Annotated in this window: 52 protein-coding genes, 4 tRNA genes and 1 riboswitch (1 of these 57 only partly in view); of the genes, 20 read left to right on the top strand and 36 right to left on the bottom strand. The window is 70.0% G+C overall.

The genetic code is table 11. The features are described from left to right. Window positions 1–1,100 carry the 5' portion of a sugar ABC transporter substrate-binding protein gene (locus WFI52_RS10245; RefSeq protein WP_336626408.1) on the bottom strand. It extends 196 nt beyond the left edge of the window, so the window shows 1,100 of its 1,296 coding nt (coding positions 1–1,100); its start codon is at window positions 1,098–1,100; its stop codon lies beyond the left edge, outside the window. 33 nt (window positions 1,101–1,133) lie between these two features. Continuing rightward, window positions 1,134–2,237, bottom strand: coding sequence for a LacI family DNA-binding transcriptional regulator (locus WFI52_RS10240; RefSeq protein ID WP_336626409.1), 1,104 nt, complete (start codon window positions 2,235–2,237; stop codon window positions 1,134–1,136). Between the two features lie 91 nt (window positions 2,238–2,328). Between WFI52_RS10240 and WFI52_RS10235 the strand changes: the two genes are divergently transcribed. The 5 genes from WFI52_RS10235 (at window position 2,329) to WFI52_RS10215 (ending at window position 8,507) form a co-directional block, all read left to right on the top strand. Beyond that, complete coding sequence (locus WFI52_RS10235) at window positions 2,329–3,219, top strand: PRD domain-containing protein (RefSeq protein ID WP_336626410.1); 891 nt, start codon at window positions 2,329–2,331, stop codon at window positions 3,217–3,219. 139 nt (window positions 3,220–3,358) lie between these two features. Next, entirely contained in the window at window positions 3,359–5,233 is a 1,875-nt protein-coding gene (locus WFI52_RS10230) for a beta-glucoside-specific PTS transporter subunit IIABC (RefSeq protein ID WP_336626411.1), read from the top strand. Window positions 5,234–5,332: 99 nt separating this feature from the next. Further along, a complete protein-coding gene (locus WFI52_RS10225; protein WP_336626412.1) occupies window positions 5,333–6,754 on the top strand; it encodes a glycoside hydrolase family 1 protein in 1,422 nt (473 codons plus the stop codon). Then, complete coding sequence (locus WFI52_RS10220; protein ID WP_336626413.1) at window positions 6,751–7,632, top strand: Cof-type HAD-IIB family hydrolase; 882 nt, start codon at window positions 6,751–6,753, stop codon at window positions 7,630–7,632. Before WFI52_RS10225 ends, WFI52_RS10220 begins: the two co-directional genes overlap by 4 nt. Next, a complete protein-coding gene (locus WFI52_RS10215; RefSeq protein WP_336626414.1) occupies window positions 7,629–8,507 on the top strand; it encodes a Cof-type HAD-IIB family hydrolase in 879 nt (292 codons plus the stop codon). The genes WFI52_RS10220 and WFI52_RS10215 overlap by 4 nt, the downstream gene beginning before the upstream one ends. A 33-nt stretch (window positions 8,508–8,540) precedes the next feature. Here WFI52_RS10215 and WFI52_RS10210 read toward each other — a convergent pair whose 3' ends face one another. From WFI52_RS10210 to WFI52_RS10200, 3 genes are read right to left on the bottom strand one after another with little or no spacing between them, the layout of a single operon-like run. Further along, on the bottom strand, window positions 8,541–9,371 hold the full coding sequence (locus WFI52_RS10210) for an SDR family oxidoreductase (RefSeq protein WP_336626415.1): 831 nt from the start codon (window positions 9,369–9,371) through the stop codon (window positions 8,541–8,543). Beyond that, complete coding sequence (locus WFI52_RS10205; protein ID WP_336626416.1) at window positions 9,368–10,162, bottom strand: enoyl-CoA hydratase/isomerase family protein; 795 nt, start codon at window positions 10,160–10,162, stop codon at window positions 9,368–9,370. The genes WFI52_RS10210 and WFI52_RS10205 overlap by 4 nt, the downstream gene beginning before the upstream one ends. 46 nt (window positions 10,163–10,208) lie before the next feature. Next, window positions 10,209–10,970: an SDR family NAD(P)-dependent oxidoreductase gene (locus WFI52_RS10200; RefSeq protein WP_336626417.1), complete on the bottom strand. Its 762-nt coding sequence runs from the start codon at window positions 10,968–10,970 to the stop codon at window positions 10,209–10,211. 111 nt (window positions 10,971–11,081) lie between these two features. Here WFI52_RS10200 and WFI52_RS10195 point away from each other — a divergent pair, with 111 nt between their 5' ends. Beyond that, window positions 11,082–11,627, top strand: coding sequence for a hypothetical protein (locus tag WFI52_RS10195; RefSeq protein ID WP_336637408.1), 546 nt, complete (start codon window positions 11,082–11,084; stop codon window positions 11,625–11,627). 20 nt (window positions 11,628–11,647) lie between these two features. Then, entirely contained in the window at window positions 11,648–12,040 is a 393-nt protein-coding gene (locus WFI52_RS10190; RefSeq protein WP_336626419.1) for an MmcQ/YjbR family DNA-binding protein, read from the top strand. A gap of 116 nt (window positions 12,041–12,156) precedes the next feature. Here WFI52_RS10190 and glpK read toward each other — a convergent pair whose 3' ends face one another. From glpK to WFI52_RS10175, 3 genes are all read right to left on the bottom strand, one after another. Then, window positions 12,157–13,671, bottom strand: coding sequence for a glycerol kinase GlpK (glpK, locus tag WFI52_RS10185; RefSeq protein ID WP_336626420.1), 1,515 nt, complete (start codon window positions 13,669–13,671; stop codon window positions 12,157–12,159). Between the two features lie 50 nt (window positions 13,672–13,721). Continuing rightward, entirely contained in the window at window positions 13,722–14,480 is a 759-nt protein-coding gene (locus WFI52_RS10180; protein WP_336626421.1) for an MIP/aquaporin family protein, read from the bottom strand. Window positions 14,481–14,570: 90 nt separating this feature from the next. Continuing rightward, window positions 14,571–16,286 carry a glycerol-3-phosphate dehydrogenase/oxidase gene (locus tag WFI52_RS10175; protein ID WP_336626422.1) on the bottom strand — a complete coding sequence of 572 codons (1,716 nt, stop codon included), beginning with the start codon at window positions 16,284–16,286 and terminating at the stop codon, window positions 14,571–14,573. A gap of 124 nt (window positions 16,287–16,410) precedes the next feature. On the opposite strand from WFI52_RS10175, the gene WFI52_RS10170 reads away from it, so the two are divergent. Next, a complete protein-coding gene (locus WFI52_RS10170) occupies window positions 16,411–17,400 on the top strand; it encodes a sugar-binding transcriptional regulator (protein ID WP_336626423.1) in 990 nt (329 codons plus the stop codon). A 3-nt stretch (window positions 17,401–17,403) separates the two neighbouring features. Here WFI52_RS10170 and WFI52_RS10165 read toward each other — a convergent pair whose 3' ends face one another. The 3 genes from WFI52_RS10165 to WFI52_RS10155 form a co-directional block, all read right to left on the bottom strand. Next, window positions 17,404–18,192, bottom strand: coding sequence for an energy-coupling factor transporter transmembrane component T family protein (locus WFI52_RS10165; protein WP_336626424.1), 789 nt, complete (start codon window positions 18,190–18,192; stop codon window positions 17,404–17,406). Next, window positions 18,189–19,700: an ABC transporter ATP-binding protein gene (locus WFI52_RS10160; RefSeq protein WP_336626425.1), complete on the bottom strand. Its 1,512-nt coding sequence runs from the start codon at window positions 19,698–19,700 to the stop codon at window positions 18,189–18,191. Before WFI52_RS10160 ends, WFI52_RS10165 begins: the two co-directional genes overlap by 4 nt. A 4-nt stretch (window positions 19,701–19,704) precedes the next feature. Next, window positions 19,705–20,364 (bottom strand): ECF transporter S component, encoded by a 660-nt coding sequence (locus WFI52_RS10155; RefSeq protein WP_336626426.1) that lies wholly within the window; start codon window positions 20,362–20,364, stop codon window positions 19,705–19,707. Continuing rightward, a riboswitch (TPP riboswitch) is annotated at window positions 20,357–20,466 on the bottom strand. (Overlaps the previous gene by 8 nt.) A gap of 35 nt (window positions 20,467–20,501) precedes the next feature. Here WFI52_RS10155 and WFI52_RS10150 point away from each other — a divergent pair. Beyond that, window positions 20,502–21,935 (top strand): D-alanyl-D-alanine carboxypeptidase, encoded by a 1,434-nt coding sequence (locus WFI52_RS10150; RefSeq protein ID WP_336626427.1) that lies wholly within the window; start codon window positions 20,502–20,504, stop codon window positions 21,933–21,935. Between the two features lie 4 nt (window positions 21,936–21,939). On the opposite strand, the gene WFI52_RS10145 is transcribed toward WFI52_RS10150, so the two are convergent. The 3 genes from WFI52_RS10145 to WFI52_RS10135 all read right to left on the bottom strand — a co-directional run bounded on the left by WFI52_RS10145 (window position 21,940) and on the right by WFI52_RS10135 (window position 24,169). Continuing rightward, complete coding sequence (locus tag WFI52_RS10145; protein ID WP_336626428.1) at window positions 21,940–23,538, bottom strand: SLC13 family permease; 1,599 nt, start codon at window positions 23,536–23,538, stop codon at window positions 21,940–21,942. Between the two features lie 25 nt (window positions 23,539–23,563). Beyond that, window positions 23,564–24,001 carry a MarR family winged helix-turn-helix transcriptional regulator gene (locus WFI52_RS10140; protein WP_336626429.1) on the bottom strand — a complete coding sequence of 146 codons (438 nt, stop codon included), beginning with the start codon at window positions 23,999–24,001 and terminating at the stop codon, window positions 23,564–23,566. A 77-nt stretch (window positions 24,002–24,078) separates the two neighbouring features. Continuing rightward, a tRNA-Ser gene (locus WFI52_RS10135) sits at window positions 24,079–24,169 on the bottom strand. 102 nt (window positions 24,170–24,271) lie between these two features. On the opposite strand from WFI52_RS10135, the gene WFI52_RS10130 reads away from it, so the two are divergent. The 3 genes from WFI52_RS10130 (at window position 24,272) to radA (ending at window position 28,055) form a co-directional block, all read left to right on the top strand. Then, on the top strand, window positions 24,272–25,672 hold the full coding sequence (locus tag WFI52_RS10130) for an MFS transporter (protein ID WP_336626481.1): 1,401 nt from the start codon (window positions 24,272–24,274) through the stop codon (window positions 25,670–25,672). Window positions 25,673–25,676: 4 nt separating this feature from the next. Next, entirely contained in the window at window positions 25,677–26,630 is a 954-nt protein-coding gene (locus WFI52_RS10125) for an L-lactate dehydrogenase (protein WP_336626482.1), read from the top strand. Between the two features lie 63 nt (window positions 26,631–26,693). Next, on the top strand, window positions 26,694–28,055 hold the full coding sequence (gene radA, locus WFI52_RS10120; protein ID WP_336626483.1) for a DNA repair protein RadA: 1,362 nt from the start codon (window positions 26,694–26,696) through the stop codon (window positions 28,053–28,055). Window positions 28,056–28,073: 18 nt separating this feature from the next. On the opposite strand, the gene WFI52_RS10115 is transcribed toward radA, so the two are convergent. The 3 genes from WFI52_RS10115 to WFI52_RS10105 form a co-directional block, all read right to left on the bottom strand. After that, window positions 28,074–28,475 (bottom strand): dehydrogenase, encoded by a 402-nt coding sequence (locus tag WFI52_RS10115; protein ID WP_336626484.1) that lies wholly within the window; start codon window positions 28,473–28,475, stop codon window positions 28,074–28,076. Between the two features lie 279 nt (window positions 28,476–28,754). Further along, window positions 28,755–29,441, bottom strand: a complete 687-nt coding sequence (locus WFI52_RS10110; protein WP_336626485.1) for a hypothetical protein — start codon at window positions 29,439–29,441, stop codon at window positions 28,755–28,757. Between the two features lie 26 nt (window positions 29,442–29,467). Further along, window positions 29,468–29,968, bottom strand: coding sequence for an amino-acid N-acetyltransferase (locus WFI52_RS10105; RefSeq protein WP_336626486.1), 501 nt, complete (start codon window positions 29,966–29,968; stop codon window positions 29,468–29,470). A 132-nt stretch (window positions 29,969–30,100) separates the two neighbouring features. On the opposite strand from WFI52_RS10105, the gene WFI52_RS10100 reads away from it, so the two are divergent. Further along, a complete protein-coding gene (locus tag WFI52_RS10100) occupies window positions 30,101–32,635 on the top strand; it encodes a circularly permuted type 2 ATP-grasp protein (RefSeq protein WP_336626487.1) in 2,535 nt (844 codons plus the stop codon). Window positions 32,636–32,646: 11 nt separating this feature from the next. After that, window positions 32,647–33,555 carry a transglutaminase family protein gene (locus tag WFI52_RS10095; protein ID WP_336626488.1) on the top strand — a complete coding sequence of 303 codons (909 nt, stop codon included), beginning with the start codon at window positions 32,647–32,649 and terminating at the stop codon, window positions 33,553–33,555. 96 nt (window positions 33,556–33,651) lie between these two features. Here the strand turns inward: WFI52_RS10095 and WFI52_RS10090 are convergent, their stop codons facing one another. The 5 genes from WFI52_RS10090 to WFI52_RS10070 all read right to left on the bottom strand — a co-directional run bounded on the left by WFI52_RS10090 (window position 33,652) and on the right by WFI52_RS10070 (window position 39,889). Next, a complete protein-coding gene (locus WFI52_RS10090) occupies window positions 33,652–36,177 on the bottom strand; it encodes an ATP-dependent Clp protease ATP-binding subunit (RefSeq protein WP_336626489.1) in 2,526 nt (841 codons plus the stop codon). Between the two features lie 34 nt (window positions 36,178–36,211). Further along, window positions 36,212–37,123: a hypothetical protein gene (locus tag WFI52_RS10085; protein ID WP_336626490.1), complete on the bottom strand. Its 912-nt coding sequence runs from the start codon at window positions 37,121–37,123 to the stop codon at window positions 36,212–36,214. 212 nt (window positions 37,124–37,335) lie between these two features. After that, a complete protein-coding gene (locus tag WFI52_RS10080) occupies window positions 37,336–38,070 on the bottom strand; it encodes a hypothetical protein (RefSeq protein WP_336626491.1) in 735 nt (244 codons plus the stop codon). 83 nt (window positions 38,071–38,153) lie between these two features. Next, complete coding sequence (cls, locus tag WFI52_RS10075) at window positions 38,154–39,614, bottom strand: cardiolipin synthase (RefSeq protein ID WP_336626492.1); 1,461 nt, start codon at window positions 39,612–39,614, stop codon at window positions 38,154–38,156. Window positions 39,615–39,697: 83 nt separating this feature from the next. Then, the gene (locus WFI52_RS10070; RefSeq protein ID WP_336626493.1) at window positions 39,698–39,889 is read right to left on the bottom strand and encodes a hypothetical protein; all 192 of its coding nucleotides are present in this window, start codon (window positions 39,887–39,889) and stop codon (window positions 39,698–39,700) included. Window positions 39,890–39,995: 106 nt separating this feature from the next. On the opposite strand from WFI52_RS10070, the gene WFI52_RS10065 reads away from it, so the two are divergent. Continuing rightward, window positions 39,996–41,144, top strand: coding sequence for a DUF4192 family protein (locus WFI52_RS10065; RefSeq protein ID WP_336626494.1), 1,149 nt, complete (start codon window positions 39,996–39,998; stop codon window positions 41,142–41,144). A gap of 21 nt (window positions 41,145–41,165) precedes the next feature. On the opposite strand, the gene WFI52_RS10060 is transcribed toward WFI52_RS10065, so the two are convergent. The 13 genes from WFI52_RS10060 to tilS form a co-directional block, all read right to left on the bottom strand. After that, complete coding sequence (locus tag WFI52_RS10060; protein ID WP_336626495.1) at window positions 41,166–41,861, bottom strand: LysE family translocator; 696 nt, start codon at window positions 41,859–41,861, stop codon at window positions 41,166–41,168. A gap of 7 nt (window positions 41,862–41,868) precedes the next feature. Next, window positions 41,869–43,398, bottom strand: a complete 1,530-nt coding sequence (gene lysS / locus WFI52_RS10055; protein WP_336626496.1) for a lysine--tRNA ligase — start codon at window positions 43,396–43,398, stop codon at window positions 41,869–41,871. Window positions 43,399–43,523: 125 nt separating this feature from the next. After that, window positions 43,524–44,225, bottom strand: coding sequence for a Rossmann-like and DUF2520 domain-containing protein (locus WFI52_RS10050; RefSeq protein ID WP_336626497.1), 702 nt, complete (start codon window positions 44,223–44,225; stop codon window positions 43,524–43,526). Continuing rightward, entirely contained in the window at window positions 44,222–45,850 is a 1,629-nt protein-coding gene (locus WFI52_RS10045) for a PH domain-containing protein (protein WP_336626498.1), read from the bottom strand. Before WFI52_RS10045 ends, WFI52_RS10050 begins: the two co-directional genes overlap by 4 nt. After that, window positions 45,847–46,470, bottom strand: coding sequence for a PH domain-containing protein (locus tag WFI52_RS10040; RefSeq protein WP_336626499.1), 624 nt, complete (start codon window positions 46,468–46,470; stop codon window positions 45,847–45,849). The genes WFI52_RS10045 and WFI52_RS10040 overlap by 4 nt, the downstream gene beginning before the upstream one ends. Next, window positions 46,415–46,906, bottom strand: coding sequence for a DUF3180 domain-containing protein (locus tag WFI52_RS10035; RefSeq protein WP_336626500.1), 492 nt, complete (start codon window positions 46,904–46,906; stop codon window positions 46,415–46,417). Before WFI52_RS10035 ends, WFI52_RS10040 begins: the two co-directional genes overlap by 56 nt. After that, the gene (gene folK, locus WFI52_RS10030) at window positions 46,903–47,472 is read right to left on the bottom strand and encodes a 2-amino-4-hydroxy-6-hydroxymethyldihydropteridine diphosphokinase (RefSeq protein WP_336626501.1); all 570 of its coding nucleotides are present in this window, start codon (window positions 47,470–47,472) and stop codon (window positions 46,903–46,905) included. Before folK ends, WFI52_RS10035 begins: the two co-directional genes overlap by 4 nt. After that, window positions 47,469–47,873, bottom strand: coding sequence for a dihydroneopterin aldolase (gene folB / locus WFI52_RS10025; RefSeq protein WP_336626502.1), 405 nt, complete (start codon window positions 47,871–47,873; stop codon window positions 47,469–47,471). The genes folK and folB overlap by 4 nt, the downstream gene beginning before the upstream one ends. 1 nt (window position 47,874) lies before the next feature. Next, window positions 47,875–48,681 (bottom strand): dihydropteroate synthase, encoded by an 807-nt coding sequence (folP, locus tag WFI52_RS10020; protein ID WP_336626503.1) that lies wholly within the window; start codon window positions 48,679–48,681, stop codon window positions 47,875–47,877. A 1-nt stretch (window position 48,682) separates the two neighbouring features. After that, window positions 48,683–49,273, bottom strand: coding sequence for a GTP cyclohydrolase I (gene folE, locus WFI52_RS10015; RefSeq protein WP_336626504.1), 591 nt, complete (start codon window positions 49,271–49,273; stop codon window positions 48,683–48,685). A 26-nt stretch (window positions 49,274–49,299) separates the two neighbouring features. Next, window positions 49,300–51,315 carry an ATP-dependent zinc metalloprotease FtsH gene (gene ftsH, locus WFI52_RS10010; protein ID WP_336626505.1) on the bottom strand — a complete coding sequence of 672 codons (2,016 nt, stop codon included), beginning with the start codon at window positions 51,313–51,315 and terminating at the stop codon, window positions 49,300–49,302. A 60-nt stretch (window positions 51,316–51,375) separates the two neighbouring features. Then, window positions 51,376–51,927, bottom strand: coding sequence for a hypoxanthine phosphoribosyltransferase (gene hpt / locus WFI52_RS10005; protein WP_336626506.1), 552 nt, complete (start codon window positions 51,925–51,927; stop codon window positions 51,376–51,378). 37 nt (window positions 51,928–51,964) lie between these two features. Continuing rightward, on the bottom strand, window positions 51,965–52,978 hold the full coding sequence (tilS, locus tag WFI52_RS10000; protein ID WP_336626507.1) for a tRNA lysidine(34) synthetase TilS: 1,014 nt from the start codon (window positions 52,976–52,978) through the stop codon (window positions 51,965–51,967). 73 nt (window positions 52,979–53,051) lie between these two features. Here tilS and WFI52_RS09995 point away from each other — a divergent pair, with 73 nt between their 5' ends. Further along, window positions 53,052–53,585 (top strand): inorganic diphosphatase, encoded by a 534-nt coding sequence (locus tag WFI52_RS09995; RefSeq protein ID WP_336626508.1) that lies wholly within the window; start codon window positions 53,052–53,054, stop codon window positions 53,583–53,585. Between the two features lie 78 nt (window positions 53,586–53,663). Here the strand turns inward: WFI52_RS09995 and WFI52_RS09990 are convergent, their stop codons facing one another. Next, the gene (locus tag WFI52_RS09990) at window positions 53,664–55,049 is read right to left on the bottom strand and encodes a peptidoglycan DD-metalloendopeptidase family protein (protein WP_336626509.1); all 1,386 of its coding nucleotides are present in this window, start codon (window positions 55,047–55,049) and stop codon (window positions 53,664–53,666) included. Window positions 55,050–55,331: 282 nt separating this feature from the next. Here WFI52_RS09990 and WFI52_RS09985 point away from each other — a divergent pair. The 4 genes from WFI52_RS09985 to WFI52_RS09970 all read left to right on the top strand — a co-directional run bounded on the left by WFI52_RS09985 (window position 55,332) and on the right by WFI52_RS09970 (window position 56,181). Then, a tRNA-Glu gene (locus WFI52_RS09985) sits at window positions 55,332–55,404 on the top strand. Between the two features lie 27 nt (window positions 55,405–55,431). Next, window positions 55,432–55,505 (top strand) — tRNA-Asp (locus WFI52_RS09980). A gap of 68 nt (window positions 55,506–55,573) precedes the next feature. Then, window positions 55,574–55,646 (top strand) — tRNA-Phe (locus WFI52_RS09975). Between the two features lie 256 nt (window positions 55,647–55,902). Then, window positions 55,903–56,181, top strand: coding sequence for a putative immunity protein (locus WFI52_RS09970; protein ID WP_336626510.1), 279 nt, complete (start codon window positions 55,903–55,905; stop codon window positions 56,179–56,181). Window positions 56,182–56,232 lie beyond the last annotated feature (51 nt).

Here is a 56,232-nt window from a genome sequence, read left to right as displayed (position 1 = left end):
CGAAGGACGCCTTCATCGCCGAAGTACTTCGACGCCTGGGCCGCCGACTCCGTCGCCGGGATGACGATCTGCTCGTCGGCGAACTGAGTGATGTACTTGTCTTGGAAGCTGAACTCCATGTACTGGCGCGCGCCCTCGGCATCGTTGCACGACTTCGAGATGGCCCACTGCCACGAGCCGCCGCCGATCTTGGGCCCGTTGCCGAGGTCCGGCGGAGGCAGGATGACGAGGTCGTCGCCGACCGCGTCGACGGAGGCCAGCGCGTTCCACACACCCGTGTAGCTCAGCGCCACCTTGTCGTCGACGAACTCCTGGTTGCCGACCGTGCCGTTGGCGTTCGCGTAGCCGTCCTTGAAGAGGTTTTGGAACCACGTGCCCCACGCGACCGCGTCGGCTCCGTTCAGGGCGCCGTCGGCCGTCAGCATCGTGTCGCGGTCGATGAGGTCGCCGCCGAAGCTCTGCAGGAAGGGGGAGTACGCGTACGGCCACCACTCACCCTTGTCCTCGGCACCGATGTCGATCGGCGTGTCGTACCCGGCGGCTTTGAGCGTCGCGAGGGCCGCGGCGAACTCCTGCTCGGTCCACGGCTGGTCGACCGTGGCGATGCGGATGCCGTTCTTCTCGAGCACCGACTTACGCGCGAAGATCGACAGCGCGGCATCCCAGTACCCGGCCGAATAGACCTCGCCGTCCCACTTGCCGACGGCCGTCGGCAGAAGCGAGTCGGTGATCTCGCTCGAGATGCCGAGCGGCTGCAGGTAGCCTGCCCACGCCCAGTTGGGCATGATCGGGCCGTCGAGGTCGAGAAGGCACGGCAGGTCCCCGGATGCCGCCGCCGCGACGACCGCGTCGTTGTAGGCGCCCTGAGGGAACGACTCCTCCACCACTTCGTAGGTGTCCTGCGACGCGTTGAAGTCGGAGATGATCTGCTGATAGACGGCGAGCTCGGCGGGGTTGCCGGCCGAGTGCGTCCACATCGTCAGCTTCGTACGACCGTCTTCGGTCGTGCTCTCCCCCTGACCAGCCTGCCCGCAGGCCGTCAGCGCGAGCACGCCCACGAGCCCCGCCGCAGCGAGGATCGATGCGGATGTGCGCTTCATTGTGGTTTCCTTTTCTTGTGACCGGCGCGCCGGTCACCGTTCGGCGGTCGCCTGCGGCGACCGATCGGTGTGCAGTGAAGTCCGTCGCCGGTTCTGTTTGGCGACTTGCGCCGGCGGCGGGCCCACGGAGTCTCGTCGGATGACGGGACACTCCATCTGGTGCGTGGCATCCTGTCCCTCCACCGCGCGGATGCCGAGCGCGACCTCCATCGCCCAACGGCCCATGTCGTAATGGGGCAGGGCGACGGTGGTGAGGGGAGGGTCCAGTTCGGCGGCGATGAGCTGCTGGTCGTCGTAGCCGATGATCGAGAGGTCGTCGGGGATGCGCAGACCGCGCCGGTGCGCGGCCGTATATGCCCCCGCGGCCATGCGGTCGTTGAAGCAGAACACCGCGGTGGGGCGGCGATCTTCGGGGAGGTCGAGCAGCTGTTCGACGGCGGCGCGCCCGCCCTGCGCTGAGGTCTCGCCGTGCACATGCCACGCCGGGTCGATCGCGATCCCCGCTTGTGCCAGGACCTCCCGGTATCCGTCGAGGCGCAGATCGGCCGCGATCGGCCGGCCCGGACCGGGAAGGGTGTCGACGAAGCCGATGCGCCGGTGCCCGGCCGCCACGAGTTCACGCGCCGCGGCGACGCCACCGGCGCGGTCGTCGGGGACGACGCTGCGATGGCGACCCTCGGACGAAGCGGGCCGACAGTCGAGAAACACCGCGTCGGCGGGCAGATTCTCGGGCACATCGACGATCTGATGCCACATCGCCGCGTAGATCGTCGCGTCGACCTGCTGGGCGCCGAGCGCACGGATCGCCGCCTGTTCGACGCGACGATCGCCGCCCGTGTCGACGAGGATGACGAGTTCGCCGTTGTCGCGCGCGACGTCCTGCGCGCCGGCGAGCATGCGCCCGGCGAAAGGAGTGGTGGCGATCTGGTCGGAGATGATTCCCACCGTGTGGGTGCGCTGCTGGCGAAGGCCGCGCGCGAGTGCGCTGGGCGTGTATCCCACGTCGCGAGCCGCGGCACGCACCCGCTCCCGCGTCTCCTCGGAGATTCGCGACGGGGCATCGTTGAGCACGAGCGACACGGTCGTCACGGAAACGCCCGCCGCGGCCGCGACGTCGGAGATCCGCACCCGTGCCATTCTCATCACTTCCCTGTGATAAATCGATTTAACCTAGCGATGATTATTGAGCACGTTCGCGTGTACGTCAAGCACTCCTAGACTTCTCGGCATGGGCGGCGTCGCAGTGCACAAGGTGCTGAACAACAACGTCGTCATCCAGATCGACGCCTCCGGGCGCGAGCGCGTGCTCATGGGGCGCGGCATCGGCTTCCAGCTGAAGCCGACCGACAGCGTCGACCCGGCCAGGATCGAGAAGACCTTCATCCTCGACGACGGCGCCGACGGAGAGAACGAGCTGCGGCTGCTGGCTGAGGTGCCCTACCCCGTCCTCGAGGCGGTCAGCCGCGCCGTCGATGGCGCAGAGCAGACTCTCGGTCGCGCCCTGGGCCGGGGCTTCACGATCGCCGTGATCGACCACATCCGCTTCGTGCTGGAACGGCTCGACGAGGGGGTGCGCATCCCCTCGACATCGATGCCCGAGCTGCGCGTCCTGCACCCGCACGAGTTCGCCGCGGCATCCGAGATGGCGCGATCCATCTCCACCGCGCTCGAGCGCGATCTGCCTCCCGAAGAGGCTGTCTTCCTCACGATGCACGTGCTCAACGCCACGCGCGACACGCCCAACGGCACAGCGGCTCTCCTCTTCCGCCGCGTGCAGCATGTCGTGTTGACGGTCGAGAACGGGTTGGGCGTCCGCCTCGACACCTCCAGCCCCGACTACGCGCGCTTCGTCCTGCATGTCCAATTTCTCCTGCAGCGGCTCGTCTCACGCACGATGCTGCGGAGCCAGGACACGTCGTTCTTCGAGTTCGCCAAGCACTCCTATCCCGCCTCGTACGAGATCGCGACGGAGGTGAAGGAATACGTGCGGGCCGCGACCGAGTCGGAGCTCACCGACGAGGAGGTGCTCTACCTCATCGTCCACATCGAGAGGTTGAAGACACAGCTCGGCCCCGGAACAACGGACACTGGCGAAAACCTCCAACCGGTGGTAATCTGACCGCAGATCCTCAGGATCGTTACCGCATCCGCGGGCGAAACCTGGACTCATCTCATCGTCACACGATGAACCGAGTCCAGGTTTTTTTGTTGCCCGGGCGTCGTCGCCCGGCGTGTACCGACAGAGAAAGGCGAATCCGATGGCGGATTACGCGAAGACAGCCGCAGACGTCCTGAAGGGCGTCGGCGGCGAAGAGAACGTGACGTCGCTCGTTCACTGCATGACGCGGCTGCGCTTCGTGCTGAAGGACGAGTCGAAGGCGGATGCCGCCGCGATCAAGGCCGTCCCCGGCGTCATCACCACGGCACAGGCCGGTGGTCAGTACCAGGTGGTCATCGGCAACGACGTGCCCGAGGTGTTCGCCGAGATCGGCAAGATCTCCGGCATCGGCGGTGGGGGGTCCGCGGCACAGGCCGGCGGCGAGCCCGAGAACAAGGGGAACCTCTTCAACCGCTTCATCAAGATGATCTCCTCGATCTTCACGCCCGTGCTCTGGGCCCTCGCCGGCACGGGCCTGCTGAAGGCGTTCCTCTCCGCCGCAGCGACGTTTTCGTGGATCGACCCGACGAGCTCGACCTACCTCGTCCTCAACGCACTGTCTGACGCGTTCATCAACTTCCTGCCACTCGCCCTCGCGATCACGGCGGCACGCTACTTCAAGGCGCAGGAGTTCACGTCGCTCGCAATCGCCGGAGCCCTCGTCTATCCGACGATCACGGCGGTGGTCGGCGCCCCCGACCTCACGTTCTTCGGCATCCCGTTCACGATGGTCAGTTACGTTTCGAGCGTCATCCCGATCATCATCATCGTGTGGTTGCAGAGCCATGCTGAGCGGTGGCTCATGAAGGTTCTGCCGAGCGCCGTCAAGCGCTTCGTCACGCCGATGATCGTCGTGCTGGTGGCCGTGCCGCTCGTCTTCGTCGTCGTCGGCCCGATCTCCGACATCGTCGGGCGCGGCATCGGCGGCGCGATCGGCTGGGTCTTCGAGGTCGCACCGTGGCTCGGCGGCGCCCTGATGGGTGGCCTGTGGCAGGTGTTCGTCATCTTCGGCCTGCACTGGGGCCTCGTGCCGCTCTTCCAGGTCGAGTTCCAGACGACGGGCCAGATGCTTCTCATCGCCCCCGTCTTCGCCGCCGTGCTGGCGCAGGCCGCCGCCGTCGCCGGCGTGTGGGTGCGCACGCGCAACAGGAACACGCGCTCCCTCGCTGCGCCCGCGACCATCTCCGGCTTCCTCGCCGGCATCACCGAGCCCGCGATCTACGGCATCAACCTGCCGCTCAAGCGCCCCTTCGCGTTCGGCATCGTCGGCGGCGCGCTCGGCGGCGCGATCATCTCGCTCGGGGGTGTGTTCTCGAAGGCGTTCATCGTCCCGTCGGGCCTGGCGGTCACGGCGCTCCTCGGCAACGGCAACATGGTGATGATGGGCCTCGGCCTCTTGGTCGCGGTCGGCCTCTCCTTCGCACTCACGATCGTGTTCTTCAAGGAGCCCGCGGTCGATGAGACGGTCGAGGTCGCCGGCGCGAACGCCGCCAACGACGTCGCGATCGCCTCGCCGCTCGACGGCACGGTCGTCTCGCTCGGAGAGGTCGGAGATGCCGCCTTCGCCGACGGATCACTCGGCCAGGGCGTCGCGATCCTTCCCCGGTCCGGCGCGGTCTACGCCCCGTTCGACGGCACCGTCGTCGCCGCCTTCCCCACAGGCCACGCGTTCGGCCTGCGCCACGCGGACGGCGCCGAGGTGCTGATCCACGTCGGCCTCGACACCGTCAAGCTGAACGGTCAGCACTTCGACGTGAAGGTCACGAGCGGCCAGCAGGTGAAAGCCGGCGACCTCCTCGTCACCTTCGACGGCGATGCGATCGAGAAGGCCGGATTCGATCTGACCACACCCGTGATCGTGACGAACCCCGACCTCTACCCGCAGGTGTCGGATGCCGCCACCGGCCCCATCACCCACGGCGAGCCCCTGTTCACCGCCGTCTCGGTCGAGTCGGCTCTGACGACCGCCCGCTGACCCGGACGGCACCCGATCCGCCGGGGGCGCGGCGACACCCCGCGCCCCCGGCACCCACCCCGCGCATCGACGACGCAGACACACGAAACGGATGACATCATGAGCACCACCCCGACCGCCTTCCCCGCGACCTTCCTGTGGGGCGGGGCCACCGCGGCGAACCAGCTGGAGGGCGCATACGACGAAGGCGGCAAGGGCCTGTCCGTCCAAGACGTGCTGCCCGACGGCGGCGTCTTCCCCCGGGTCGTGGCACCGACTCCCGCCAACCTCAAACTCGTCGGCATCGACCACTACCACCGCTACGCGGAGGACATCGCCCTCTTCGCCGAGATGGGCTTCAAGACGTACCGCTTCTCGATCGCCTGGAGCCGCATCTTCCCGCTCGGCGACGAGGAGACTCCGAACGAGGAGGGGCTCGCCTTCTACGACCGTCTGCTCGACGAGCTGGAGAAGCACGGCATCGAACCGCTCGTGACGATCTCGCACTACGAGACCCCGCTGCACCTCGCCGAGACCTACGACGGGTGGACCGACCGTCGCCTCATCGGCTTCTACGAGCGCTACGCACGCACGCTCTTCGAGCGCTACGGCGCGCGGGTGAAGTACTGGCTGACGTTCAACGAGATCAACTCGCTGCTGCACGCGCCGTTCATGTCGGGCGGCATCGACACTCCGAAGTCCGGACTCAGCGAGCAGACGCTGTACCAGGCGATGCACCACGAGCTCGTGGCATCCGCCCGCGCCACCCGCATCGCGCGCGAGGTCGCCCCTCACGCGCAGATCGGCTGCATGGTGCTGTCGATGCCGGTGTATCCGCTGACCCCGTCGCCTGCCGACGCGCTCGCCGTCATGGACTTCGACCACTCGAACCTCGTCTACGGCGACGTGCACACGAGCGGCGGCTACCCGGGCTACTTCCTGCGGACGCTCCGCGAAAAGGGCATCGAGCTCGAGATCACCGCCGAGGACCGCGAGGACCTCACCCACACGGTCGACTTCGTCTCGTTCAGCTACTACATGTCCGTCGCGGCATCCGGCGACCCGGCGAAGAACGTGCAGGGTGAGGGCAACATCATGGGCGGCGTGCCGAACCCGACGCTCGAAGCGAGCGAGTGGGGCTGGCAGATCGACCCCGTGGGTCTGCGGATCGTCCTGAACCAGTTCTGGGATCGCTGGCAGAAGCCGCTGTTCATCGTCGAGAACGGGCTCGGCGCCAAAGACCAGCTGGTCGAGGTCGACGGCGTGAAGACGGTCGTCGACGACTACCGCATTGCCTACCTGAACGACCACCTCGTGCAGGTCGGCGAGGCGATCCAGGACGGCGTCGACGTGCTCGGTTACACGACGTGGGGCTGCATCGACCTCGTCTCGGCGTCCACGGCGCAGCTGTCGAAGCGCTACGGGTTCATCTACGTCGACCGGAACGACGACGGCTCGGGTACCCTCGACCGGTTCAAGAAGAAGTCGTTCGACTGGTACGCCGAGGTCATCCGCACGAACGGGGCGTCACTGAAGGCATGATGACCACCCCCACCGCCGCAGCGACCCCCGCGGCCGCGACCACGACTGCCCGACGAGCCGTCTTCCTCGACGTGGACGGCACGATCATGCAGGACGGCCGGTACATTCCGCCGTCGGCGGTGGAGGCCATCCGCGAGGCCCGTGCTCGGGGACACCTCGTGTTCCTGAGCACGGGCCGCGGCATGGCGGAGCTGCAGGGCGAGCTGATGCAGATCGGCTTCGATGGCGCCGTCTCCAACGGCGGCGCGTTCGCGGCGATCGGCGACGAGATCGTCGCGGGCACGCTGTTCTCGCCGGCCGACGTCGCCCGCCTGGAGCGGTACCTCGAAGACACCGGCATCCACGGCTACTTCCAGTCGTTCGACCAGATGTTCGCGACCGAAGCGCTGCCCGCCCTGCTGGCGGCGAAGGTCGACGGCACCGGCATCCCGATGAAGGTCTTCCACGACCCCGCCGACTTCGACCCGGCGCAAATGGCGAAGCTCGTGTTCGTGACCGAAGATCAGGACGCCGCGGCGCGGGCGCTCACCGACCTCGGCACCGACTTCGCTGTCGTCAGCGGCACGATCCCGCTCCCCGGCTGGGCGTCGGGAGAGGTCGCGCCCGCGGGCGTGCACAAGGGTGCGGCGATCCGCGCGATCCTCGATCACCTCGGGATGGATGCCGCGGACGCGATCGGCATCGGCGACAACTGGAACGATGCGGAGATGTTCGAAGTCTGCGGTACGTCCGTCGCGATGGGTAACGCCGCCCCGGGCATCCAGGCGCTCGCCGATCGCGTGACGACCGCGATCGACGACGACGGCATCCTCAACGCCTTCGTCGCGCTCGGCCTCGCCTCCGGCCCACGACGGCGTGCAGGAGAATGGATGACGTGACTTCGCCGGATTCCCCTCAGCGCATCGTGTTCATCGACGTCGACGGGACGATCCTCGAACACGGGACCGTCATCGCCCCGTCGACCGTCACGGCAATCCGCGCGGCGCGGCGGAACGGCCACCTCGTGTATCTGTGCACGGGCCGGTCAGCGGGCGACATCCACCCGTCGGTCCGCGCGATCGGCTTCGACGGCGCGATCACGAACGGCGGCGCCTTCGCCGTGCGGATCGGCGTCGACGGCACCGAGGAGCGCCTCGCCGCGCACCTCATGCCGCGCGCCGCCGTCGACCGGATGATCGAGTACTTCGACGGCCACGGCATCCACTACTTCCTGCAGACCGACGAGGGCGTCTATGCATCGGGCGGTGTCGCGGACATCGCGGAGGACTTCTTCCGTCAGCGTCGCGAGCGGCATGCCGAGGACTTGCGCGCCCTGGGTCTCGACGAGGACGAACCCGCGCCCGTGATCGGATACCGGCCGATCACCGAGGTCGACCTCGATCAGGTCGTCAAGGCGACCTTCATCAGCACGAGTTCCGACACCCTCGACCGCGCCGAAGAAGACCTCGGTGACGCGTTCCACGTGATTCCGGGGTCGATCCCCATGCCCGGCGGTTCGAACGGCGAGATCGCGATGCTCGGCGTCAACAAGGGCTCGGCAATCCGCGAAGTGCTGCAGGCGCTCGGGCGGGATGCCGCGGACACCGTCGGCATCGGCGACAGCTGGAATGACGTCGAGATGTTCGAGGTCGTCGGCACCGCCGTCGCGATGGGCGGTGCCGACCCCGAGCTGCAGGCCAAGGCCGACCTCGTCACGACGGGCGTGCTGGACGACGGCGTGCACGGCGCGCTCGTGCGGCTCGGCCTCGTCTGACCCCGCGCGCCGCCACGCTTCTCGACGCGTCCGTCAGAGGAAGATGTCCGGGAACAGCTCGCTGTCGGGTGTGCCCGGCGTCGCGGCGTAGCCCGAGAAATCGGTGACACCGGCATCCCTCAGCACCTGCTCGACGATGAGGGTCTGCCCCGTGTACTCGCGCGCGGGCTTGACGAGCACCGCGTAGGCCGCATCGGCGTACACCTCGGGGGTGCGGCTCACCTTCATCATGCGGTCGCCACCGAGGGCGAACTGCACGGCCGCGGTCGCGATCGTCGTCTCGGGCCACAGGGTGTTGGCGGCGATCCCGTCCTTCGCGAACTCGGCGGCCATACCGAGGGTCGCCATCGTCATGCCGTACTTCGCGAGCGTGTAGCCCGTGTGGGCGCCGAGCCAGCGCGGGGTGATGTTCAGCGGCGGCGAGAGGGAGAGGATGTGCGGGTTCTCGGCATCCTTCAGGATCGGGACGGCGGCTCGGCTCAGCATGAAGGTGCCGCGGACGTTGACGTCCTGCATGAGGTCGTACTTCTTCGCGGCGAGCTCGAGCGACCCGGAGAGGTCGATGACCGACGCGTTGTTGATGACGATGTCGATGCCGCCGAACTCGCCCTGCGTCTTCAGCACGGCCTCGGTCACGGTGTCGTCGTCGCGGACATCGCCCACGATCGGCAGCGCGTGGCCGCCGGCCTTCTCGATGGCATCCGCGGCCGAATGCACCGTCCCCTCGAGCTTCGGGTGGGGGGTGTCGGTCTTCGCGATGAGCGCGATGTTCGCACCGTCGCGCGCCGCGCGCAGCGCGATCGCGAGCCCGATGCCGCGGCTGCCGCCCGACATGAGAATGGTCTTGCCGGCGAGCGTGGTCATGCGTTCTCCTCGGAGGTGCGGGCGGATGTGCTCTTGCGGGATGCCGCGGCGAATGCCGCGACACGCGCCCGCGCCTGGTCGGTGTCGAACGCAGCACCGATCGTGCGCGCTTCGTCCGAGAGGTTCTGCGCGAACGCGCGCCGCGCGCCCGCGCGCAGGAGGCGCTTCGCCTGACCGAACGCGGCGGTCGCGTTCTCGAGCCAGAAGCGCGCGATCTCGGCGGCGCGCGCACCGGGGTCGTCGGCGACCTCGGTGACGAGGCCCCAGTCGAGTGCGGTGGCGGCGTCGATCGTCTCGTCCTGCAGCAGCAGACGCAGCGCGCGAGTCTGGCCGACCGCCGCAGAAAGGAGCGTCGACACGCCGAGGTCGGGCGTGAGCCCGATGTTGGCGTAGCGACTGACGAACTTCGCGCGCGGGCTCGCAACGACGTAGTCGGCCGTCAGCATGAGCCCGATACCGCCGCCGGCGACCGCGCCGTGCACCGACGCGACGATCGGCTTGTCGGACTCGATGAAGGAGCGAATGCCCTCGTGGATAATCTCCGCCATCGCGGTGACCTCGGACCCGCCCGCTCCGCTCGTGGCCATCTCCAGCACGTCGCCGCCGGCGCAGAAGGCCGGGCCCTCGGCATCCAGCAGCACCGCCCCGACCGTCGGATCCGAGGTCACCTCACGCGCGAGGTCGCGCCAGCGGCCGCCCATCTCGAAACCCATCGCGTTGAGCGATGCCGGGCGGTTGAAGGTCAGGCGCGCGAGCGGGCCCTCGCGGCGGTAGAGGATCGAGTCGGTCATGCGGGGGTCCTTCGTTCGGTGTGCGAGCGGAACGCGGCGCGACCGCTCACTTGGGTGCCATCCGGATCGCGCCGTCGAGACGGATCGTCTCGCCGTTGAGGTAGCCGTTGCGCACGATCTCGAGAACGAGCGACGCGTATTCGTCGGGCCGACCCAGGCGCTGCGGGTACGGCACCTGCTCGCCGAGGCTCGCCTGGGCGGCTTCGGGAAGCCCAGCGAGCATCGGGGTCTCCATGATTCCCGGCGCGATCGTGCAGACGCGGATGCCGTAGCGCGCGAGCTCGCGCGCGATCGGCAGCGTCATCGCGTGGACACCGCCCTTGGATGCCGAATAGGCGGGCTGCCCGATCTGTCCGTCGAACGCGGCGACCGAGGCCGTGTTGACGATGACGCCGCGGTCTCCGCCGTCGGTGGGCTGGGTACGGGCGATCGCCGCGGACGCCTGCCCGATGACGTTGTACGTGCCGATGAGGTTGACGCGGACGATCTTCTCGAAGTGCGCGAGATCGGTCGGCACCCCGTCGCGATCGAGGACCTTGGCGGGCGGGGCGATGCCCGCGCAGTTGACGACGACCCGCAGCGGCCCGGCGGCGCTCGCGGCGGCGACGGCCGCGGCGACCTGCCCCGGGTCGGTGACGTCGGCGGCGGCGAATGCGCCCCCGAGCTCGGCCGCGCGGTCGACGCCGGGCGAGGACGGCAGGTCGACGATCACGACGTGCGCCCCGGCATCCGAGAGTCGCTTCGCGGTCGCGAACCCGAGACCGCTGGCACCGCCGGTGACGAGGGCGGATGCTCCGCTGAGGTCCATGTGTGCTCTCCTTCGAACTCCGCTGCCCAGCCTAAGCGATGGGATCGAGTATCAAAAGTAGAGATACGCAGTGCCAGAGTGATGACGCGTGCGACGACGACAATGGATGGCGTGAGCATCCCCGCCCCCGACGTCCCCGTGCCTGGACGAGTACGGGCACTCGCGCGCGGAGCGGCCGTCAGCCCCGTCTGGGTCAACGGCATCGGAGGCGTGACATACCGCGCCGACGACGGCCGGTACATCAAGGTCGGCCCCCTGCACCGGGAGACCTCGATGTCCGCCGAGGCGGAACGATTGCGCTGGGCGGCGCCGTACACAGCCGTACCCGACGTGCTCGAGGTCGGCGACGACGGTGACGAGGAATGGCTCGTGACGCGGGCGGTGCCGGGGCTCTCCGCCGTGGATCCGCACTGGCTGGCTGAGCCCGAGGTCGCGGTACGCGCGATCGGGGCAGGCCTGCGCGCGCTGCACGACGCCCTCCCCGTCGCCGACTGCCCGTTCGATTGGTCCGTCCGGACGCGGATCGGGAACGCCGCAGCGCGCGGCATCCACGTGCCCGGTGCCCTGCGTTCGCCTCCGCCGATCGACGCGCTCGTCGTCTGTCACGGCGACGAGCCCCGCATGGCCTATTACCGGGACCTCTGGAACGCGACCTGACGGCGGGGCAGGATGAGCCCATGGCCCACCCCCTCATGTTCGACGACGCCGACCCCCTGCTCGCGCGCGTGCGGGAGATTGCGCTCGCCCTCCCCGAGGCGGCCGAGAAGATCACGCACGGACGACCCACGTTCTTCACGACGAAGGTGTTCGCGTACTTCGGCGGTTCGCCGCGCGGGGCAACGACCGATCGCCACGACGGAGCACTCCTCTTCCGCCCCGACCCGACCGATGCGCCCGCGCTGCGCCAAGACCCCCGGTTCTTCGAGCCCGCCTACCTGTGGCCGCACGGCTGGCTCGCCCTCGACCTCGACGGGGAGACCGACTGGGACGAGGTCGCCGAACTGCTGGATGCCTCCTTCCGCGCGACCGCGCCGCGGCGCCTCGTCGCGGCGCTCGACGCACGCACGTGAGTGCGCCGCGCACGCGCGAACTCCGCAGTAACGCACGTACTCCGCAGCCGAATCCCCCTTCGGCTGCGGAGTACGTGTCATTATGCGGAGTTCATCCCCTCCACTGAGCTACGGCGTCAGCGGACGTCGGCGTCGACCCAGTCCATGGACTTCGTGACGGCCTTCTTCCAGAGGCGCAGCTGGCGCTCGCGCTCCGGGGCGTCGTCGGAGGGCTCCCAGCGCTTGTCCTCCTGCCAGTTGGCCCGCAGCTCGTCGAGGTCGTTCCAGAACCCGACCGCGAGGCCCGCAGCATACGCCGCGCCCAAAGCGGTCGTCTCGGCGACGACGGGGCGCACCACCGGCACGCCGAGGATGTCGGCCTGGAACTGCATGAGCGCGTCATTGGCGATCATGCCCCCGTCGACCTTCAGCTCGGTGAGGTCGACGCCCGAGTCGGCGTTCACGGCATCCAGCACCTCGCGGGTCTGGAAGGCGGTCGCCTCTAGCGCCGCGCGGGCGATGTGGTTGCGGTTCGCATAGCGGGTGAGACCGACGATCGCGCCGCGCGCGTCGGGGCGCCAGTACGGGGCGAACAGACCCGAGAACGCCGGAACGAAGTAGACGCCGCCGTTGTCCTCGACCTTCTGGGCGAGCTCTTCCACCTCGGGTGCCGAGGAGATGATGCCGAGCTGGTCCCGCAACCACTGGATGAGCGATCCCGTGACGGCGATCGACCCCTCCAGTGCGTAGTGGGCCGGCTCGTCGCCGAGCTTGTAGCCCACCGTCGTGAGCAGACCGTTCTCGCTCTTCACGATGTCGGTGCCCGTCTGGAAGATGAGGAAGCAGCCCGTTCCATAGGTGTTCTTGCTCTCACCCGCGTCGAACGCCGCCTGCCCGAACGTCGCCGCCTGCTGGTCGCCGAGGATGCCGGCGACCGGCGTCTCGCGGAGGAGTGACGTGTCGCGTGCCTCGCCGTAGACCTCCGAGGACGAGCGGATCTCCGGCATCATCGACAGGGGTACGCCGAACTCCGCGAGGATGTCCTCGCGCCACTGCAGCGTCTTCAGGTCCATGAAGAGCGTCCGCGAGGCGTTCGTCACGTCGGTCGCGTGCACGCCGCCCTCGGGACCACCCGTGAGGTTCCAGAGCACCCACGTGTCGGTCGTGCCGAAGATGAGTTCTCCCGCCTCGGCCTTCTCGCGCGCGCCTTCGACGTTCTCGAGGATCCAGACGATCTTCGTGCCCGAGAAGTACGTCGCCAGGGGCAGGCCGACGATGTCCTTGAAGCGCTCGACGCCCTCGTCGCCGGCGAGGCGGTCGACGATCGGCTGCGTGCGGGTGTCCTGCCAGACGATGGCGTTGTAGACGGGGATGCCGGTGTTCTTGTCCCACACGACGGCCGTCTCGCGCTGGTTCGTGATGCCGATCGCCGCGATGTCGTGGCGCGTGAGGTTCGCGCGCCCGAGGGCGATGCCGATCACCTCCCGCATGTTGTCGCGGATCTCGATCGGGTCGTGCTCGACCCAACCGGCGCGCGGCATGATCTGCTCGTGCTCCTTCTGGCCGACGGAGATGACCGAGCCCTTCTTGTCGAAGATGATGGCGCGGCTGGACGTGGTGCCCTGGTCGAGGGCGATGATGTACTGAGTCATGAGATGGACTTCCTTGTCTCTTGCCTATTCAGGTGGGATCCGGCGCCCGCTCAGACGCCCGCGAGGTGGAGCAGAACCGGCGAGGCCAGTGCGGCGAGCGCACCGCCGATGAGGGGTCCGACGACGGGCACCCACGAGTACGCCCAGTCGCTCGAGCCCTTGCCCTTGATGGGGAGGATCGCGTGAGCGATGCGCGGACCGAGGTCACGCGCCGGGTTGATGGCGTAGCCGGTCGGGCCACCCAGCGACGCGCCGATGCCGACCACGAGGAGGGCGACGGGGACGGCCGTCAGCGGGCCGAGGCCACCGGGGACGCCGATCTGCACGTCGCCGTAGTCGGCGAACGCGAAGATCACGAAGACGAGCACGAACGTACCGATGATCTCGGTGACGAGGTTCCAGCCGTAGGAGCGGATCGCCGGGCCGGTCGAGAAGACGCCGAGCTTGGTCGCCGGGTCGGGTTCGGCGTCGAAGTGGTCCTTGTACGCGAGCCAGCAGAGCACAGCGCCGAGGAAGGCACCGACCAGCTGGGCTGCGATCGCCACGAGGAAGTGCGTGAAGGTGATCTTTCCCGCGATCAGAAGGCCGATCGAAACGGCGGGGTTCAGCTGCGCGCCGGAGTAGGCCGAGACGAGGACACCCGCGAACACCGCAAGGCCCCAGCCCCAGTTGATCATCAGCGTTCCGCCGCCGTTGCCCTTCGTCCCCTTCAGGATGACGTTGGCGACGACACCGCCACCGAGAAGGAGCAGCATTCCGGTTCCGACCATCTCGGACAGGAAATAGAGCCCCAGATTGACGTCTTGCATGTCGACATTGACCTTTCATGGGTGGCCTGAGGAGGGACCGGCGTCAGGCCGCGCCGGAGTCGTGGGCGAGGAGCGGGGGCGCTCCCCGCGTCAGTGGGCGAGGGCCGCGACCCCCGCGTGGCCGAGCTCGACGCGGTGCGCGTCGCGCAGGTTCGCCGCGGCCGCCTCGACCTCGGCGCGGGTGCGCTCGGCATCCCAGCCGAGGGCGGGGGCCGCGGCGTCGGCGATCTCGACGAGTGTCTCGGGAGTCATGCCACCGACGAACGCGACCGAGGTGCGACGCAGCAGCAGGTCCATGAGGTTCACGACCTCTTCACGCTCGGCGAGGAAGGCGATCTCTTCGCGAGAGTAGGCCGGCGCGTGCTCGAGCGGATGCTGCACGACCGGCAGGGCGGCCAGCAGCTCGGCCGCGTAGGTGCCGTAGCGTTCGAGCATGCGGTCGGCGAAGGCCGCCTCGTGCGCGCCGCGGTGCGCGTCGATCCAGCGGGCGCGGGTCGCGGCATCCTTCGGGTAACCCGCTCCCCCACCGATCGCGAGGTTTGCCGTCGACTGCGTGCGGCGCCGACCGAGCAGGGCGAGAGCATCGTTCGCGACGTGCTCCGAAAGCGCGCGGAACGTCGTCCATTTGCCGCCGACGAGACTCAGCACGGGGGTTCCGGCGAGGTCGCCCTTCTCGACGCGGTAATCGCGTGAGACGAAGCCGGGCGCGACGTCGTCGTGCCGAGGCAGCGGACGGATGCCGGAGAACGTGTAGACGATCTGCTCACGCGTCACCGCGATGCGCGGGAAGACCTGCGCAATCAGGTCGAAGAAGTACGAGATCTCGTCATCGGTGCACACGACCGGCTTCGACGGATCGGCGTCGATGTCGGTCGTGCCGACCATCACGCGTCCCTTCAGCGGGTAGATGAGCACGATGCGACCGTCGGATGCCTCGAAGAAGATCTCGTTGCCACGGGTCGCCGCGAGCAGCTCGTCGTTCTCGAGCACGATGTGCGAGCCCTTCGTGCCGCCCATGAAACGAGTCGGCGCACCGAGGGCGATGTTGGTGAGGTCGGTCCAGGGGCCGCTCGTGTTGACAATGACCTTCGCGGTGAAATCGAACTCCTCGCCGGAGACCTCGTCACGGAGGGTCACCGCCTTGCCGTTCGCGCCGACGGCGCTGACGTAGTTCGCGGAGCGCGCGGCGCCCTCCTGCTGACCGTCGCGCAGAACGTCGAGCGCGAGGCGCTCGGGGTCGTGCATCGAGGCGTCGTAGTAGGTCGCGGTGTACGCGAAGCGGTCGTCGAGGTCGGGGAAGCGCTCGCGCGAGGCCTTGCGCCCGTGGAACGTGTGCCGCGGCACCGACCCGCCGTCGCGGGAGAACGTGTCGTACATCGTGAGCCCGACCTTGATGAGCAAGGCTCCGCGCTCGCGCGGCTTGCCGCGCCCGTGCGTGAAGAGCAGACGGAAGGGCGCCGTGAGGATGCCGGAGAACGTCTTGTGGATCGGGATCGTCGTCGGGAGGGGCTTGACGAAGTGGGGGGCGTTGCGGACGAGCGCATTACGCTCGACGACCGCTTCCTGCACCAGGCGGAACTCGCCGTTCTCGAGGTAGCGCACGCCGCCGTGGACCATGTGACTGGATGCCGAAGACGCGCCCGACACGTAGTCGCCGCGCTCGACGAGCGCCACATCGACGCCCTGCAGGGCAAGATCGCGGAACGTCGCGACGCCGTTGATGCCGCCGCCGATGATGAGGACGTCGGCCTCGGGGCGCTCGCGGAGCGCCCGGACACTCGAGCGCAGCTGTGTCGTGTCGATCATCGTCGATCCTTTCGTCGGTGACGAGTCCTACACTTGAGCAATCGCGCACGTTCGCACAACCCCCCGTGCACGAATGTGCGAGCGCCGGGATAATAGGCACGATCGTGCAGGAAAGCGGGCACCGATGGAGTCGGACGACGTCACGAATGTGCGCACGCGAGACGCGCTGCGCGCGGCACACCTGTACTACGTGCAGGAGCTGACGATGGAGGAGATCGCGACGGAGATGCGGATCTCTCGCTCGTCGATCTCGCGCCTGCTCGCATACGCACGCGAGATCGGACTCGTGGAGATCACGGTGCACTCGCCGCAGGACGGCATCGACAGCCTCGCCGAGCGGATCACCGACCTCTTCGGGGCGACGGCCGAGATCGTGCCGACGCCCGTGCGAGCGAGTGACGCGGAGCGCCTCGCCCGCGTCGCACGCTCGGCGGCCCGCCGCGTCGCGACCCTCGCCGACGACAACATGAGCATCGGGATCGCGTGGGGCGCGACGGTCTCGGCGATCGCCCGGGAGCTGCCGTCGCGTCGGCTGCACAACGTGCACGTCGTGCAGATGAACGGTGCCGCCAACCCGATGACATCGGGGCTGCCGTATGCGTCGTCGATCCTCGAGCGCTTCGCGACCGCATTCGGAGCCGACGTGCAGCTGTTCCCCGTGCCTGCCTTGTTCGACGACCCGCACACGAAGGACCTCATGTGGCGCGAACGCTCGATTCGTCGAGTGCTCGACGCGCAGGACGACATCGGCATGTTCGTGTTCGGTCTCGGCTCGCCGCGCGCCGACGTGCCCTCGCACGTCTACTCCGGCGGCTACCTGACGGGCGAGGATTCGCGTGCGCTCCTGCGCGACGGCATCGTCGGCGACTGCGCGACAGTGTTCTACCGCGAGGATGGATCGAGCGACGGCATCGACCTGAACCGGCGCTCCAGCGGACCGAGCTTCACCGCGATCCGACGCATCCCGCGACGGGTCTGCGTCGTGTCGAGCCTGTCGAAGCTCGCTGCGCTGCGCGGCGCGCTCGCGGCATCCCTCGTCACGGACCTCGTCGTCGACGAGGGAGTCGCGCGGGCCCTCGTCAGCTCGACGCCCGCCCGGACGACCCGGCGCTGAACGTCACCGCGGGCCGAGGATGAAGTTCCACGTGCCTGCGAACACCGCCGCCGCGACGGCGAGCGCCGAGATCGCGGCGCCGATCGCGATGAGCGTCCACTCGGGGGTGCCGAAACGTGAGGGTCGCGCCCAAGTGCGCCGTACAGGCGCGCCGAAACCGCGCGCCTCCATCGCCGTCGCGAGCTTGGAGCCGCGTCGGATCGACAGGACGAGCAGCGCGAACGCCATTCCGACGAAACGCCGAATGCGCCCTCGGTCGGCGACGCCCCGCGCCCGCCGGGCGAGTTCGAGGGCGCGCCAGTCGTCGAGGAAGAGCCCGACCATCCGCAGGCCCGCGAGCGCTCCGAGGACGAAGCGCGCGGGCAGGTGCGCGACCTGCGCGAGCCCGTCGGCGAGGTCGGTCGGGTCGACCGTGACGAACAGCACGACCGAGGGCAATGCGACGGCGAGCACCCGCAGGAAGGTCGCGAGCGCGAGCGCCAGCGACCCCTCGCTGACGCGCACGACGAACCATTCCAGATAGACCTCGCCGGATGCCTCGCCGTACAGCGCGATCGTCAGCGCCGTCAGCGGCGCCGCGAGCCACACCGGCCACGTGCGCACCCAGAATTCGCGCCAGGAGAGCCCCGCGAACGCGAACAGCACGCACTCGAGCACGAGCGCGACGGCCGCCGACACGGGGTCGAGGGTCAGGATGAGCGGCACCGCGATGAGCGCGCTCGCGGCGAGCTTGGCGACGGGATTGATGCGCGCGACGACGCCCGTGCGGGCACGCGTGTCGAGGAGGGTCACGGCGCCTCCCCCGCACCCGGTCGCGGCGGCGCGGCGAGTGCGAACCGCTCGGCGTGCAGTGCCGTGACGACGGCCTCGTCGTGCGTGACGGCGACGATCGCCCCGCCCTCGCCGCGCAGCGCCGCGAGAAGCGCGACGAGCTCGGCCCACGTGCGGGCGTCCTGCCCGAACGTCGGCTCGTCCAGCACGAGCACGCGCGGAGACGTCGCGAGCGCGGCGGCGACCGTGAGGCGCCGCTTCTCGCCCCCCGACAGCGTGTAGGGGTTCGCGCGCGCGAGCGGCGCGAGCCGCAGCCGCTCGAGCAGGTCGTCGGTGCGGGCGGCGATCTGCGCGTCGCTCGGGCCGCGCCCCGCCCGCTGCAGTGCGCGCGGGCCGACCTCGAGCTCGTCGCGCACGGTCGTGCGCAGCAGCTGGTGCTCCGGGTCCTGGAACACCGTCCCGATGCGGGTCAGCAGGTCGCGGGAGCGCCACCGGATCGGGCTGTCGCCAGCCCCGGCATCCAGCGCCTCGGCGGCTACGACTTCGCCCGCGGCGGCGGGCAGGAGCCCCGCGAGTGTGAGCGCCAGCGTCGACTTGCCCGCGCCGTTGGGGCCCGTGATCGCGAGCGCGGCCCCCGCTCGCACGTCGACGTCGAGCCCCGACGCGACCGGCACTCCGCGCACGCGCGCGACGGCGAGGCCGCGCCCGTGCAGCAGCACCTCTCCCGGGGCGCGGGCCGGGGCGGGCGGCAGCGCGGGCGGGATGCCGGGAACCCAGACCCCCGCCGCTGCGAGCTCCGCTCCGCGGGCGCCGAGCACGGCGTCCGGCGCGCCGTCGGCGACGACGCCGTCCGCGCCGAGGACGATCACGCGGTCCACGAGCGGCAGCCACACGTCGACCCGGTGCTCCACGACGATGAAGGTGGCGCCCGTGGCGTCGAGCACGCGTCCGACCGCGTCGCGGACCTCCGCGACGCCCGCGGGGTCGAGGTTCGCGGTCGGTTCGTCGAGGAGCAGGAGTCCGGGTCGCATCGCGAGCGCGCCGGCGAGCGCCAGGCGCTGCTTCTGCCCGCCGGAGAGCGCCTTGGTCGGGCGGCCCAGGGGCACGTCGAGACCCACGGCATCCAAGGCGTGGTGCACCCGCGGCCAGATCTCCTCGCGCGGGATGCCGAGGTTCTCGCACCCGAACGCGACGTCATCGCCCACCCGCGCGAGGATCACCTGCGCGTCGGGGTCCTGAAGGACGAGACCGGCGCGACCGCGCGCCGCGATCGGCGCCTCTCCGTCGATGAGCAGCTCACCACGGGATTCGCCCTCCTCATCTCCGCCGAGAACTCCCGCAAGAGCATGGAGGAGCGTCGACTTGCCCGCGCCGGAGGGGCCCAGCAGGAGCACACGCTCGCCGGGCTCGACCCGCAGGTCGACGCCGTCGAGCGCCCACGCCCGCCGCGACGCGTGCCTCCACCCCCACCCCCGCGCGGCGATGCGCGCGGGGGTGGGGGTGGAGGTGCCCGTTGTGGACCCGCGCATCCCGTCAGACGAGGTCGCGCCGCTCGCGGCCGGACGCGAAGCGCTCGAGCGCTCCGGTCGCGGCGATGCCGCGCGCGAGGAACCATGAGAGCGCACCTGCGATGACGGCACCCGAGACGGTGGTGCTGATGAGGTAGATGACGGTGAAGGCGGCATCCGCCCCGGCGTACCACAGGATGAGGTTGTTGATGCCGCCCGCGATCGCCGCTCCCGCGCCGGCGAGGATCGCGACCGGCAGGCTCCACGCGCGGTAGAAGAAGATGAGGAAGATGAGCTCGGCGCCGAGGCCCTGCACGAAGCCCGCCTCGAGCGTGAGGAATCCGCCCCACTGGTTGCCGATGAGCGCCGAGACCACCGCCGCGAGCGTCTCGGTGTAGATCGCCGCACCCGGCTTGCGGATGATGAGCGCACCGAGCACACCGGCGAACAACCACGGCCCGTCGAGAAGACCCTGCAGACCCGGCAGCAACGGCTCGAGAATCGACTTCGGGCCGAGATAGCCGATGTTCCAGAGCAGGAAGATGAGGCCGGATGCCACACCGATCACGCTCGCGACGACGATGTCGACGACCCGCCAGCGCAGGCGCCCGGAACGGGGGCCGTTCGTGCTGGTGCCGCCGGCATCCGAAGAGTGGACGGTGGACGGGGACGCAGACGCGTGCATATTCTCTCCTCCCTGCGCCGGCATGATCCGGATCAGGTTCGACGGTCGAAGCGTGGATCGCTTCCTCTCAGCCCGGCTCACCGGACTCCCGTGGTTGTGACGACGAGTATAGCCGCGCACCGGGTAACTTTGGTCGGGTGACCATCGACGACGCCCCCGTGACCTCTCGGCGGGCGCATCGCGACGCGGTGGCGGCCACGGCGGGTGAGAACGTCGCGGCATCCGACCCCGACGCCATCGTGGTGCGCAATGCGCGCGGCCGGCAAGCGCTCGGCTGGCTCGACGACGGCGCGGTCGCCGCGCGCACGACACCCGGCACCGAGATCGCGCCCGATCTGCTCGCGCGACGCCCGCACCGGTCGCCCCTCCGACCCGGGGTCGTCGTGCCGATCCTCTCGGGCCTCGGACTCGTCGGTGCGTACGCGGCGACGACGCTGCTGTGGCCGCTGTGGGCGGTCGCTCCGCACATCGAGCCCGCCGCCGTCGCCGATCTCGTCGGGGCACCGACGGCGGTCGTGTGGCCCGCCGAGGGCTCGGCGGCCGTCGGCGTGGCCGGGATCGACACCACGCCCGCCTCGACGGGCGACGCCGTCCCGATGGCGAGTATCACCAAGCTCGTGACGGCGCTGATGGTGCTCGATGAGATGCCCCTCGCCGTGGGCGAGAGCGGGCCGTCGTTCACCTTCGACGAGAGCGACCAGGAGACGTACTACGAGGACCTCACCGAAGACGAGTCGGCGCTCGACGTGCCCGTCGACGGCAGCCTCAGCCAGTACCAGATGCTGCAGGGCATGCTGATCGGATCGGCCGGCAACTACGCCGATCGCCTCGCGAGCACGATCTGGCCGACCGACACGGTGTTCGCGAAGGCGGCGCGCGCTTGGCTGGATCGCAAGAACCTGCCCGGCATCACCGTCGTCGAGCCGACCGGGATCGACCCCGCGAACGCCGCCGACCCGGCATCCCTCATCACTCTCGCACGCCTGGCACTGGCCGACCCCGTCATCGCGGAGATCGTCCGGACGCCGGTCGTCGACCTTCCCGGCGCCGGCCAGGTCGTGAACACCAACGACCTCCTCGCCGACCCGTCGGTCGTGGGGCTGAAGACCGGAAGCCTCACCGACCTCTACAACCTTCTCGCCGCGAAGGTGCAGCCGGTCGGCGACACGACCGTGCGGGTCTACGCCGTCGCGCTGGCACAGCCCGACGACGCCGCGCGCGACAGCGAGACCGCGCGCATGCTGAACGAAGTGGCCGCCGAGGCATCCGTGCCGACGACCCTCCCGACCGGCACCATCGTGGGCGCCGTCACCACGAAGTGGGGTGCCACGGCGCAGGTCGTCACCACGGGCGACCTGTCACTGCTGCTGTGGAACGCGCAGACGGCGCCGGTGACTTCCGACCTGGCGCTCGGCGACGCTCGCACCGCCGGCGCCGAGGTCGGCACCGTCTCGACGAAGGGGCCCCTCGGCACCGCGTCGACGAGCGCGCACCTGACCGCCGACATCCCCGACCCCGACGCCTGGTGGCGGCTCACCCACCCGCTGCAGCTGTTCGGTCTCGCCGACTGACCGGTCAGAACGGCCAGACGAGCGGCACGTAGAGCACGGCGACGGCGAGGTAGACGATCATCAGCGGGATGCCGAGACGCCAGTAGTCGCCGAAGCGGTAGCCGCCGGGCTGCAGCACCATGAGGTTCGCGGGGGTCGCGATCGGGGTGAGGAAGGACGCCGCGCCGGCGACCGTCAGCGCCATCATGAACGGAAGGACGCTGAGGTCGAGCGACTGCGCGATCGCGAGCGCGATCGGCGTCACGATGAGGACCGTCGCGACGTTCGAGATGAACTGACCGAGGACCATGGTGACGACGCACAGGACGAGCAGCGCGAGCTGCGGTGCACTGTCGCCGATGACGCCGAGAACGACATCCGCGACTCGCGTGGCGGCGCCCGTCGAGATGAAGGCGGCCGACAGGGGCACCATTCCGGCGATGAGGATGACGGTCGTCCACTCGATGGCGCGATACGTCTGCGGCACGGTCAGCACCCGGGTGAGAATGATCGCGCCCGCCGCCAGCAGGCCCGCGACCGCGGGCGGCACGGCCCCGGTGGCGAGGAGCACGATCATGATGCCGAGAATCACGAGAGCGCGCTTCGCCCCGCGACCGAGCGGCACGGCGCGCTGCACGGCCTGCGGCGGGGTGACGGCGATGACATCAGCCGACCGCGTGTAGTGCGTCAGCGCTCCCCACGGGCCCTGCACCAGCACGGCGTCGCCGGCCTGGAGCGTCAGCGTCCCCGGCCCCGTCGTGCGCGTCGCGCCCGCGCCGTCGTCCTCGCCGCGGCGGAGGCCGAGGATGACGAGGCCGTCGTCGCGCGTCGTCATCCCGACCGTCACGGTACGTCCGATGAGGCTCGACCGCGGGGCGACCAGCACTTCGGCGACGCCCAGCCGCGCGCTGAACAGTGCGCCCGTCTCGAGGGAGACGTCGTAGCTCGAGCGCAGGGCGCGGGCGAGTTCACTCGCGTCGACGGCGTCGGCGGCATCGCCGAAGTGCTCCGGCGTGCGCGCGGGCAGCAGGCGATCGCCGCCGAGTGCCACCGTCGCGATCGTGAGGAGGACGAGCGGGATTCCCGCGAGCGCGAACTCGAAGTAGCCGAACTCTCGCCCGCCGGCCGCCGCGGCGGCCTCCGACACGACGATGTTCACGGGCGTGCCCGTGAGGGTGAGGAGCGACCCCGCGCTCGCCGCGAACGCGAGGGGGATGAGCATCTTCGACGGGACGAGTCCCGCCCGCACCGCCACCACCACGACGACGGGGAGGAGGGCGGCGACGGCTCCGTTGATCGAGATGAACGCCGACAGCACCGCCACCATCGCGCCGATGACGACCGTCAGCCGCATCCGTCCCGTTCCCGCCCGGGTCACGACCTGCTGGCCGAGCCAGGCGGTCACGCCCGTGGCATCCAGCGCCTCGCTGACGACGAACAGGCTCGCGATGAAGAGGACGGTCGGATCACCGAACCCCGACAGGGCTTCGCCGAGCGTCAGGACACCCGTCGCCCACAGGGCGAGGGCGACGCCGACCGAGACGACGGCGAGCGGGATCCGCCCACTGACGAACGCGACGACCGCGGCCCCGAGGATGAGGAAGGTCCACGCCGCGGCATCCATGGCACGAGCCTAGCCAGGCCCGCGCTCAGCGGGCGAGGTCACGCAACAGTGCGGAGACGAGTTCGAGGTCGTCGGCGCTCCAGGCGTCCAGTCGCGCGCCGAGACGGGCCTCGCGATCGCTGCGGGCCGCCGCGATGCGCTCACGCGCGAGGTCGGTGACGGCCAGGACGCGGGCACGGCGGTCGACGGGGTCGGGTCGACTCTCGACGAGGCCGAGCTCTTCGAGCTGGCGGAGCTGACGACTGACGGCCGACTTGTCGGTCTGGAAACGATCGATGATCTCACCGGCCGATGTCACGGTGCCGTCGGCGAGCGCTGCGAGCACGCGATAGCCGAGCGGCTGCAGATCGGGGTGCACCGTTGCGGCCGCTTCACGCCAGTTCACGCGGATGCGGGCGAAGAGGGCCCCGAAATCCTGCTCGAGACGCGCGATCGCGGCATCCCGATCGGAAGTCGCGCTCATGCCCGCAAGTGTACGGGGAGAAGGTCGCGGGTCTGCTCTTGCTCCAAAGAAAACCCCCGACGAGTCGGGGGTTTTCGTGGCGGTGACGGTGGGATTTGAACCCACGGTAGGGGGTTACCCTACACAACTTTTCGAGAGTTGCACCTTCGGCCGCTCGGACACGTCACCGTCGTCCATCCTACGACAGTCGGGCGCATGCCGCGAACCGGCCGCGGGCTGCGATGCGACGACTGACCCCACGACGTCCGCGCTGCCCCCTAGCGTGGAGGCATGACCGATCGCATGACGTCGCAACAGCGCCTGGTCGTCGTGATCGCGGTTCTGGGCTCCTTCGTCGCCTTCCTGGATGGCACGGTCGTGAATGTCGCCCTGCCGGCGATCTCGCGCGAGCTCGGCGGCGGGCTGTCGACGCAGCAGTGGACGGTCGACGCCTACCTCGTGACACTCGGCGCCCTCATTCTCGTCGCAGGTGCAGCGAGCGACGCCTACGGGCGCCTGCTCGTGCTGCGTATCGGACTCATCGGCTTCGGCGTCGCCTCGGTGGCCGTCGCCGCCGCTCCGTCGATCGAGCTCCTCATCGTCGCGCGCGCCCTGCAGGGCGTCGCGGGGGCGTTCCTGGTGCCGAGCTCGCTCGCTCTCATCACGTCGACGATGGCCGAACCCGTGCGCTCGCGCGCGATCGGACTGTGGACGGCGTTGACCACCGGCGCCATGATCGTGGGGCCACTCCTCGGCGGCGTCATCGTGGACCACCTCTCCTGGCGCTGGGTCTTTCTCATCAACGTCGCACCCATCGGGGTCGCCCTCGCCCTCCTGCCACGCCTCGAGGCGCGCGACGAGCGGCGCCCGGGTGCCCGCATCGACTGGACGGGCGCCGTGCTGTGCACCGCGGGTCTCGGGCTCGCGGTACTCGCCCTCATCGAACTTCCCAACGCAGGCACCGCGAGCGCCGCAGTCCCCTGGCTGTGGGCATCGCTCGGCCTCGGCATCCTTCTGCTCGCCGCGTTCCTGCTCCGTCAGCGCAGCGCGTCGCAGCCGCTCCTTCCGCTCGACCTGTTCCGCAGCGGCACGTTCTCCGCCGGCAACCTCGCGACACTGTTCATCTATGCCGCGCTCTCGCTCAACGGCTTCGTGGTGTCGGTGTACCTCCAGCAGGGCGCCGGATTGTCCGCGACTCTCGCGGGTCTCGCGAGCCTGCCCACGACGATCCTCGTCATCGCGCTCAGCTCGCGCATCGGCGCACTGTCGGGACGCCTCGGGCCGCGGCTGTTCATGACCGTCGGCCCCCTCGTCATGGCGGTGGGATGCCTTCTCCTGCTGCTCGTCGGCACCGATTTCGACTACTGGTGGCAGGTCCTCCCCGCCATGATCGTCCTCGGACTCGGTCTCGCGATCACGGTGTCTCCGCTCACCGCGGCGATCCTGGGATCCGCCGACCCGGCGCGTTCGGGCATCGCATCGGCGGTCAACAACGCGGTCGCACGCGTCGCGGGCCTTCTTGCGATCGCCTCGCTGTCGGCGATCATCGGCGGCACGCTGGATCTCGACGGATTCCATCGTGTGGCTCTCGTCACCGGAGCGCTGCTCGTGGCGGGGTCGGTGGTGTCTGCGATCGGCGTGCGCAACCCTGCATCGGGCGGTGGCACGACACCGGGGGCACTGCCAGACTGAACGCATGAGCGTGATCGAGAACTCGAAACTGACCGTCGTCGGAGCGGGAGCGGTCGGCTCGTCCGTCGCGTACGCCGCCCTCATCCGCGAATCGGCGCGCCACGTCGCCCTATACGACATCGCCGCCGCGCGCGTCGAGGCCGAGGTGCTCGACCTCGCGCACGGCTCGCAGTTCACCGGGTCGAGCGACATCATCGGCGGCGCCGACCTCGACGTCACCGCCGGCTCGCACGTCGTCGTCATCACCGCGGGCGCCGCGCAGAAGCCCGGCCAGACGCGCATCGACCTCGCCGGTGTCAACGCCAACATCCTGCGCTCCCTCGTGCCCGACCTCCTCGAGCGCTCCCCCGACGCCGTCTTCGTCGTCGTCACGAACCCGGCCGATGTCATGGCCGTCATCGCGCAGGAGATCAGCGGCCTGCCGCGCGAGCGCGTCTTCAGCTCGGGCACGGTTCTCGACACCTCGCGACTGCGTTGGAAGATCGCCCGGCGCGCGGGTGTCTCGATCTCGAGCGTGCACGCCTACATCGTCGGCGAGCACGGCGACACCGAGTTCCCGCTCTGGTCGCACGCCACGATCGGCTCGGTCCCCATCCTGGAGTGGCAGCCGCTGGACGGGCAGCCGCGCTTCACGAAGGAGGAACTCGACCAGATCGCCGTCGACGTGCGGGATGCCGCGTACAAGGTCATCCAGGGCAAGGGCGCCACGAACTACGCGATCGGTCTCTCCGGCGCGCGCATCGTCGAGGCGATCCTCGGCGACGAGCACACCGTCCTGCCCGTCGCGCCGGTGCTCGAAGACTTCCACGGCGTGAGCGGCGTCGCCCTCTCGGTGCCGGCGGTGCTGTCGGCGTCAGGCGCGCAGCCCATCCGTGAGACGACGTTCTCGCCCTCCGAGCTCGAGCTCTTCCACCGTTCCGCCGACGCGCTGCGTGAGGTCGCCGACTCGCTGCGCTGAGGCCGCGCGCGACACCGCGCGCGCACGAACGGCCGTGTCGGATGGCGCGGTTAGCCTTGCTGCATGGCATCCAAGCGCGCGGCGACGACCCTGGCGTACCGCTGCACCGAGTGCGGCTGGACGAGCGCGAAGTGGGTCGGCCGGTGCGGCGAGTGCCAGCAGTGGGGCACCGTCGTCGAGGCGGCGACGTCGACGGGCATCGCCGCCTCGTCCGTGACGGCCCTCGCACCCACGCGCTCGGCACGCCCCATCACCGAGATCGACACGCGCGAGACCCCGCGCCGGACGACCGGTGTCGGCGAGTTCGATCGGGTGCTCGGCGGCGGTGTCGTCCCGGGGGCCGCGATCCTGCTCTCCGGCGAACCGGGCGTCGGCAAGTCCACGCTGCTGCTCGAGGTCGCGGCACGGACCGCCGCGGCGGGCCGCCGAGTGCTGTACGTGAGCGCCGAGGAGTCGCTCGGACAGGTGCGGCTACGTGCCGAACGCACCGGCGCGCTGAACGACGAGCTGTACCTCGCCGCTGAGACCGACCTTGCGACCGTGCTCGGTCACGTCGACGAGGCCGGCCCGGACCTCCTCGTCGTGGACTCGGTGCAGACGGTCTCATCCAGCCTCGTCGACGGATCGGCGGGCCATCCGAGTCAGGTGCGCGAAGTGGCATCCACGCTCATCCGCGTCGCGAAGGAGCGGGATCTCCCCGTGATCCTCGTCGGCCACGTCACGAAGGACGGCCAGGTCGCGGGCCCCCGCATCCTCGAACACCTCGTCGACGTCGTCTGCCACTTCGAGGGCGACCGGCAGACGTCGCTGCGGTTCGTCCGCGCACTGAAGAACCGTTTCGGGGCGACCGATGAGGTCGGCTGCTTCGAACAGACACAGCACGGCATCGCCGAGGTGCCTGACCCGAGCGCGCTGTTCCTCGGCCACGGCTCGCGCGAGCCGGGCACATGCGTCACGGTCGCCCTCGAAGGTCGGCGAGCGCTCCCCGTCGAAGTGCAGGCACTGACGCTGCCCGGGTCGGGCCCGAATCCGCGTCGCGTCGTGAGCGGCGTGGACGGTGCGCGCGTCGCGATGATCCTCGCCGTGCTCGAGAAGCGCGCGAACATCCGCGTCTCCGACCAGGACGTGTACGTCTCGACCGTGGGCGGCGTCCGCCTCGTCGAGCCGGCCGCCGACCTCGCGATCGCCCTCGCTGTCGCGAGCGCGGTCTCCAACCGCCCGAACCCCGCCAAACTCGTCGCGATCGGAGAGCTCAGCCTCGCGGGTGAGGTGCGCGCCGTGACGCAGCACGACCAGCGGCGCGCCGAAGCGGCGCGCCTCGGCTACCGATCCGTCGTCGACACGGCATCCACCGACCTGCGCGGCGCGTTGCGCGACCTCGCCCGGTTGCACCCCATCACCCCGGGCGACGAGCCGTCGTTCTGACAGCGCCGCACCCGCACGTCAGGCGTCGAGCGCGGCGATGAGATCGGCCGGAGTCGCCTGCATCGGATGCGGCCCCGCGATATCGAAGAACACCGTCGTGATCTCGGCCTCGTGCGCACCGAGGAACGCCCGCAGCCACGCGGGCGACTGCAGCCCGACAGCGGGCGGCAGCGCGGCCGGCTTGTGCGCCGCGTCGCTGAACAGCAGCAACGCGACATCGCCCGTGTTCGGATCGCGATAGGTCCACACCTCACCGCCATCGCGCGGGTCGTCTCTCTGCCCCGGGCGCATGAGCGGGACGACGGTCGGTCCGTGTCGCAGCGCAAAGGCGAGCGCCGCCATGTCCTGCGTCTGCAGAGCGTCCGCCAGCGGGGTGTTGCGGAACTCGAGGGATGCCTTCGCGCGCTTCTTGCCGGCCATGACATCCAGCCTAGGAGGGTGTGCGGCGGCGGCGGAAAGAGAGGCCCTCTCGATCCTCACATTGGGGACTGGGAGGATCGAGAGGGCCACGCTCACTCGCCGGACGGTCCGAGATTCGAGCCGCTGGGGTACGGCACCGTGCCGCTGCTGGGGACAGCGGGGACATCCGCCGAGGAGCTCCTTTCGAGGGTACGCATCCCTGAGCGAGGTGTCTGCGCCGCAGGCTCCCGAGCGGATGAGAATACTCTCAGAATGCGGTGTGCGCACCCCGATAGGGCGTCACTGGAGCTCGAACATCTTGGTGTCCGCGCCGACGATCCCGCCGATCGACACCTGCAGGTGGTAGTACCCGGCCGCGGCGGACGGGCGCGACGTCGAATCGCAGGTGTCCACCGACGAGCGCGTGCGGTCCCAGACGAGTGGCGTGACGCTGCCGACGGTCTGACCGGCCGCGAGCTGCACCACCTGATCGCTCGACTCGCTCTGGCAATCGGTCGACCGCCACCAGGTATCGGTCCCACTCGTGATGACGAACGCCTGCGTCGCCGTCCCGACATTGATGAGGCACGGCGCGCTCGACGTGTTCGACAGCGAGATCGAGAGTTGCGGCTGCTCCCCCGCTCCGTAGGAATCCTTGTCGGTGACGGCCAGCACCGAGATGTCCGAGGTCGTGCACGCGGCGATCGCCGGGTCGGTGCCGGACGCCGAGGGCGCCGGGTCGGCCGCGGGCGCGGTCGCCTGCCCGCCCCCGGTCGGTGTCACGGACGGGCTCACCGAAGCGGCCGGCGCGCTCCGCGTCGGCGATGGCGTCGCGCCGCCCGCAGCACTCTTCCACGGTTGCCAGATGGCGAGCACGACGGCCGCGACGATCACGAGGACGATCAGCACCGCGACGAGGCGCCGCCGTCGATACACGGCGGCGGACGGGCGACGGCGCGCGGCCTCGGTGGGTCGACGGGTGCTCACCCGTCCAGGCTATGCGGCCCGCGCCGTCAGAGCTGCTTGAGCATGCGGGTGTTGCCGAGCGTGTTCGGTTTGACGTGGGCGAGGTCGAGGAACTCCGCGACGCCCTCGTCCGGCGAGCGCAGCAGCTGGGAGTACACGTCGGGGTCGACGACCTGCTCGCCGATGGGGGCGAAACCGCGCCGTGAGAAGAAGTCGACCTCGAACGTCAGACAGAACAGCCGCGACAGGCCGAGCGCTCGCGCGTTCTCCTCGAGGCGCGCGACGACCGCGCCGCCGACACCGTGATGCAGCCACCCGTCGGCGACGATGAGGGTGCGGATCTCGCCCAGGTCCTCCCACATGACGTGCAGCGCGCCGCAACCGATGAGTTCGCCGTCGGCCTCGGCGACGACGAACTCCTGCACCGCCTCGTACACGGTGACGACGTCCTTGCCGAGCAGGATCCGCCGTTGCACCCACGGATCGAGAAGACCCAGGATGCCGCGCACGTCGGAGGTGCGCGCGGCGCGGACGGTGAAGGCGGTCACGGACCCACTGTATTGCCCGCCGTCATGCCGCTGCGCCGTGCCCGCCCCCGGGACCCCTACGCTGGAGCCTGAGCCGGCGACTTCCGCGGACCCGTCACGGAAGCGCCGCAGCTCTTGCCGAGGGGAGGCGCCGTGAGCGTGCTGCGCGACTACGCGGCATCCGTGTCTCAGCCGACGTTGGCGTTCGCGGGCGCCGGTGAGCCCCGCTACGACGAGGTCGTCGACGACGGCGGCGCTCTGCGCTCGGGGTGGAAAGCACTCGCCGAGCACGCCCTCGCCCTCACCGCCGACGATCTGCGCCGCATCGACGGTGAGATCACGCGCTTTCTCGCCGACGACGGTGTCTCCTACGTGCGCGCGGACGCAGGTGCCGACGGCGGCGCACAGCCGTGGCAGCTCGATCCGATGCCTCTCGTGCTCGACGCGCCGTCCTGGGCGCCGCTCGAGGTCGGGCTCGCCCAGCGCGCCGAACTGCTCAACGCGATCCTCGTGGACGTCTACGGCGAGCAGCGCCTCCTGCGCGAGGGCATCGTCCCCTCCGCCGTGATCTTCGGCCACAGCGGGTTCCTGCGCCCCCTCGCCCGCGCGAGCGCGAGCGATCGGCATCCGCTCCTCCTCTCGGCCGTCGATCTCGGTCGCGACGCGCACGGCGAATGGCGGGTGCTGACCGACCGCGTCCAGGCACCGTCGGGGCTCGGCTTCGCCGCCGAGAATCGTCGCGTCATCTCTCAGGTGCTCCCCGACCTCTTCCAGGAGAGCACGCTCCACCACATCGACCCGTACTTCGCAGCGCTGCGCGCGGCTCTGCTGACGTCGGTCGCAGACACCGTCGACGACCCGCGCGTGGTCGTCCTCTCCCCCGGAACGCTCAGCGAGACGGCGTTCGATCAGGCGTTCCTCGCGAACGCGCTCGGGTTCCCCCTCGTCCAGGGCAGTGACCTCGTCGTGCGCGACGGGTACGTGTGGATGAAGCCCGCGCGCTGGCCGGACAAGCGCCCCACCGACCGGATCGACGTCATCATCCGGCGGGTGGATGCCGCCTGGTGCGATCCGCTGGAACTGCGCGGCGACTCGCGACTCGGCGTGGCGGGCCTCACCGAAGCCGTCCGCCGCGGCACTGTTCGGCTCGTCAACGGGCTCGGCGCAGGCGTCCTCGAGAACCCCGCCCTCATGCCGTACCTCGCCGGCGCGTGCGAGCTGCTGCTCGGCGAACAGCTGCGACTTCCGTCCGCACCGACGTGGTGGTGCGGCGACGCGGCATCCCGCGCCCTCGTTCTCGACCGCCTCGCCGCGGGCGACCCCACTCTTCTCGTGCGGGCGATCGACGAACCGCGCCGAGCGGTCACGAGCGCCCCCGCCGATGAACTCGCCGCGCGCATCGCCGCGGCACCGCATCGCTACGTCGGCCAGGATCAGCTGCCCCTCTCGCAGACGCCGGTGTGGGATGCCTCGGGAACCCACCCGCGGGCAGCGTCGCAGTCGCTCACCCTGCGCGCCTTCACGCTCCGCTACGGCTCCGCCTACCGCCCACTCGTCGGGGGCCTCGCGAGCGTGCGTGCCCACCCCGACGCGCCGCCGCGCGCCAAGGACGTGTGGGTCCTCAAGAGCGCCGAGACCGACCCCGACCAGAACCTCACCGAGATCGCCCCGCTGCCGACGGCGCGCTCGACACCGCCGCTCGCTCCGCGCGCGCACGCCGACATGTTCTGGACCGGTCGCTATGCCGAGCGCACCGAAGATCTGCTGCGCCTGCTGCTCGCGGCGCAGGCCGAACTCGACCAGCCGGGCGCCTATACCGCGGGCGTCATCGCGGAGAGCCCACGGGTGCTGCTCGACGCCCTCGCCCGCCTCGCCGGCATGCGGTCACTCGATCCGGAGGCGGAGTTCCGGTCGCTCCTGCTCGACTCCCGACGTCCCGGATCGGCGGCGCACGGTGTGGCACGCCTCCGCGAAGCGATGGAGGGCGTCCGTGATCAGCTGTCGGGCGACACCTGGCGGGTCTTCGCGAACATCGACCGCGCGACGCGGGCCCTCCGCAGCTCGGCGCACCCGCACCGCACGGCGGAGTCCGGCGGGCGCATGCTCGCCGCGATGCTGTCGCTCTACGGAGTGACGGCGAACATGATCCGCGACACCGGCTGGCACATGATCGAAGCGGGTCGTTACCTCGAGCGCGGCCTGCAGCTGTGCGAGCTGCTGACGGCAGGCTTCGCGGAGCGCCGGGACGGACGCGCGGCGCGGAACGTCCTCGAAGCCGTGCTGATCGCTTCGGAGAGCGTCGTGACCTACCGCCGGCGCTACCGCGGATCGGCGCGCGCGGCGGACGTTCTCGATCTCCTGCTGCTCGACCGCAGCAATCCGCGCTCCCTGCGCTTCGCGCTCGACGAGCTGCGTACGCATCTGGCGGCCATGCCCGCCTCGACGGGATCCACCCGCGCGGAGCGCCTACTCGACCACCTCGAGACCGAGCTCGGCGTGGCCGATGTGTCTTCGCTCGGCGCGGCGACCCACGGCCGTCGCGACGTACTCGTCGACTTCCTCGCGCACGTGAAGGAGCAGCTCGAGCGCCTGTCCGATGCCGTACGCCACCTGCACTTCGAGAGCGGACCGCCCGCCGTGCCGCTCTCGGAGCTGTCGCTCATCGAAGTCATGGAGAGCCGCGGATGAGGGCGTATCGGGTGTGGCATCGCACGGCGTACACCTACAGCAAGCCCGTGCAGGACAGCGTCGGCCAGTTCCACCTCGTGCCGCGACCTCTGCCGTGGCAGCGCGTCGAGGCATCCGACGTCGTCGTCTCACCCCCGCCCGGCGATCTCTTCGCGGATCGCGACTATTTCGGCAACTCCTCCACCTACTTCCACGTGACCGATCCGCATGACGAGCTGACCATCACCTCGTCGAGCGAAGTGACCGTCGACGACCCCGCCTACGATCAGGGCGCTCTCGACCAGCCGTGGGAGCGTGCCCGCCCGCTTCTGCATCCCGAAGTGCCGGGCGCCTGGCGCGCGACGGAATACGCGCTCGAGTCGACGCGTGCGCGGCACGTATCGGAGGCGACGGCGTACGGCGCCGAGTCGCTCACGCCGGGGCGGCCTCTCGGCGAGGCCGCGACCGACCTCATGCAGCGCATCTTCCGCGACTTCACGTACGACAAGACCGCGACGACGGTGACCTCGACCGTCGCCGACGCGATGCGCAAACGAGCTGGCGTCTGCCAGGACTTCGCGCACGTCGCCCTCGCGTGTCTGCGGGGCAACGGCGTGGCCGCGCGATACGTCTCCGGGTATCTCGCGACGGAGCCCGCACCCGGCAAAGAGCGCGTCTTCGGAGCGGATGCCTCGCATGCCTGGCTCGCCGTGTGGCTGCCCGCGACAGGGTCTGCCGAAGACCGCACGAACGACCTCGCCGATGAGGGCGGCCAGTGGCTTGCGATCGATCCCACCAACAATCAATGGGCGAACGACCGCTACGTCACGGTCGCGTGGGGGCGCGACTACGGCGACGTCTCCCCCGTGAAGGGCATCATCTTCACGAAGGCGAAGCGCTCGACCCTGCGTGTGCAGGTCGACGTCGCGCCGCGCGACTGACGACGGCGCGATGCGCGGGTCCGCGAGCGCGCGCGGATCGACACGACGAAGGGGGCTGGATGCCTCGGCATCCAGCCCCCTCGTGTGCGCTCGGTGTCAGCTCCCCGCGACGATGTCCGGGGTGGCCTCGATCTCGCCGGCAGCTCCGACGCCCACGGCGACGCGCTCGCCGCGCGGGCCGTGCTCGAAGAGGAACTTCCCGCCCTCGGCATCCACCTTCACGTGGTCGCCGGGGTTGAGCTCGCCGTGCAGGATCCGCTCCGAGAGCTGGTCCTCGACCTCGCGCTGCATCGCGCGGCGCAGGGGCCGGGCGCCGAGCGTCGGATCGAAGCCGATCTCGATGAGACGGTCCTTCGCGGCGTCCGTCAGCTCGACCGTCATGTCACGGTCCAGCAGACGCTCGCTGAGGCGCTTCGTGAAGAGGCCCACGATCTGGCGGAGCTCATCCTTGTTCAGCTGCGGGAAGACGATGACGTCGTCGACGCGGTTGAGGAACTCGGGCTTGAAGTGACGCTTCAGCTCCTCGTCGACCTTGCCCTTCATCCGCTCGTACGTCGTCTGCGCGTTGCCCTCGACCTGGAACCCGACCGGGCCGCCGGCGATCGCCGACGAACCGAGGTTGGTGGTCATGATGATGACCGTGTTCTTGAAGTCGACGACGCGGCCCTGACCATCGGTCAGACGACCCTCTTCGAGGATCTGCAGCAGCGAGTTGAAGATGTCGGGGTGGGCCTTCTCGATCTCGTCGAAGAGCACGACCGAGAACGGCTTGCGGCGCACCTTCTCGGTGAGCTGGCCGCCCTCTTCGAAGCCGACGAACCCGGGAGGGGCACCGAACAGCCGCGACACGGTGTGCTTCTCACCGAACTCCGACATGTCGAGGGAGATCAGCGCGCCCTCGTCGTCGAAGAGGAACTCGGCGAGCGCCTTGGCGAGCTCGGTCTTCCCGACACCGGTGGGGCCGGCGAAGATGAACGAGCCCGACGGCCGCTTCGGGTCCTTGAGGCCGGCGCGCTGGCGGCGGATCGTGCGGGAGAGGGCCGCGATGGCTTCTTCCTGCCCGATGACGCGCTGGTGCAGCGCCTTCTCCATGAAGACGAGACGGCTCGTCTCCTCCTCGGTGAGCTTGAAGACGGGAATGCCGGTGGCCTGCGCGAGCACCTCGGCGATGAGACCCTCATCGACGACGGCGTGGCTCGCGACGTCACCCGAACGCCACTGCTTCTCGAGGCGGAGGCGCTCGGCGAGAAGGGACTTCTCCTCGTCGCGCAGCGATGCGGCCTTCTCGAAGTCCTGCTCCTCGGAGGCGAGCTCCTTGTCCTCGCGGACCTTCGCGATCTTCTCGTCGAACTCGCGCAGCTCCGGCGGGGACGACAGGATCGACAGGCGCAGACGCGCGCCGGCCTCGTCGATCAGGTCGATCGCCTTGTCGGGCAGGAACCGGTCGGAGATGTAGCGGTCGGCGAGGTTCGCCGCCGCGACGATCGCGCCGTCGGTGATCTGCACCTTGTGGTGCGCCTCGTAGCGGTCGCGCAGCCCCTTCAGGATGTTGATCGCGTGGGGCAGGCTCGGCTCGGCGACCTGGATCGGCTGGAATCGGCGCTCCAGCGCGGCATCCTTCTCGAAGTGCTTGCGGTACTCGTCGAGGGTCGTCGCACCGATCGTCTGCAGCTCGCCACGAGCGAGGAGCGGCTTCAGGATGGAGGCCGCGTCGATCGCTCCCTCCGCAGCGCCCGCACCCACGAGGGTATGGATCTCGTCGATGAACACGATGATGTCGCCGCGCGTACGGATCTCCTTCGTGACCTTCTTCAGGCGCTCCTCGAAGTCACCGCGATAGCGGGACCCCGCGATGAGCGAACCGAGGTCGAGCGAGTAGACCTGCTTGTCCTTCAGCGTCTCGGGGACGTCATTCTTGACGATCGCCTGCGCGAGGCCCTCGACGACGGCGGTCTTGCCGACGCCGGGCTCGCCGATGAGGACGGGGTTGTTCTTCGAGCGGCGCGACAGGATCTGCATGACGCGCTCGATTTCCTTCTCGCGCCCGATGACGGGGTCGAGCTTGTTGTCGCGCGCGGCCTGCGTGAGGTTGCGTCCGAACTGGTCGAGCACCGCCGAGCCGCCCTGGGCGGACTGGCTCTGCTGCTCGCCGGCACCGGTCGCGACGCCCGCGGGCTCTTTGCCCTGGTACCCCGAGAGCAGCTGGATGACCTGCTGGCGCACCTTGTTGAGGTCGGCGCCGAGCTTGACGAGCACCTGGGCGGCGACGCCCTCGCCTTCGCGAATGAGGCCGAGCAGGATGTGCTCCGTGCCGATGTAGTTGTGACCGAGCTGCAGCGCCTCTCGCAGCGACAGCTCGAGCACCTTCTTGGCGCGCGGCGTGAAGGGGATGTGGCCCGTCGGCTGCTGCTGGCCCTGGCCGATGATGTCCTGGACCTGCTCGCGGACGGCGTCGAGGGAGATCCCGAGGCTTTCGAGCGCCTTGGCCGCGACACCCTCACCCTCGTGGATCAGGCCCAGCAGGATGTGCTCGGTCCCGATGTAGTTGTGGTTGAGCATCTTCGCCTCTTCTTGGGCGAGGACGACGACGCGACGGGCACGGTCGGTGAATCTCTCGAACATGTCTGGCTCCTCCGGATGCCGAGACTTCTGGCATCTACGTAGAGGCTAACGAGGGAAGGATGCCGGTATGCCCGTGTTCGCCGTCGGCGTGATGCCTCGGCGCGGGTGGAGCCGGGGTCGCCCGAGCGATGTCCTCGGCCCACTGGAGCGGATCGGTGAGGTGATGCTCCCCCTCGTACTCGATGGCGATCCTCAGCTCGGGGTAGGCGAGGTCGACCTGTCCGAGCCATCGGCCGGCCTCGATGACGTCATAGTTGACCTCCGGCTGGGGCAGCCCGGCATCGATCACGGTCAGCCGCAACCACGTCTCGGCGCGCGAGCGCGTCCGCGTCGAGACCCTCGGAAGGGCGGCGCGCAGTCGGTCGCGACCGACGCGACGGCCGGCATCCAGCGCGCTCGTCAGACTCTCGAGCGACGTGAGCGCGGGCGGATCCCTGCGGTGGAGCGGCTCGCGCACCGCGGCATCCGCCAGTGCGACGAGATCGTAGGCATGGGGCACCCGGCCGGCGAGCAACGCCACCGTGGATGCCGGGGTGCTCACGCGCACCCCGCGCGCCGGATGCGTCACGACGTGGGCAAGCCCCGGCGTCACACTGTGACCGGACACGCCGGCGGCTGCCGGCGCGCGTCGCGGCGCGAACACCGAGACGTCGAGCGAACCGGCGCGCAGGGACGCGATCGGCAGCGGCAACCCCCAGAGCACCGCGGCGGCGGTGTGGCTGAAGAACTCGTGCTCGGTCATCCGACACGCGTACTGCGCGATCAGTCGGAGCAGTGCGGCCTCCGGGCCCGCGTCGTGCGCTTCGATGACCTTCCGCTGACGCACGCCGTGGAAGGGGCGCGCGAGATCGAGAGCGCGCAGCCGCGACGGCGTCGCTCCCGCGGCGAGCGCGTCGGCCACGGAGAAGGACGGGCCGAGTTCCGCAGGCAAAGGGGGACGATGCATGCCGACACTGTGATACACGTCGGTGGCTCGCGTGCGGTTTTCCACAGGATCAGATCGAGGTCTTCACTCCGGGGCCGCTGGGGAGAAGGTGTTGCGCAGTGCGGAGGCCGGATTCACCGGCGCCGAACTGCGGGTTGGAGTGCGCGGCATCCACAATTCGACGCCGGCGAACCGAAACGCCGTCAGCCGACGACCCCCGCTGAACCCCCGCGTCAGCCGATGACGGCGACCGTGACGGGCGTCGCGAACTGAGCGTCGCCGCCTGAGAGCGTCACGGAGGCACCGTCGTCGTCGACGTCGAGTCCCGCGACCGAGATCAGCGTCGCGCGCGGCGCCATGTCCATCGTGCACGGCTTGTCACCGAGGTCGGCGAAGGTCACCATGACGTTCTTCGAGTCGGATGCCGTGACGTCGCCGACGACCGGGGCGCACGTGGACGAGCCCCAGGTCAGGATCGCGATCTGGTCGTCATCGACCCACCCGGCGGAGGGGAGATAGTCGGTCGCGCCCGTCTTCACCTGCGATGCGTCGAGGCCGTCGAGATCGGCGTCTCCGCGGCCGCCCTGCGCCATCGTGACGACGATGTCGAGGTCCTTCGTGGGGTCGACGCCCTCGGGGACCCCGACGAGGCTCACGCGCGGGACCATGTCGGCGGTGCAGGCCTTGTCGGCCGGGCCGTTGTCGAGGGTGACGGCGAGCGTGCCGTCGGCCTGAACCGTGGCATCCGTCGCGGTCGGGACGCAGGTCGAGGAGCCGTCGGTGACGATGCCGATGAACCGCCCGCCGTCGAGCCATCCGGCCTCCGTGCGGATCTCGCCGCCGATGGGCGTCTCGCTCGCGCTGCCACTCGACGCGGGGACCGCCGCACCCGATGCGCAGCCCGCGAGAAGCAGGGCTCCGGCGCCGATCAGGGCGAGAAGCGAAGAGGTGCGGCGTGCGGCGGTCATGGTGTCATCCTTGCGTAGTCGTGTGCGCGGACGCCACGTCGATCGGCATCCACTCCGACAGTGTCGCAGCGGCCCGAATCGTCTCACTGCAACGCCGACGTGAGCCGCGCGAGGTTGTCGAGCACAGTAGAGCGCAACGGCTGCTTCTTCCATTCCTCGAGCGTGAGCTCGCGGCTGAACGAACGGTAATCGTCTTCGACGCGGCGCAGCTGCTGCACGTACTCCTCGCCCCGCACGAGCAGTGAGATCTCGAGGTTCAGACCGAACGATCGCATGTCCATGTTGCTCGAGCCGATGACGGCGACGTCGTCGTCGACCGACATCGACTTGGAGTGGAGGATGAAGGGCTTCCGGTACATGAAGATCTTGACGCCGCCGCGCAGCAGCGCTTCGTAGTAGCTGCGCTGGGCGTGGTAGACCATCGCCTGATCGCCCTCCTCCGAGACGAACAGCTCGACATGCACGCCGCGCTGGCAGGCGGTTTGGATCGCGAGCAGCAGGCCCTCGTCGGGCACGAAGTACGGAGAGACGATGATGAGCTTCTCCTTCGCCGCGAACAGCAGCGACATGAAGAGCTTGAGGTTGTTCTGGTACTCGAACCCCGGTCCCGACGGGATGATCTGGCAGTCGAGATCACCCGTCCCCGGTCGCACGTCGAACAGCTCGATATCGTCGACGATCTCGTCGGTCTCGCTGTACCAGTCGCTGAGGAAGACGGCGTTGATGGATGCCACGACCGGCCCGTCGACGCGCGTCATCATGTCGACCCAGTGCAGGCCGCGACGGATGTTCTTCTTCAGGTTGTAGGTCGAATCGGTCACGTTCTGCGATCCGGTGAAAGCGACGCGCCCGTCGACGACGAGGAGCTTGCGGTGATTGCGCAGGTCGGGCCGCGTGTAGGCGCCGCGGAACGGCTGCACGGGGAGCATCAGGTGCCAGTCCGCCCCCATGTCGGTCAGCCGCTTCAGCGTCTGCTTGTAGAACGGCTTGCCGCGGTTGGCCCAGTGGTCGAGCAGCACGCGCACCTTCACGCCCCGCGATGCCGCCTCCTCCATCGCGGCGAAGAAGCTCTCGGTCGTGGCGTCCGCTTGCAGGATGTAGAACTCGACGTGGACGTACTCCGTCGCTTCACGGATGGCCGATGCCATGGCGTCGATCGAGTCCTGATACCCCGAGATGAGCGTCGCCCCGTTGTCGCCTGAGATCGGCATGGCTCCGAGATTGCGGTTGAGGCGCACTGTCGCGCGGAACCAGTCGGGCGCGTTCGGCCGCAGAGTGCCGAGGTCGAGCCCGTGACTCATCGTGCGGATGCTCTCGTTGATGACCTCCTGCTTGCGCCGGCGCTTGCGCGGCAGGCGCGGGTTGCCGATCAGGAGAAAGAGCAGGACCCCGACGATCGGGATGAAGTAGATCGCCAGCAGCCACGCCATCGCCGCCGTCGGTCGGCGATTGCGCGGCACGAAGATCACCGCGAGGATGCGCACCGTCACATCGGTGACGAAGACGAGGATCACCCAGACGAGCGCCCACCCCGTTTGTTCCACGCCTGCTCCCCCGCTGTTCGGTTCGGTTCAGCGTAGCGGGCGCGTGGGACTCTCACGGCGCTCACGGCGCGCAGCGCGGGGTGTCACGCGACGCGCTGGTCGCCGTCCTTCGGAGCGAGGCCACGCTTGGCGCGCTCCTCGGCCTCGATCTTCGCGTACGAACGCCGCTCTGTACGGTCCATCCGCAGGATCGAACGCAGAACGAAGACGAACAGCCCGAGCACGACGACGGTCGGCAGCAGCGACCAGATGACGGCCGCCCAGTAGGAGTCCATGGCATCCATCGTACGGAAGTTATCCACAATCGGCGACTTCATCGACCTGTCCACGGATCGAGGCTCGCCGCTCCCACGCGCTCCGGCGCGTAGGCACCCTCGTGCCATGTCGATCACCGTCAAGGCTGCCGATGCGGCGCACTTCCTGTCTCTCGTCCCGGGCCTCCTCGGGTTCACTCCCACGCAGAGCCTCGTGCTCGTCCCGATGTCACGCGGGCGCAGCCTCGGCGCGATGCGCCTCGATTTGCCGCCGGACGGTCCCGACGACGTCTCGTCACGCATCGACGCCGTCGCGTCGGCGGCGATCGGCATGATCTGTCGTCTCGACGAGGCCGACGCGCTCATCGCCATCGTGTACACGGAGGACGCGATCGGGGCGAGCACCGCGCTCCCGGGTGCCGCGATCATCGCGGCACTGCGCGCTCGCGCCGACGCGAGCGGCCTGCTCCTCGTCGATGCGCTGACCGTGGCATCCGATGGCTGGGGTTCGCACGACGACGTCGATCTGCCTCCCGGTGGGCGATCGCCCGCGGACCTCTGCGAGCGTGGACCGGATGCCGCGGCGCGCGCCGGTGCGGGACTGCGCACGCCGACGGGCGACCAGAGCTCGGGCGCAGTGCTGCCGCGCGTCGGGCAGCCCGCACGGCGCGCGGTCGGGCTGGCGATGCGCTCGCTGACGGCGGCGCTCGAGGTGATCTGCGGCATCCCCTCGATGGGATCCGCGGCGCCGCGCATCGATCCCGCGGCACTCGAGGCGGCCTGCGAGCTCGACGACCTGCCGAGCCTCTTCGAGCACGCTCTCTCCTGGCGACCAACACAGTCGCCCATGCGCGCGGCGATGCTCGGCTGGTGTCTCAACCGTCCGGGACTGCGCGACATCGCGCTCGTGCAGTGGGCGACCGACCAGTCCGGTGGCGACATCGCCTCCGACGCGCAGCGGCGCTGGGAGGACGGCGAGGAGTACCCGGTCGACCTCGCCCTCGTGATGTGGGGCGATGCGCCGCGGCCGGACCGCGTCCGGCTGGAAGCGGCTCTCGCGGTCGCGCGGGATGTCGCCGCGCTCCTGCCCAAGAAGCACCGGCCCGGGCCCCTCGCGGTCTGCGCCTGGTTGTCCTGGGCGCTCGGCCGGTCGACGCACGCGCACCGCTACGCGCGGAGCGCGCTCGCGATCGACCCGCGCCACGGCCTCGCCGACATCGTCCTCGCGTTCGTGCAGGCCGGGCACCTGCCCGAGTGGGCCTTCCGTGTCGAGTGAGGACGCGACACGAGGCGGGAGTCAGTGCAGGAGGGCGAGCAGGAGCGCGACGGCGAGGAACAGGATGCCGAAGATCACGTCGATCGTGCGCTGCCCGCGCGCGCTGCGCGTGAATCTGCGGAAGCCGTGCGCCGCGACGGCGAAGAACCCCCACATGACGGCGATGTCGACCGCGACGGCGGTGGCCGCGACGGTCGCGTACTGCGGCAGAAGCGGATCGGCGGGCCGAATGAACTGCGGCAGGAAGGCGAGGAAGAACACGATCGCCTTGGGGTTCAGCAGGTTGACCCAGAGCCCCCGGCGGAACATCGACCACCGCGACTCGGTCGGGACGGCCGCCGGAGGCGCAGCCGCCACCGCGGCATCCGCCTCGTTCACGTCGCCTGCATCGCCTCCGCCCTCCCAGGCTTCGACGCCCTCCGCTTCGCGCGCGGGCCGCCGCAGGATCAAGCGCAGTCCGAGGTAGGCGAGGTATGCGGCGCCCGCATACCGGATGACGTTGAAGAGGACGGGCGACGATGCGACGAGCACGCCGACGCCGAGCGCGACGACGGCGATGTGCACGATGAGTGCGGCCTGCTGGCCGAGGATCCCCCAGATCGCGCGACGAAACCCGTGGTTCAGCGCGTTGCCCATCGTGTTGATGGCGCCGGCTCCCGGCGTGAAGCTGATGACGACGCAGGCGACGAGCAGCGTCAGCCAGAGCGAGAACGCCACCGCGGTGCTACTTCACGAGCGGGAAGAGGATCGTCTCGCGGATGCCGAGGCCCGTGACGGCCATGAGCAGTCGGTCGATCCCCATCCCCATGCCTCCCGTGGGCGGCATGCCGTGCTCGAGGGCGCGCAGGAACTCCTCGTCGACGCGCATCGCCTCGTCGTCGCCGCGCGCCGCGAGCTTCGCCTGCTCGACGAAGCGCTCGCGCTGGATGACGGGATCGACGAGTTCGGAGTACCCCGTCGCGAGCTCGAAGCCCCGCACGTACAGGTCCCACTTCTCCACGACGCCCGGAATCGTGCGATGCTCACGCACGAGCGGCGAGGTGTCGAGCGGAAAGTCCATCACAAAGGTCGGACGCTCGAGGCCGCCCTTGACGAAGTGCTCCCACAGCTCCTCGACGTACTTGCCGTGCGTCGCCACCTTTTCGGGCACCTCGACCCCGACTTCGGCGGCGAGTGCCCGCAGTTCGGCGAGCGGAGTCTGCGGCGTGATCGTGCGACCGGATGCCTCCGACAGCGAGTCGTACATCGAGATGCGGTCCCACTGACCGCCCAGGTCGAATTCGGTGCCGTCCGCCCACGTGACCGTCGTCGATCCGGCGACCGCGATCGCGGCGTTCTGAATGAGCTCCTGCGTGAGGTCGGCGATGCCGTTGTAGTCGCTGTACGCCTCGTAGGCCTCGAGCATCGCGAACTCGGGGCTGTGCGTCGAATCGGCCCCTTCATTGCGGAAGTTGCGGTTGATCTCGAAGACGCGGTCGATTCCCCCCACGACGGCGCGCTTGAGGAAGAGTTCCGGCGCGATGCGCAGGTACAAGTCGGCGTCGAACGCGTTCGACCGCGTGACGAAGGGGCGCGCCGCGGCCCCGCCGTGCTGCACCTGCAGCATGGGCGTCTCGACCTCGAGGAATCCGTGGCGCTCGAACGTGCGGCGGAGCGATGCGTTGACCTTGGCGCGCGCGATGACCGTCTCGCGTGCCTGGTCGCGCACGATCAGATCGAGGAAGCGGGAGCGCACCCGCGTCTCTTCCGAGAGCTCGGAGTGCAGGTTGGGCAGCGGCAGCAGCGCCTTCGAGGCGATGGCCCACGACGAGACCATGATCGACAGCTCGCCGCGGCGGCTCGAGATCACCTGGCCCGTCACCGACACGTGGTCGCCGAGATCGACGAGTTCCTTCCACGCCTGCAGCGACTCCTCGCCCACTTCGGCCAGCGACACCATCGCCTGGATGCGCGCGCCGTCGCCCGACTGCAGCGCGGCGAAGCACAGCTTGCCCGTGTTCCGGCTGAAGACGATGCGGCCCGCCACCGACGCCGTCACCCCCGACTCAGCACCCGCCTCGAGGTCCGCGTACCGCTCGCGCAGCGCCGCGATCGTGTCGGTGACCGGGACGGCGACGGGGTAGGCACCGCCCGCGGCATCCGCTCGCTCGGCGAGCAGCCGCTCGCGCTTGCCGAGACGAACGGCCTTCTGCTCACTGACGTCGTCGGCGAGCAGGTCGGCGGTCGGGTCCGCAGCGGCGGGGGCGTCGGTCATGGTGAAGGGCTCCTCGGGGATCGACTCGCGAGTCGCCGCAGGGATCGACTCGGGTCAGCCCCCGATTCTACCGAGGCGCAGCCGAGCGCTCACCGCGCGCATCATGACGACGCAGCTCTCGCAGGTCAGGTCAGGTCGTCCTCCGGCGCACCGTCGCCGGCCTCGATCAGCGCGCGATCGACTGTCGAGTGGACGAGCGGCGTCAGGAACCTCCCGGGCGCACTCACCCCCGCCTCCTGCAGCAGGCGCGCCGCCTGGCCGACGATGGATGCCGAGAACTCGGTCGCCGTCGCGATCGCCTCGCCGTACGCGGCGCGATCGCCCTCGGCGACGACGACCGGTTCGCAGCCGAGTTCGACGGCGAGGGCCTGCGCAATCGGCAGCACGGCGGCCGGCGCGGTGACCGCCGCGAAGGCGTCGCGCAGTTGACGCAGGTCGATCGATGTTCCGGTGAAGGTGATCGCCGGGTGCACGGCGAGCGGGATGGCGCCGCGGGATGCCGCCGGCGCAAGCACGCCCGTGCCGTGCGCCGCAGCGGTGTGCAGCACGAGTTGGCCCGGCTGCCAGGCGCCGAGGTCGGCGAGGCCGGCAACGAGTCCCGCGAGCTCAGCGGTGGGGACGGCGAGGATGACCAGTTCGCTGCGCCGCACGACCTCGTCGGCGGCGAGAACGGGCACGCCGGGGAGCACGGCTTCGACACGATCGGGGTCAGAGCCCGCCGTGATGCCGGTGAGCGCGTGTCCCGCGCCCGCGAGGGCGGCGCCGATCACGGGGCCGACACAGCCCGCGCCGACGATCCCCACCCCGAGGCGACTGGCGTGACTCATGAGAACTCCTCCCGTCCGCGCTCGTCGGGTCCGCCGGGAGCGTCCTCGGCATCCCTCTCGCTCCATCGGTGCGAGCGGTCGGCGGCTGAGGCGGCGACGACGGCATCGGCCGTACGCTCCCAGACGGAGAGCGCGGCGTCACGGTCGATGACGCCGAGGCCGCCCGACACGGGCCCGAGGACCGTGTGGCCCGTGAGATTGGCGAGGCGCAACGGGCGATCGACCGGGCCTTGGCTGATCCGCACCGACTGCAGCCGCGCGAGCGGCAGGATCACGAGAGCCCGCCTCAGTACTCCGCGCCGTAGGAGCAGCGCCTGCGGCGCGAGCCATGCACCGTTGCGCCGCCACGACAACGGGCGGAGCCACCGCGCGCGGCGCGGCGTCGTCGCGAAGGGGTCATCGCCGTGCCGAGACGAGCCGAGCAGTCCGCGGGTGAAGAGCTCCGCGACCTCCGCATCGGAGAGTCCGGGCAGGAGCAGGCGCAGCACGCGCTCGAGGTCGGCGGGGGTCCCGACGGGCAGGACCTCCGCGAGCTGCAGCGCCTGCGCGTCGTTCGCCGATCGACCGGAGAGTCGGTTGACGCGGATCGCCCACCAGCCGAACCGGCGCCACAGGAGCGGCTGGAAGGTCTCGACGGCGTGCACGCGGCCCGGCGGCAGCGTCTCGGTGACCGTCGTGAACAGCCCGAACGTCACGCGCACCCCCGCGTGCGTCGGCGCGATCGAATAACGCAGCGATCGGGTGATGCGGCGGAACCAGTACGCGCCGAAGCCGAGCAAAGACGGCACGATCGCGAAGAGCACCCACGGCGTCCCGACGATCGCTCCGACGATGAGCGCGGCGATCAGCGCGAGCAGCCAGAGCGTGGACCCGGAGAGCAGGTGCGCGGCGATGAGCCGACCGGGCGGGATGTGCACGACGGATGCCGGTTCGACATCGTCCGCGGCATCCACGCCATCGATGAGGCCCGAGAGGCCGGCCGTCACGACGCCGGCCGCGGCGCGCGTGCGACCGGCGGCCCCGCTCGTGCGGGCGTCCGCCGCGCGCGCCTCGGCGAGGCGACGCCCCGACGCGAGGCGCAGGATGTCGGCGCGCACCGCCTCCGCGTTGGCGGTGGAGAGGTACTCGAGCTTGACCCCGGCATCCGCCCCCGCGCCCACGACCTCGAGCTTCGCCGCTCCCAGCAGACGCGCGACCATCGGGCGGGTCAGGTTGACGCCCTGCACGCGGTCGAGCGGGGCACGGCGGTGAGTACGGAAGAACACCCCCGAGCGCACCTCGACGTCGTCGCCCGTGATGCGGAAGGTGTGGAAGCGCCACGACAGCCAGAAAATGCCGAAGAGGAGAAGCAGCACGCCGAGGACGACGAGCCCCGCGACGAGGAGCAGGTTGTTCGTGACGACGTAGTCCACCGGATCCTGCTCGTAGCGCTCCCAGTCGTCGAAGCCCGGCAGGAGCCACGCCACGATGCGGTCGCGGAGGTTCGCGATGACGAACCCGGTGACGACGATGAGGAACAGTCCGCCGCGCAGCACGGGCGTCAGCGGGTGCAGTCGATGCCACTCGCCATCGCTCAGCGGCGAGCGCACGTCCGCGACGGCGCGCGGAGCCAGCGGGTCGCTCACAGACCCGTCCGGCGGGTCTCGGCGACGGCGATGAGGGTGTCGCGCAGGCTCTCGGCCGCCTGCTGGCTGAGCCCGGGGATCGTGACACCGGTCGCGGCGGCGGCCGTCACGAGCTTGAGCTGCGCGATGCCGAAGCCGCGGTCGAGCGGCCCGTGCGTGATGTCGACGAGCTGCATGCGACCGTAGGGAACGGCGACCATCCGCTGCCACAGGATGCCGCGGCGGAACACGAGATCGTCCGCCCGCAGCTGATAGCCGTAGGCGCGCGCCTGGCGGGGCAGGATGATGAGCGTCCACGCCGTGATGACGAGCACGACGCCCGCGGGGATCCACACCCACGTCTGGTGGAGGACGAGCGCGAGGACGAGGGCGACGGCGAGTACGAGCGCGAGGAACGCCCCCGTCGAGATCAGCTGCACCGTCACGTAGCGGCGCGAGATCTGATGCCACACTCCGTCGCCGACCGCGAGGCGCAGCGGCAGACGGGCCGCGCCGCGCGGCTCGAGGATCGCATCGTACGTGCCCGCGTCGAGCGCCGAGGCGGCGTGGCCGGTCGCGGCGGGATCAGTCGTGGTGTGAGAGTCCGAGTCCGGGCTCCGGGGGTCCGGGCTGTTCGTCATCGTCGTCCTTCCGAATGGTGCAGAGGTGCTCGGCGACGAGGGCCGCCACGAGCAGCACCGCGGCGGCGACGAGGGTCGCCGCGACCGTCACCACCGAGCCTACGGGGGTCACCGGCCGGGTGAGCAGAAACACGAGCAAGCCCACTGCGATGCCCCCGATGACGGCGCCGACGACGCTCGAGGCTTTGGCGAGCATCGCGACGCGGACGGCCCGGAACGGGTCGACGGGTCGCGGATCGACGCCCGTGATCGCGCGACGGATCGGCAGAGCGAACGCGATGTCGGCAGCGGCCAGAAGGATGAGGAGCACGGGGAGGAGGAGCGACGGCGTGAAGGTCGCCCGGCCCGCGCCGGTGAGCAGCTGGTCGACGACGAAGCCGACGACGGCGCCGACGAGAGCCGCGACGACGAGCACGCCGGTACTGGTGCGCTTCATCCCCGGCCCGCTTCCGCCGCGCCGCCGCGGTCGTCTCGGCTTCTCCGCAGGCCCGCCAGGAGGGCATCGACGCGCCCGGCGCCCGGCAGCACGGCATCCGGGTCGACGACGAGCCACGGTCCGAGCACGAAGTCGCGCTCGGCGGCACGCGGGTGCGGAAGCAGCAGCGCGGGATCGGCGCTGCGCACGTCGCCGAACGCGATGAGGTCGAGGTCGAGCGTGCGGTCGCCCCAGCGCTCACGGCGTTCACGGCCGTGTCGCGCCTCGATCGCGTGCAGATACGACAGCAGCACGCTCGGGGCGAGGCGCGTCGTCACGAGAGCGACCGTGTTGAGGTACGCGGGGGCCTCGGCATCCGGCCCGTCGGGCTTCACCGCGACCGATTCGACGGGCGCCGCGGCGCGGATCTCGGTCGTCAGCGGCATCCGACCGAGGTCGCGGAGCGCCTCGTCGATGGTCGCGGAACGGTCGCCGAGGTTCGCCCCGAGCGCGACGACGGCGACGGTCTCGGGGCGCTGCGCATCGTGCGCGTCGCCCTGGTAGCCCTGCGCCAGTCGGCGGTTCATCGGGTGCCCCCCGTCACGCCGGCCGCAGCGCCGTCGGGGCGCGCCCGCCGGATCGTGACCGACACGTCCGCGAACGGGACGGTGATGGGTGCCTGCGGCTTGTGCACCGTGATCGCGACCGTACGCACGCCGTCCCGCGCCAGCAGGTCGTCGGCCAGGCGCGCCGCGAGGGTTTCGAGGAGGTTGACGGGCTCCCCCTGCACGAGAGCGACGATGCGCTCGGCGACCTCGCCGTAGTGGATCGTGTCGACGACGTCGTCGGATGCCGCGGCGCGCGCCGTGCTCACGTACATCGTCGCGTCTACGACGAACTCCTGCCCCTCCCGGCGCTCGTCGGGGTAGACACCGTGGTACCCGAAGGCGCGCACGCCGGTCAAGGTGATCTCGTCCAGAACGTCCATCTCAGGCTCCTCCCCGCTCCCATGCCCGCGCGACCGCGAGCGCGTCACGCGTCGCCGCGGCGTCGTGCACGCGCACGGCCCAGGCGCCGGCGCGAGCGGCGAGCACGCTCGTCACGGCCGTCGCGAGGTCGCGTCGCGCCTCGTCATCCGCACCGTCGGCGGCGAGCAGCTCACCGAGGAATTTCTTGCGGCTCGTGCCGACGAGCACCCGCGGGCCGATGGCAACGATCTTCTCGAGCCCGCGAAGTGCCTGCCAGTTCTGGTCGCCGCGCTTGCCGAACCCGATGCCGGGGTCGAGGACGACCCGGTCGGGCGAGATCCCCGCGCGCGCGGCGGCACGCACCCGGTCCTCGAGCTCGACGACGAGCTCGGCGACGACATCGTCGTACTGGGCGCGCGCGTACATGTCGCCGGACGGTCCGCGCCAGTGCTGCAGGACGACATCGGCGCCGGATGCCGCGACGGCCGCGAGCATCTCGGGGTCGGCGAGCCCGCCCGAGACGTCGTTGACGAGGCGCGCCCCGGCCGCCACGGCGGCGACGGCGGTCGACGCGTTCATCGTGTCGATGCTGACGATCGCGCCGTCTGCCGCGAGGGCGGCGACGACGGGCAGCACCCGCTCGCGCTCCAGGTCGGGATCGACGCGCTCCGCGCCGGGGCGGGTCGACTCGCCGCCGACGTCGAGGAGGTCGGCTCCCGCCGCGCGCAGCGCACGCCCGTGCGCGATGGCGGCCTCGGCGTCGAGATAGCGTCCGCCGTCGCTGAAGGAGTCGGGCGTGACGTTGACGATGCCCATGACGAGGGTCATGTCAACGGCCCGTCCCGGTGAGGACCATCATGATCTCGGCCCGCGCGGCCGGCTCTGCGAGCTCGCCGCGCGCCGCGATCGTGACGGTCGCGGCATCCGGCTGACGTCCGCCGCGCATCGTGACGCACTCGTGGTGCGCGTCGAGCACGACGACGACCCCGCGCGCATCGAGCGCACCGGCGATCGTGTCGGCGATCTGCTCGCCGAGCCGCTCCTGTACCTGCGGGCGGGCGGCGAGCGTCTCGACGACCTTCGGCAGCGCGCCGAGCCCGACGACCTGCTCGCCCGGCAGGTACGCGATGTGCGCGCGCCCCGCGAAGGGCAGCAGATGGTGCTCGCAGACGGAGCGGAACCGGATGTCGCGCAGCACGACGGCTCCCGAGGGGAGCGTGTCGGGCGCCGGGCCCCGCGAGACCGAGATCGTGTGCGCAAGGGGGGCCGCGGCATCCTCGCCGATGCCGGCGAAGAACTCCGCGTACGCGTCGGCGACGCGCTGCGGGGTCGCTTTCAGCCCCGGACGAGCGGGATCCTCCCCGATCGCCACGAGGATCTCGCGCACCGCAGCGGCGACGCGTTCTCGATCGACAGGCACTTTGCCGAGCCTAGGCGATCGGGCCCTCAGGCGGTCGCCGGGCGGGCCTGGCCGGCCGGGCGGTGCGCGGGAGCCTTGTCGGCCGCGGTCGCCGGCGCGGTGGCGTCTGCCGACGTGGATGCCGCGAGCCCGGCATCCTGCCGACGCGGCACCTCGACGGGCGGCAGCGACGAGACGGGACGCTCCTGGCTGGAGAGCCACTGCGGGCGCGGCGGCAGCTTCTTGACGTCGGTGAAGATCTCGGCGAGCTCGAGGTGGTCGAGAGTCTCCTTCTCGAGGAGCGCCAACGCGAGGCGGTCGAGCACATCACGGTTGTCGTTGATCACCTGGTAGGCCTCGTTGTGGGCCTGCTCGATGAGCATGCGCACCTGCTGGTCGACGCGCTCGGCGATGCGCTCGGAGAAGTCGCGACCGTGACCCATGTCGCGCCCCATGAACACCTCGCCCGACGACGAGCCGAGCTTGACGGGGCCGACCTCGGTCGTCATGCCGTACTCGGTGACCATCTTGCGGGCGATCGAGGTCGCCTTCTCGATGTCGTTGGATGCCCCGGTCGTCGGGTCGTGGAAGACGATCTCCTCGGCGACGCGGCCACCCATGGCGTAGGTGAGCTGGTCCTGCAGCTCGTTACGGGTGACGGAGTACTTGTCTTCGAGGGGCAGCACCATCGTGTACCCGAGCGCCTTGCCGCGGGGCAGGATCGTGACCTTCGTCACAGGGTCGGTGTTGTTCATCGCGGCGGCGGCGAGGGCATGACCGCCCTCGTGGTAGGCCGTGATGAGCTTCTCCTTGTCCTTCATCACGCGCGTGCGGCGCTGCGGACCGGCGATGACGCGGTCGATCGCCTCGTCGAGGGCGCGCATGTCGATGAGCTGCGCGTTCGAGCGCGCCGTGAGGAGGGCCGCCTCGTTGAGGACGTTCGCGAGGTCGGCGCCCGTGAAGCCCGGGGTCTTGCGCGCGACGACCGAGAGGTCGACCGAAGGCGACAGCGGCTTGCCGCGGCCGTGCACCTCGAGGATCTTCTGGCGGCCCTTGAGGTCGGGAGCGTCGACGCCGATCTGCCGGTCGAAGCGGCCCGGGCGCAGGAGCGCGGGGTCGAGGATGTCGGGGCGGTTGGTTGCGGCGATGACGAGCACCGAAACCTTGGGGTCGAAGCCGTCCATCTCGACGAGCATCTGGTTGAGGGTCTGCTCGCGCTCATCGTGCCCGCCGCCCATGCCGGCGCCGCGGTGGCGACCGACGGCGTCGATCTCGTCGATGAAGATGATCGCGGGGGCGTTCTCCTTAGCCTGCGTGAAGAGGTCGCGCACGCGGCTCGCGCCGACACCGACGAACATCTCGACGAAGTCGGAACCCGAGATCGAGTAGAACGGCACGCCCGCTTCGCCGGCCACGGCACGGGCGAGCAGGGTCTTACCCGTTCCGGGCGGGCCGTACAGGAGCACGCCCTTCGGGATGCGCGCACCCACGGCCTGGAACTTGGCCGGGTCCTTCAGGAAGTCCTTGATCTCCTGCATCTCTTCGATCGCCTCGTCGGCGCCGGCGACGTCGGCGAAGGTGACCGTCGGGGTCTCCTTCGTGACGAGCTTCGCGCGCGACTTGCCGAACTGCATGACCTTGCTGTTGCCGCCCTGCGCGGCGGAGAAGAAGAACCAGAACAACAGGCCCAGCAGCAGCAGCGGCAGCAGGAGCGAGATCATGCTCTCGAAGAAGGTCGTGCGCGGGACGACGTCGTTGAAGCCGTCGGACGGGTTCGCCGCCTCGATCGCCGAGACGACCTCGTCCGCACGCGCTCCCACGTAGTAGAACTGCACCTGAGTGGCGCCCTCGAAGGGCTTCGAGAGCGTCAGATCGACGCGCTGGTCGCCGTCGGTGGTCGTCACCTCGGTGACGGAGCCGCCCTTGAGGAGGGTCAGACCCTCCTGGGTGGTCACCTGCTTGGCGCCGGTCAGCGACGTGATGAGCGAGACACCGAGCACGAGAAGGGCGCCGATGAGCAGCACGTACACGAACGGGTTGCGCGTGAGCTTCTTGAAATCCATGGTCCGCTCAGGCTACCCCGCGCTCACTATGGCGTGACTGTGCATTCGCCCACGGCGTATTCAGGCATACACGTGCGGCGCGAGCACCGCGACATCCCGGAGGTTCCGGTACCGCTCGTCGTAGTCGAGGCCGTAGCCGACGACGAACTCGGTCGGGATGTCGAAGCCGACGTAGCGCGAGTGGATCTCGACCTTCGCCGCTTCGGGCTTGCGCAGGAGCGCGAGGATCTCGATGGATGCCGCGCCGCGGGCCGCGAAGTTCTCGAGCAGCCAGCTGAGGGTCAGCCCCGAGTCGATGATGTCCTCGACGATGAGCACATGCTTGCCGGTGAGGTCGGTGTCGAGGTCCTTCCGGATCTGGACGACGCCGCTCGACTTCGTGCCGGCGCCGTACGACGAGACAGCCATCCAGTCCATCGTGACGTCGCGCTCTAGGCGACGTGCGAAATCGGCCATCACCATGACGGCGCCCTTCAGCACGCCGATGAGGAGGAGGTCCCTGCCCTCGTAGTCGCGTTCGACCTCGCGGGCGAGCTCGTCGAGCTTCGCGTGGATCTGCTCCTCCGTGACGAGGACGGTGGTCAGCTGGTCCGAGATCTCGGCGGCGCGCATGCATCGATTCTAGGCATCCGGCGCGCAGGTCGAGGGGTCAGGTCGCGGTGAAGGCGAGGCGCGCACCCGAGCGGACCGCGCGGCAGCCGGGCAGGTCGATGGGTCCCTGACCGCGCCAGTCGGTGACCAGGCGCGCCACCTCGAGAGTCTGCGCACGCGTCAGCGAAACGCCGAACTCGCTCGCCACGACGTGCCGGATGATCCGGTGGCGCAGCGCCGGCGGGTTCGCGGCGAGCGCCGCCACCGAGATCGCGATCCCCGCCTCGACGTGCTCCACGATGTCTTCGATGGTCTCGTCGATCATGTCGGCGAAGGCGGCGGCATCCTCACGCAGCTGGTCGCTCGTGCGGGCGAGGGCGTCGGCGACTCCCGGACCGAGCTCGGCTTCCAGGACCGGCATGACGTCCTGACGGATGCGGACGCGCAGGAATCGGCGGTCGAGGTTGTGCGGGTCCTCCCAGACGGGCATGCCCGCGGCGGCGCACGCGGCGCGGGTCGTCGTGCGGCGCACCCCGAGGAGCGGACGGAGGATGCGGATGCCTTCTTCTTCGCGATCGGGCGACATGCCGCCGAGGCTCGCGGCCCCCGACCCGCGGGCGAGGCCGATCAGCACGGTCTCGGCCTGGTCGTCGAGAGTGTGGGCGAGCAGGAGCGCGACGGCGCCCGCCTCGCGGGCGGCGTCGAGAAGCGCCGCGCGGCGGGCGTCGCGGGCGGCGGCCTCCGGGCCGCCGGCCGCGGTCGGTGGGGCGACCTCGACGCGCACCGCGTGCGCGTCGAGGCCGAGCCGCTGCGCCGTGGCAACGGCGCGAGCGGCGACGGTGTCGGAGCCGGGTTGCAGACCGTGGTCGATGACGACGGCGCGCGCGGGGAGCCCGGCCTTCGGGGCTTCGAACGCGACCGCGGCGGCGAGTGCGAGCGAGTCGGCTCCGCCGGAGAGCCCCACGAGGATCGGCCCGTCGACCGTCGCGAGCGCCGCGCGCACGGCCCGGCGGATGTCGGCGGTGGCGGGGTCGAGGCCGGGGCGCGCGTCGGAGCGTTCAGGGGCATCCACGTGTCCACGCTATCCCCGACCCGCGCGACTAGGCTGGACGCGGCCATCCCAGACTTTCCGAAGGAGCACCAGCATGGGCGCATACGACGCCGTCATCGAGATCCCGCGCGGCAGCCGCGTCAAGTACGAGGTCGACCACGGCACCGGTCGCGTGTTCCTCGACCGCGTCCTGTTCACCCCGATGGGCTACCCGGCCAACTACGGCTTCTTCGAGGACACGCTCGGCGAGGACGGCGACCCGCTCGACGTGCTGCTGCTGCTCGACCGCGACCTGTACCCCGGCGTGATGGCGAAGGTGCGCCCCGTCGCCGTGCTGAAGATGCTCGACGAGGCGGGCGGCGATGACAAGGTCGTGGCCGTGCTCGCGAAGGACCCGCGCTGGGACCACATCCAGGACGTCTCGGACCTCGACGAGTGGACCAAGGGCGAGATCGGCCACTTCTTCGAGCACTACAAGGACCTCGAGCCGAACAAGTGGGTCAAGGTCGACCAGTGGGCCGACGCCGCCGAGGCGGAGCGTCTCGTCGCCGAGGCCTTCCAGCGCTTCCAGGACGAGGGCGCGCAGACCGCCACGCAGGGCGAGGGGCACGCACCGAAGACCATCTGACGACCATCTGATCGGTCGGTTCAGACGAGAAGAGCGGATGCCTCGGCATCCGCTCTTCTGCGTTCGTGGGCGTCGAGGTCAGTAGACGTTGATGCCGTGGTCGAGGAGGACGGGCGCCGGATCGATGCGCGTGCCCCACTGGTAGACCTCGAAGTGGAGGTGGCAGCCGTCGGCGAGGCCGGTCGCTCCGACGTAGGCGATGACGTCGCCGGCGTTGACCCACTGGCCGTAGCCGACGTTGAAGCCGCCGCTCACGATGTGGGCGTAGCCGGTGACGATGCCGCCGCCGTTGTCGATCTTGATGTAGTTGCCCCAGTCGCTCGTGTACGCGGCGAAGATGACGGTGCCGGACGCCGCGGCGTAGATGGGCGACCAGCAGCCCGTCGCGAAGTCGATGCCGCGGTGCCCGCTGCTCGTGCAGCCGTTCGGGCCGCACACCGAGCCGCGGCTGCCGAACCAGGAGGAGATGTAGCCGGATGCCGGGCGGACCCATCCGCCCGTACCGGCTTGGCCGCCGCCTCCTCCGCCGCCACCACCACCGCCGCCACCACCGCCGTTGTTGGCGTTGTTGGCGGCTTCTTCGGCGGCCTTGCGTCGCTCTTCGGCAAGGGCGGCCTGACGAGCGATCTCGGCCTGACGGGCGGCTTCGACCCCGGCCTCGTAGTCGGCGACGGTCTTGGCCGTCTCGTCCTTGAGTGCGGCGAGCTGAGCCTGCAGCGTGCCGAGGTTCTGCGTCTGCGCGTCGAGGGCGGCCTGCGCGGCGGTCGCCGCGTCTTGGGCGGCGATCATCTTCTGCTGCGCTTCTTGCTGCAGGCGATCGCGCTCGTTGCGGGCGTCCTGCGCGAGGTTGCTGAGGTTCTGCGCGTTGTTGCGGGCGCTGACGGCGTCGGCGTAGACGCCCTTGTTCGCCGCGACGACCCGGTCCATCGTGCCGAGCTTGGCGAGCAGGTCGTCGGCGCTCGCGGCCGAGCCCGAGAAGAAGAGTTCGAGAGCGGCGTCGTCGCCGCCGTTGCGGTACTGCTGGGCGGCGAGGCGGCCGAGCTTCTGGGCGGTGGCGGTCGCGCGCGCGGATTCGGCGTCGGCCTGCGACTGCAGCGCGTTGGCCTTGTCGACGGCGGCCTCGTAGGCGATCTGGGCGGCGACGTACTCGTCGGCGAGGCGCTGCGCTTCGGCCTGCTTGGCGGCGACGTCGGCTTGGAGCGCGGCGATGAGGCCTTCGATGCGGGTGATCTCGGAGGCCTTGGCGGCCTCGTTGTTCTTCGCGTTCTGGACGTCGTCCCACGAGGGGTAGTCGGCCGCGAAGGCAGCGGGGCCGAGGCCGAGCGCGAGCGCGCCCATCCCGAGGACGCCGAGCCCGCCCAAGCCGATCGCCATGCGGCGCGAGACGGGGTTCTTGAGGGTGCGCAGCTCAGCCGCGGTCGGCGCGCAGCCGCAGTCTTCTGCCGATCCGGCCTCGTTCCTCACCGTGCCCGCCCTCTCGGTCTGCTGTCGCTGTCGTGCTGCGCGGATGCCGCGTGCGCGCGCTCGGGTATGGAAATCACACGCACAACACCAGTCACACTAACAACATTCGCGGCGTCTGCCCAGGGCGTTCTCACGGTTCTCACGCCTTCTCGGGGCATCCACTCCCGCGGCCATCCTCCCCTTCGACGCGCCCGGGATGCGGAGCCCACGCCCTCGATTTCCCATTTAGTGCGCGATCTCGTATGCTTGACCCTCGGTAAGCGTGAGCCCCAGGGTTCGCTCGGCCCCATCGTTTAGCGGCCTAGGACGCCGCCCTTTCACGGCGGTAGCACGGGTTCGAATCCCGTTGGGGTCACTCTCCGACACACAACTGAATACGCATGGCCCTGTAGCGCAGTTGGTTAGCGTGCCGCCCTGTCACGGCGGAGGTCGCGGGTTCAAGTCCCGTCAGGGTCGCTCATAGCGACGGGCCCTTTGTTAGCAGAGGGCCTTTCGTCTAGGACATGGCTCTTCGGATGCCATGCGGCTCTGTAGCTCAGTTGGTAGAGCGCACGACTGAAAATCGTGAGGTCACGGGATCGACGCCCGTCGGAGCCACAAGGACCGTCGTTACAACGGTCCCAGAAACCCTCGCCTAGCTTCTACATGGCGGGGGTTTTGCTTTTGGCTGGTCAGAGCCGGTTTTTCTGCTTTCACTGGGGGCTCCGATCCCCCGGTCGTTGAGCGAGCGCAGCGAGTCGAAACGGCTCTGACGGATGCCGATTCGCTGGCCTCTGCGGAGGCTTGGGCCGGTCTGGGGCCGGTTCACCTCGAGAAGTCGACTCCGGAAGCGTTGCGACTGGGAGGATGAAGCATGCCCTCCCCGCAGTCGCTGAGCGATACGAATCGACGACTTGTCGCCGCCTGGGCCGCGGATTGCGCCGAGCACGTCGTCGACTTGTTCGAGGTCGAAACCCCTGACGACGGCCGTCCGCGAGACGCGATTGCTCGGGCGCGCGCATACTCTCGGGGCGAATTGGACGCAGCAGGTGAGATCCGACGTCGGTTCGTCGCAGGCCGTGCGGCTTCTGGAGGGGTGAGTCCAATAGCGTGGTGTCAATTCCCGCGGGGTTCTCGTCGTCGTAGACGGTGAAGGGCCATCGTGGGATGACCAGTTGTTTCCGCCAAGAAGCAAGAAGAGTGA

It is taken from the genome of Microbacterium sp. MMO-20, from assembly GCF_037147735.1.
GTDB lineage: Bacteria > Actinomycetota > Actinomycetes > Actinomycetales > Microbacteriaceae > Microbacterium.
This window is presented reverse-complemented; position numbering and strand designations above follow the sequence as displayed.

Excerpts from the sequence above, each read along its gene's own strand:
- lysS (WP_336626496.1), bottom strand. The coding sequence starts at position 43,398 with ATGACCGACGCCCCCGCCGCTGCGGACCCGACCGCCGACCTGCTCGCC.
- WFI52_RS10080 (WP_336626491.1), bottom strand. The coding sequence starts at position 38,070 with ATGACCGCCGCACGCCGCACCTCTTCGCTTCTCGCCCTGATCGGCGCC.
- WFI52_RS10040 (WP_336626499.1), bottom strand. The coding sequence starts at position 46,470 with ATGACGAACAGCCCGGACCCCCGGAGCCCGGACTCGGACTCTCACACC.
- WFI52_RS10220 (WP_336626413.1), top strand. The coding sequence starts at position 6,751 with ATGATGACCACCCCCACCGCCGCAGCGACCCCCGCGGCCGCGACCACG.
- WFI52_RS10035 (WP_336626500.1), bottom strand. The coding sequence starts at position 46,906 with ATGAAGCGCACCAGTACCGGCGTGCTCGTCGTCGCGGCTCTCGTCGGC.
- WFI52_RS10205 (WP_336626416.1), bottom strand. The coding sequence starts at position 10,162 with ATGACCGACTCGATCCTCTACCGCCGCGAGGGCCCGCTCGCGCGCCTG.
- WFI52_RS10180 (WP_336626421.1), bottom strand. The coding sequence starts at position 14,480 with ATGCAAGACGTCAATCTGGGGCTCTATTTCCTGTCCGAGATGGTCGGA.
- WFI52_RS10210 (WP_336626415.1), bottom strand. The coding sequence starts at position 9,371 with ATGACCACGCTCGCCGGCAAGACCATTCTCATGTCGGGCGGCAGCCGC.
- WFI52_RS10240 (WP_336626409.1), bottom strand. The coding sequence starts at position 2,237 with ATGGCACGGGTGCGGATCTCCGACGTCGCGGCCGCGGCGGGCGTTTCC.
- WFI52_RS10070 (WP_336626493.1), bottom strand. The coding sequence starts at position 39,889 with ATGGACTCCTACTGGGCGGCCGTCATCTGGTCGCTGCTGCCGACCGTC.
- WFI52_RS10050 (WP_336626497.1), bottom strand. The coding sequence starts at position 44,225 with ATGAGTCACGCCAGTCGCCTCGGGGTGGGGATCGTCGGCGCGGGCTGT.
- WFI52_RS10170 (WP_336626423.1), top strand. The coding sequence starts at position 16,411 with ATGGAGTCGGACGACGTCACGAATGTGCGCACGCGAGACGCGCTGCGC.
- WFI52_RS10160 (WP_336626425.1), bottom strand. The coding sequence starts at position 19,700 with ATGCGCGGGTCCACAACGGGCACCTCCACCCCCACCCCCGCGCGCATC.
- WFI52_RS10130 (WP_336626481.1), top strand. The coding sequence starts at position 24,272 with ATGACCGATCGCATGACGTCGCAACAGCGCCTGGTCGTCGTGATCGCG.
- WFI52_RS10145 (WP_336626428.1), bottom strand. The coding sequence starts at position 23,538 with ATGGATGCCGCGGCGTGGACCTTCCTCATCCTCGGGGCCGCGGTCGTC.
- glpK (WP_336626420.1), bottom strand. The coding sequence starts at position 13,671 with ATGACTCAGTACATCATCGCCCTCGACCAGGGCACCACGTCCAGCCGC.
- WFI52_RS10065 (WP_336626494.1), top strand. The coding sequence starts at position 39,996 with ATGTCGATCACCGTCAAGGCTGCCGATGCGGCGCACTTCCTGTCTCTC.
- WFI52_RS10115 (WP_336626484.1), bottom strand. The coding sequence starts at position 28,475 with ATGGCCGGCAAGAAGCGCGCGAAGGCATCCCTCGAGTTCCGCAACACC.
- WFI52_RS10225 (WP_336626412.1), top strand. The coding sequence starts at position 5,333 with ATGAGCACCACCCCGACCGCCTTCCCCGCGACCTTCCTGTGGGGCGGG.
- WFI52_RS10175 (WP_336626422.1), bottom strand. The coding sequence starts at position 16,286 with ATGATCGACACGACACAGCTGCGCTCGAGTGTCCGGGCGCTCCGCGAG.
- hpt (WP_336626506.1), bottom strand. The coding sequence starts at position 51,927 with ATGCGCGCCGCCGAGATCTCGGACCAGCTGACCACCGTCCTCGTCACG.
- WFI52_RS10190 (WP_336626419.1), top strand. The coding sequence starts at position 11,648 with ATGGCCCACCCCCTCATGTTCGACGACGCCGACCCCCTGCTCGCGCGC.
- WFI52_RS10085 (WP_336626490.1), bottom strand. The coding sequence starts at position 37,123 with ATGCATCGTCCCCCTTTGCCTGCGGAACTCGGCCCGTCCTTCTCCGTG.
- WFI52_RS10125 (WP_336626482.1), top strand. The coding sequence starts at position 25,677 with ATGAGCGTGATCGAGAACTCGAAACTGACCGTCGTCGGAGCGGGAGCG.
- WFI52_RS10230 (WP_336626411.1), top strand. The coding sequence starts at position 3,359 with ATGGCGGATTACGCGAAGACAGCCGCAGACGTCCTGAAGGGCGTCGGC.
- folB (WP_336626502.1), bottom strand. The coding sequence starts at position 47,873 with ATGGACGTTCTGGACGAGATCACCTTGACCGGCGTGCGCGCCTTCGGG.
- radA (WP_336626483.1), top strand. The coding sequence starts at position 26,694 with ATGGCATCCAAGCGCGCGGCGACGACCCTGGCGTACCGCTGCACCGAG.
- WFI52_RS10140 (WP_336626429.1), bottom strand. The coding sequence starts at position 24,001 with ATGAGCGCGACTTCCGATCGGGATGCCGCGATCGCGCGTCTCGAGCAG.
- WFI52_RS10090 (WP_336626489.1), bottom strand. The coding sequence starts at position 36,177 with ATGTTCGAGAGATTCACCGACCGTGCCCGTCGCGTCGTCGTCCTCGCC.
- WFI52_RS10155 (WP_336626426.1), bottom strand. The coding sequence starts at position 20,364 with ATGCACGCGTCTGCGTCCCCGTCCACCGTCCACTCTTCGGATGCCGGC.
- WFI52_RS09970 (WP_336626510.1), top strand. The coding sequence starts at position 55,903 with ATGCCCTCCCCGCAGTCGCTGAGCGATACGAATCGACGACTTGTCGCC.
- WFI52_RS10235 (WP_336626410.1), top strand. The coding sequence starts at position 2,329 with ATGGGCGGCGTCGCAGTGCACAAGGTGCTGAACAACAACGTCGTCATC.
- folK (WP_336626501.1), bottom strand. The coding sequence starts at position 47,472 with ATGAACCGCCGACTGGCGCAGGGCTACCAGGGCGACGCGCACGATGCG.
- WFI52_RS10200 (WP_336626417.1), bottom strand. The coding sequence starts at position 10,970 with ATGGACCTCAGCGGAGCATCCGCCCTCGTCACCGGCGGTGCCAGCGGT.
- ftsH (WP_336626505.1), bottom strand. The coding sequence starts at position 51,315 with ATGGATTTCAAGAAGCTCACGCGCAACCCGTTCGTGTACGTGCTGCTC.
- folP (WP_336626503.1), bottom strand. The coding sequence starts at position 48,681 with ATGACCCTCGTCATGGGCATCGTCAACGTCACGCCCGACTCCTTCAGC.
- WFI52_RS09995 (WP_336626508.1), top strand. The coding sequence starts at position 53,052 with ATGGGCGCATACGACGCCGTCATCGAGATCCCGCGCGGCAGCCGCGTC.